This window comes from Parahalioglobus pacificus, assembly GCF_014652275.1.
Taxonomy (GTDB): domain Bacteria; phylum Pseudomonadota; class Gammaproteobacteria; order Pseudomonadales; family Halieaceae; genus Parahalioglobus; species Parahalioglobus pacificus.
The window spans coordinates 1-55,935 of record NZ_BMYM01000005.1 but is presented as its reverse complement, the minus strand read 5'-3'; the positions used below and the strand labels follow the sequence as shown (position 1 = coordinate 55,935).

The 55,935-nt window shown below is 56.9% G+C and carries 56 protein-coding genes and 5 tRNA genes (1 of these 61 only partly in view); 35 read left to right on the top strand and 26 right to left on the bottom strand.

Going from position 1 to position 55,935, the window contains the following annotated elements:
- A protein-coding gene (locus IE089_RS15470; protein ID WP_189478758.1) for a molybdopterin-dependent oxidoreductase crosses the window boundary here: on the bottom strand, positions 1–1,235 show its 5' portion. 889 nt of this gene lie to the left of the window's left edge; the window shows 1,235 of its 2,124 coding nt (coding positions 1–1,235); it begins with the start codon at positions 1,233–1,235; its stop codon lies beyond the left edge, outside the window.
- A gap of 211 nt (positions 1,236–1,446) precedes the next feature.
- Between IE089_RS15470 and IE089_RS15465 the strand changes: the two genes are divergently transcribed.
- Genes IE089_RS15465 through IE089_RS15455 form a run of 3 tightly spaced genes read left to right on the top strand, consistent with a single transcriptional unit; the run spans position 1,447 to position 4,831 of the window.
- Positions 1,447–2,895 (top strand): circularly permuted type 2 ATP-grasp protein, encoded by a 1,449-nt coding sequence (locus tag IE089_RS15465; RefSeq protein WP_189478757.1) that lies wholly within the window; start codon positions 1,447–1,449, stop codon positions 2,893–2,895.
- Positions 2,892–3,827, top strand: coding sequence for an alpha-E domain-containing protein (locus IE089_RS15460; protein ID WP_189478756.1), 936 nt, complete (start codon positions 2,892–2,894; stop codon positions 3,825–3,827). The genes IE089_RS15465 and IE089_RS15460 overlap by 4 nt, the downstream gene beginning before the upstream one ends.
- Entirely contained in the window at positions 3,827–4,831 is a 1,005-nt protein-coding gene (locus tag IE089_RS15455) for a zinc-binding metallopeptidase family protein (protein WP_189478755.1), read from the top strand. The genes IE089_RS15460 and IE089_RS15455 overlap by 1 nt, the downstream gene beginning before the upstream one ends.
- Here the strand turns inward: IE089_RS15455 and IE089_RS15450 are convergent.
- Positions 4,797–5,546: a proteasome-type protease gene (locus IE089_RS15450; protein WP_189478754.1), complete on the bottom strand. Its 750-nt coding sequence runs from the start codon at positions 5,544–5,546 to the stop codon at positions 4,797–4,799. The genes IE089_RS15455 and IE089_RS15450 overlap by 35 nt on opposite strands.
- A 303-nt stretch (positions 5,547–5,849) precedes the next feature.
- Positions 5,850–5,936, bottom strand: a tRNA-Leu gene (locus tag IE089_RS15445).
- Positions 5,937–6,068: 132 nt separating this feature from the next.
- Here IE089_RS15445 and rnr point away from each other — a divergent pair.
- From rnr to dnaB, 7 genes are all read left to right on the top strand, one after another.
- Positions 6,069–8,468: a ribonuclease R gene (gene rnr / locus IE089_RS15440; protein ID WP_189478753.1), complete on the top strand. Its 2,400-nt coding sequence runs from the start codon at positions 6,069–6,071 to the stop codon at positions 8,466–8,468.
- Between the two features lie 3 nt (positions 8,469–8,471).
- Complete coding sequence (gene rlmB / locus IE089_RS15435) at positions 8,472–9,251, top strand: 23S rRNA (guanosine(2251)-2'-O)-methyltransferase RlmB (RefSeq protein ID WP_189478752.1); 780 nt, start codon at positions 8,472–8,474, stop codon at positions 9,249–9,251.
- A 131-nt stretch (positions 9,252–9,382) separates the two neighbouring features.
- Positions 9,383–9,826 carry a 30S ribosomal protein S6 gene (gene rpsF / locus IE089_RS15430; RefSeq protein WP_189478751.1) on the top strand — a complete coding sequence of 148 codons (444 nt, stop codon included), beginning with the start codon at positions 9,383–9,385 and terminating at the stop codon, positions 9,824–9,826.
- Positions 9,827–9,842: 16 nt separating this feature from the next.
- Positions 9,843–10,070: a 30S ribosomal protein S18 gene (gene rpsR, locus IE089_RS15425; RefSeq protein ID WP_189478750.1), complete on the top strand. Its 228-nt coding sequence runs from the start codon at positions 9,843–9,845 to the stop codon at positions 10,068–10,070.
- 48 nt (positions 10,071–10,118) lie between these two features.
- A complete protein-coding gene (locus IE089_RS15420; protein WP_189478749.1) occupies positions 10,119–11,006 on the top strand; it encodes a hypothetical protein in 888 nt (295 codons plus the stop codon).
- A 50-nt stretch (positions 11,007–11,056) separates the two neighbouring features.
- Positions 11,057–11,506, top strand: a complete 450-nt coding sequence (gene rplI, locus IE089_RS15415; protein WP_189478748.1) for a 50S ribosomal protein L9 — start codon at positions 11,057–11,059, stop codon at positions 11,504–11,506.
- A gap of 143 nt (positions 11,507–11,649) precedes the next feature.
- A complete protein-coding gene (gene dnaB, locus IE089_RS15410) occupies positions 11,650–13,053 on the top strand; it encodes a replicative DNA helicase (protein WP_189478747.1) in 1,404 nt (467 codons plus the stop codon).
- 83 nt (positions 13,054–13,136) lie between these two features.
- Here dnaB and IE089_RS15405 read toward each other — a convergent pair whose 3' ends face one another.
- Positions 13,137–13,694, bottom strand: coding sequence for a replication protein P (locus IE089_RS15405; RefSeq protein WP_189478746.1), 558 nt, complete (start codon positions 13,692–13,694; stop codon positions 13,137–13,139).
- A gap of 22 nt (positions 13,695–13,716) precedes the next feature.
- The gene (locus IE089_RS15400; RefSeq protein ID WP_189478745.1) at positions 13,717–14,862 is read right to left on the bottom strand and encodes a DnaT-like ssDNA-binding domain-containing protein; all 1,146 of its coding nucleotides are present in this window, start codon (positions 14,860–14,862) and stop codon (positions 13,717–13,719) included.
- Between the two features lie 90 nt (positions 14,863–14,952).
- Here IE089_RS15400 and radA point away from each other — a divergent pair, with 90 nt between their 5' ends.
- Together radA and IE089_RS15390 are read left to right on the top strand one after the other, a co-directional pair.
- A complete protein-coding gene (radA, locus tag IE089_RS15395; RefSeq protein WP_189478744.1) occupies positions 14,953–16,326 on the top strand; it encodes a DNA repair protein RadA in 1,374 nt (457 codons plus the stop codon).
- Positions 16,327–16,588: 262 nt separating this feature from the next.
- A complete protein-coding gene (locus IE089_RS15390) occupies positions 16,589–17,800 on the top strand; it encodes a serine hydrolase domain-containing protein (RefSeq protein ID WP_229802811.1) in 1,212 nt (403 codons plus the stop codon).
- A 33-nt stretch (positions 17,801–17,833) separates the two neighbouring features.
- On the opposite strand, the gene IE089_RS15385 is transcribed toward IE089_RS15390, so the two are convergent.
- The 3 genes from IE089_RS15385 to IE089_RS15375 all read right to left on the bottom strand — a co-directional run bounded on the left by IE089_RS15385 (position 17,834) and on the right by IE089_RS15375 (position 21,402).
- Complete coding sequence (locus IE089_RS15385; RefSeq protein ID WP_189478743.1) at positions 17,834–18,208, bottom strand: PilZ domain-containing protein; 375 nt, start codon at positions 18,206–18,208, stop codon at positions 17,834–17,836.
- 95 nt (positions 18,209–18,303) lie between these two features.
- On the bottom strand, positions 18,304–19,968 hold the full coding sequence (gene ettA / locus IE089_RS15380; protein ID WP_189478742.1) for an energy-dependent translational throttle protein EttA: 1,665 nt from the start codon (positions 19,966–19,968) through the stop codon (positions 18,304–18,306).
- Between the two features lie 87 nt (positions 19,969–20,055).
- Entirely contained in the window at positions 20,056–21,402 is a 1,347-nt protein-coding gene (locus IE089_RS15375) for a UDP-glucose dehydrogenase family protein (RefSeq protein ID WP_189478741.1), read from the bottom strand.
- A 188-nt stretch (positions 21,403–21,590) separates the two neighbouring features.
- On the opposite strand from IE089_RS15375, the gene glyA reads away from it, so the two are divergent.
- The 10 genes from glyA to IE089_RS15325 all read left to right on the top strand — a co-directional run bounded on the left by glyA (position 21,591) and on the right by IE089_RS15325 (position 29,623).
- Positions 21,591–22,856, top strand: a complete 1,266-nt coding sequence (gene glyA, locus IE089_RS15370; RefSeq protein WP_308428854.1) for a serine hydroxymethyltransferase — start codon at positions 21,591–21,593, stop codon at positions 22,854–22,856.
- A gap of 63 nt (positions 22,857–22,919) precedes the next feature.
- Entirely contained in the window at positions 22,920–23,399 is a 480-nt protein-coding gene (gene nrdR / locus IE089_RS15365; RefSeq protein WP_189478740.1) for a transcriptional regulator NrdR, read from the top strand.
- A gap of 12 nt (positions 23,400–23,411) precedes the next feature.
- A complete protein-coding gene (ribD, locus tag IE089_RS15360; protein ID WP_189478739.1) occupies positions 23,412–24,527 on the top strand; it encodes a bifunctional diaminohydroxyphosphoribosylaminopyrimidine deaminase/5-amino-6-(5-phosphoribosylamino)uracil reductase RibD in 1,116 nt (371 codons plus the stop codon).
- 55 nt (positions 24,528–24,582) lie between these two features.
- Positions 24,583–25,248 carry a riboflavin synthase gene (locus IE089_RS15355; protein ID WP_189478738.1) on the top strand — a complete coding sequence of 222 codons (666 nt, stop codon included), beginning with the start codon at positions 24,583–24,585 and terminating at the stop codon, positions 25,246–25,248.
- Between the two features lie 14 nt (positions 25,249–25,262).
- Entirely contained in the window at positions 25,263–26,366 is a 1,104-nt protein-coding gene (ribB, locus tag IE089_RS15350; protein WP_189478737.1) for a 3,4-dihydroxy-2-butanone-4-phosphate synthase, read from the top strand.
- Between the two features lie 9 nt (positions 26,367–26,375).
- The gene (ribH, locus tag IE089_RS15345) at positions 26,376–26,849 is read left to right on the top strand and encodes a 6,7-dimethyl-8-ribityllumazine synthase (protein ID WP_189478736.1); all 474 of its coding nucleotides are present in this window, start codon (positions 26,376–26,378) and stop codon (positions 26,847–26,849) included.
- Complete coding sequence (gene nusB, locus IE089_RS15340) at positions 26,850–27,302, top strand: transcription antitermination factor NusB (RefSeq protein ID WP_189478735.1); 453 nt, start codon at positions 26,850–26,852, stop codon at positions 27,300–27,302. It abuts the gene before it with no gap.
- Positions 27,302–28,222 (top strand): thiamine-phosphate kinase, encoded by a 921-nt coding sequence (gene thiL, locus IE089_RS15335; RefSeq protein ID WP_189478734.1) that lies wholly within the window; start codon positions 27,302–27,304, stop codon positions 28,220–28,222. Before nusB ends, thiL begins: the two co-directional genes overlap by 1 nt.
- A gap of 232 nt (positions 28,223–28,454) precedes the next feature.
- Positions 28,455–28,970, top strand: coding sequence for a phosphatidylglycerophosphatase A family protein (locus IE089_RS15330; protein ID WP_189478733.1), 516 nt, complete (start codon positions 28,455–28,457; stop codon positions 28,968–28,970).
- 143 nt (positions 28,971–29,113) lie between these two features.
- The gene (locus tag IE089_RS15325; protein WP_189478732.1) at positions 29,114–29,623 is read left to right on the top strand and encodes a retropepsin-like aspartic protease family protein; all 510 of its coding nucleotides are present in this window, start codon (positions 29,114–29,116) and stop codon (positions 29,621–29,623) included.
- A gap of 3 nt (positions 29,624–29,626) precedes the next feature.
- On the opposite strand, the gene IE089_RS15320 is transcribed toward IE089_RS15325, so the two are convergent.
- From IE089_RS15320 to IE089_RS15305, 4 genes are read right to left on the bottom strand one after another with little or no spacing between them, the layout of a single operon-like run.
- Positions 29,627–30,490, bottom strand: coding sequence for a polyprenyl synthetase family protein (locus IE089_RS15320; RefSeq protein WP_373294741.1), 864 nt, complete (start codon positions 30,488–30,490; stop codon positions 29,627–29,629).
- Between the two features lie 11 nt (positions 30,491–30,501).
- The gene (xseB, locus tag IE089_RS15315; RefSeq protein WP_189478730.1) at positions 30,502–30,684 is read right to left on the bottom strand and encodes an exodeoxyribonuclease VII small subunit; all 183 of its coding nucleotides are present in this window, start codon (positions 30,682–30,684) and stop codon (positions 30,502–30,504) included.
- Between the two features lie 33 nt (positions 30,685–30,717).
- Positions 30,718–31,530, bottom strand: a complete 813-nt coding sequence (locus IE089_RS15310) for a glycosyltransferase (protein ID WP_189478729.1) — start codon at positions 31,528–31,530, stop codon at positions 30,718–30,720.
- Positions 31,527–32,621, bottom strand: coding sequence for a glycosyltransferase family 4 protein (locus IE089_RS15305; protein WP_189478728.1), 1,095 nt, complete (start codon positions 32,619–32,621; stop codon positions 31,527–31,529). The genes IE089_RS15310 and IE089_RS15305 overlap by 4 nt, the downstream gene beginning before the upstream one ends.
- Before the next feature lie 406 nt (positions 32,622–33,027).
- Between IE089_RS15305 and IE089_RS15300 the strand changes: the two genes are divergently transcribed.
- Entirely contained in the window at positions 33,028–34,269 is a 1,242-nt protein-coding gene (locus IE089_RS15300) for a glycosyltransferase (protein WP_229802810.1), read from the top strand.
- Here IE089_RS15300 and dxs read toward each other — a convergent pair.
- Positions 34,266–36,200, bottom strand: coding sequence for a 1-deoxy-D-xylulose-5-phosphate synthase (gene dxs / locus IE089_RS15295; protein ID WP_189478726.1), 1,935 nt, complete (start codon positions 36,198–36,200; stop codon positions 34,266–34,268). The two genes, IE089_RS15300 and dxs, sit on opposite strands and share 4 nt — an antisense overlap.
- Positions 36,201–36,265: 65 nt before the next feature.
- The gene (locus IE089_RS15290; protein WP_189478725.1) at positions 36,266–36,988 is read right to left on the bottom strand and encodes an SGNH/GDSL hydrolase family protein; all 723 of its coding nucleotides are present in this window, start codon (positions 36,986–36,988) and stop codon (positions 36,266–36,268) included.
- A gap of 140 nt (positions 36,989–37,128) precedes the next feature.
- On the opposite strand from IE089_RS15290, the gene IE089_RS15285 reads away from it, so the two are divergent.
- On the top strand, positions 37,129–38,328 hold the full coding sequence (locus tag IE089_RS15285; protein ID WP_189478724.1) for a diguanylate cyclase domain-containing protein: 1,200 nt from the start codon (positions 37,129–37,131) through the stop codon (positions 38,326–38,328).
- 42 nt (positions 38,329–38,370) lie between these two features.
- Here IE089_RS15285 and IE089_RS15280 read toward each other — a convergent pair whose 3' ends face one another.
- Together IE089_RS15280 and yrfG are read right to left on the bottom strand one after the other, a co-directional pair.
- Positions 38,371–38,760, bottom strand: coding sequence for an RNA-binding S4 domain-containing protein (locus IE089_RS15280; protein ID WP_189478723.1), 390 nt, complete (start codon positions 38,758–38,760; stop codon positions 38,371–38,373).
- Positions 38,757–39,425 (bottom strand): GMP/IMP nucleotidase, encoded by a 669-nt coding sequence (gene yrfG, locus IE089_RS15275; protein ID WP_189478722.1) that lies wholly within the window; start codon positions 39,423–39,425, stop codon positions 38,757–38,759. The genes IE089_RS15280 and yrfG overlap by 4 nt, the downstream gene beginning before the upstream one ends.
- Positions 39,426–39,524: 99 nt before the next feature.
- Between yrfG and cysQ the strand changes: the two genes are divergently transcribed.
- The 3 genes from cysQ (at position 39,525) to IE089_RS15260 (ending at position 41,621) form a co-directional block, all read left to right on the top strand.
- Positions 39,525–40,379: a 3'(2'),5'-bisphosphate nucleotidase CysQ gene (gene cysQ / locus IE089_RS15270; RefSeq protein ID WP_189478721.1), complete on the top strand. Its 855-nt coding sequence runs from the start codon at positions 39,525–39,527 to the stop codon at positions 40,377–40,379.
- Positions 40,380–40,451: 72 nt separating this feature from the next.
- Positions 40,452–40,697, top strand: a complete 246-nt coding sequence (locus tag IE089_RS15265; RefSeq protein WP_229802809.1) for a DUF465 domain-containing protein — start codon at positions 40,452–40,454, stop codon at positions 40,695–40,697.
- Between the two features lie 33 nt (positions 40,698–40,730).
- Complete coding sequence (locus IE089_RS15260; protein ID WP_189478720.1) at positions 40,731–41,621, top strand: MBL fold metallo-hydrolase; 891 nt, start codon at positions 40,731–40,733, stop codon at positions 41,619–41,621.
- A 143-nt stretch (positions 41,622–41,764) separates the two neighbouring features.
- Here IE089_RS15260 and IE089_RS15255 read toward each other — a convergent pair whose 3' ends face one another.
- Together IE089_RS15255 and IE089_RS15250 are read right to left on the bottom strand one after the other, a co-directional pair.
- A complete protein-coding gene (locus tag IE089_RS15255) occupies positions 41,765–42,259 on the bottom strand; it encodes a methylated-DNA--[protein]-cysteine S-methyltransferase (protein WP_189478719.1) in 495 nt (164 codons plus the stop codon).
- The gene (locus IE089_RS15250; RefSeq protein ID WP_189478718.1) at positions 42,256–43,680 is read right to left on the bottom strand and encodes a DNA-3-methyladenine glycosylase 2 family protein; all 1,425 of its coding nucleotides are present in this window, start codon (positions 43,678–43,680) and stop codon (positions 42,256–42,258) included. Before IE089_RS15250 ends, IE089_RS15255 begins: the two co-directional genes overlap by 4 nt.
- 120 nt (positions 43,681–43,800) lie before the next feature.
- Between IE089_RS15250 and IE089_RS15245 the strand changes: the two genes are divergently transcribed.
- Complete coding sequence (locus tag IE089_RS15245) at positions 43,801–45,057, top strand: sterol desaturase family protein (protein WP_229802808.1); 1,257 nt, start codon at positions 43,801–43,803, stop codon at positions 45,055–45,057.
- A gap of 70 nt (positions 45,058–45,127) precedes the next feature.
- On the opposite strand, the gene IE089_RS15240 is transcribed toward IE089_RS15245, so the two are convergent.
- The 8 genes from IE089_RS15240 to IE089_RS15205 all read right to left on the bottom strand — a co-directional run bounded on the left by IE089_RS15240 (position 45,128) and on the right by IE089_RS15205 (position 53,068).
- Positions 45,128–45,472, bottom strand: coding sequence for a hypothetical protein (locus IE089_RS15240; RefSeq protein WP_189478717.1), 345 nt, complete (start codon positions 45,470–45,472; stop codon positions 45,128–45,130).
- Between the two features lies 1 nt (position 45,473).
- The gene (locus IE089_RS15235; protein ID WP_189478716.1) at positions 45,474–46,370 is read right to left on the bottom strand and encodes a hydroxymethylglutaryl-CoA lyase; all 897 of its coding nucleotides are present in this window, start codon (positions 46,368–46,370) and stop codon (positions 45,474–45,476) included.
- Positions 46,367–48,370, bottom strand: a complete 2,004-nt coding sequence (locus IE089_RS15230) for an acetyl/propionyl/methylcrotonyl-CoA carboxylase subunit alpha (RefSeq protein ID WP_189478715.1) — start codon at positions 48,368–48,370, stop codon at positions 46,367–46,369. Before IE089_RS15230 ends, IE089_RS15235 begins: the two co-directional genes overlap by 4 nt.
- Positions 48,371–48,374: 4 nt before the next feature.
- Positions 48,375–49,172 carry an enoyl-CoA hydratase/isomerase family protein gene (locus IE089_RS15225; protein WP_189478714.1) on the bottom strand — a complete coding sequence of 266 codons (798 nt, stop codon included), beginning with the start codon at positions 49,170–49,172 and terminating at the stop codon, positions 48,375–48,377.
- Positions 49,173–49,201: 29 nt separating this feature from the next.
- The gene (locus IE089_RS15220) at positions 49,202–50,809 is read right to left on the bottom strand and encodes a carboxyl transferase domain-containing protein (RefSeq protein WP_189478713.1); all 1,608 of its coding nucleotides are present in this window, start codon (positions 50,807–50,809) and stop codon (positions 49,202–49,204) included.
- A 10-nt stretch (positions 50,810–50,819) separates the two neighbouring features.
- A complete protein-coding gene (locus IE089_RS15215) occupies positions 50,820–51,989 on the bottom strand; it encodes an isovaleryl-CoA dehydrogenase (RefSeq protein WP_189478712.1) in 1,170 nt (389 codons plus the stop codon).
- On the bottom strand, positions 51,986–52,390 hold the full coding sequence (locus IE089_RS15210) for a MerR family transcriptional regulator (RefSeq protein WP_189478711.1): 405 nt from the start codon (positions 52,388–52,390) through the stop codon (positions 51,986–51,988). The genes IE089_RS15215 and IE089_RS15210 overlap by 4 nt, the downstream gene beginning before the upstream one ends.
- Before the next feature lie 138 nt (positions 52,391–52,528).
- Entirely contained in the window at positions 52,529–53,068 is a 540-nt protein-coding gene (locus IE089_RS15205) for a nuclear transport factor 2 family protein (protein ID WP_189478710.1), read from the bottom strand.
- 142 nt (positions 53,069–53,210) lie between these two features.
- On the opposite strand from IE089_RS15205, the gene birA reads away from it, so the two are divergent.
- From birA to IE089_RS15170, 7 genes are all read left to right on the top strand, one after another.
- Positions 53,211–54,197, top strand: coding sequence for a bifunctional biotin--[acetyl-CoA-carboxylase] ligase/biotin operon repressor BirA (gene birA / locus IE089_RS15200; protein WP_189478709.1), 987 nt, complete (start codon positions 53,211–53,213; stop codon positions 54,195–54,197).
- Positions 54,190–54,924 carry a type III pantothenate kinase gene (locus IE089_RS15195; RefSeq protein WP_189478708.1) on the top strand — a complete coding sequence of 245 codons (735 nt, stop codon included), beginning with the start codon at positions 54,190–54,192 and terminating at the stop codon, positions 54,922–54,924. Before birA ends, IE089_RS15195 begins: the two co-directional genes overlap by 8 nt.
- Before the next feature lie 146 nt (positions 54,925–55,070).
- Positions 55,071–55,146 (top strand) — tRNA-Thr (locus IE089_RS15190).
- A 239-nt stretch (positions 55,147–55,385) separates the two neighbouring features.
- Positions 55,386–55,469: transfer RNA gene (locus tag IE089_RS15185), tRNA-Tyr, on the top strand.
- A gap of 97 nt (positions 55,470–55,566) precedes the next feature.
- Positions 55,567–55,640, top strand: a tRNA-Gly gene (locus IE089_RS15180).
- Positions 55,641–55,657: 17 nt separating this feature from the next.
- Positions 55,658–55,733: transfer RNA gene (locus IE089_RS15175), tRNA-Thr, on the top strand.
- Positions 55,734–55,837: 104 nt separating this feature from the next.
- On the top strand, positions 55,838–55,935 hold a 98-nt coding region (locus IE089_RS15170), incomplete at its 3' end, for a GTP-binding protein (RefSeq protein ID WP_229802813.1).

Genomic DNA, 55,935 nt, shown 5'->3' with positions numbered 1-55,935 from the left:
TTAGGTAGCGCTTGCTCCAATTGTGCCCCATTGGGTGTTGAGAGCACCGGGTTACCTGCACCCGTAAACAGGGCTCGAATCCGACCCTCGCCCTCGGTTGCGATTTCCTCTGCCAGGGCGGCCGAAGGGAGTTCTCTGTCAAACTCGGGCAGGCCCCGAACCCGGCTTCTGTGTCGGCCGAATCCGCCAGGGCCAATAGCGGCCACCTGATCGACAGCGGGCAGGGTGAAGAGTGAGCCTCCTTCTTTATCAAGGTTGCCGGTCGCCACGTTGATGACCTGAATCAGCCATTGGCACAGTGCGCCGTAAGCTTGGGTTGAGACCCCCATCCGTCCGTAGCAAATGCCTGTTGGTGCAGCAGCTAACTCTCGCGCAATACGCTCGATCGTTTGGGAATCGATGCCACAGTGTGCTGCCGCTCTCTCTGCGGTAAATCCAGAGATGGCTGCCGCAACTTCCTCAAGCCCGCTGGTGTAGGCGGCAAGGTGTGCTGGTTCGGCGAGATCCTCGGTAAATAGCGTGTTAAGAATGGCCGCGAGGAACAGCGCATCGGTGCCGGGTTTGATAAACAGGTGCTCATTGGCAAGTTCCGCAGTCTCAGTTTTTCTGGGATCGATCACCACGAGTTTCCCACCACGGGCTTTCAGGGCTTTAATGCGTTTGCGCACGTCCGGCACTGTCCAGATACTGCCATTGGACGCGATGGGGTTCGCGCCTAGCATGAGGAAGTAGTCTGTACGATCGATGTCGGGAATGGGAAAGAGCGACTTGTGGCCAAACATCCAGAGCGACGTCAGATGATGGGGTAGCTGGTCCACGGAGGTTGCTGAAAATCGATTCTTCGTGCGGAAAAACCGGAACAGATTGTTTTGGTGTGTGAGCATGCCGTAGTTGTGCACGCTGGGGTTGCCCAGGTAAACGCCCACAGCGTCTGCGCCATGGTCTCGTCGGGTCTGCAGCAGTCGCTCTGCCGTTTCGTCCAGTGCCTCCTGCCAGGAGAGGGGTTGCCACTGGGTATTGCCATCCGCATCAGTTACTTTTTTCACCGGTTGGCGCAGACGGTCAGGATCCTCGTGCAAATCCCGTAATGCGACCGCCTTGGGGCATATGTGACCGCGGCTCAGGGGATCATCGGGGTCGCCTTTGATGGACACAATGCTGTCGCCCTCAGTCTCGATAACAAGACCACATATCGCCTCGCATAAGTGGCAGGCGCGGTAGTGTGTGGATGGCATGGCGAATTCTCCGGCGGTGTTGCGCTGACCCATTGGCACCCATATGTAAGCGCGCGAATGAACATCGACCCACTATAACAGCGAACTGTCACTGGAAAACCCCGCCAAGCATGTTCTCGCGTTTAGGTATTTGAGGTGGTACAGCGTTGCCACGCCCCAGAGCGTACTAACACTCTGCTAGACTGTACTCTCGCCTCAATGTGAAAGCACCATGGAAGATATCTGGAATCGTTATCGCGCAAGCGACTTCTTTGATGAGTTAATTACAGAGAAGGGCGGCGCCCGAGTAGCGGCGCGTCAGGCTGTGAATATGTTGCGGAAACTTAGTGGGGCGGAGCTCGCCGCTCGGCAAGAAGCCTCCGAGGTGGCTATTCGTGATATGGGAATATCCTTCACGGTCTATACCGAAGGCGGCAATATCGATCGCGCCTGGCCCTTCGATATCATCCCCCGAATCATTCCCGCCAAAGAGTGGTCTCGGGTGAGTGACGGGCTTGTACAGCGCACGCGCGCCCTTAATTGCTTCATCGACGATATTTACAATAAGCAGCGCATACTCGCCGATGGGGTTGTGCCTGCTGAGATTGTGCTCGAATCACCGAATTTTAAAGAGCAATGCATGGGTATGTCGCCGCGCCACGGTGTATGGGCTCATATTTGCGGCACCGATCTTGTGCGTAATGGCGATGGGAAATTCTACGTACTTGAGGATAACCTTCGGGTGCCTTCGGGTGTTTCCTACATGGTGGAAAACCGCGAGATCACCAAGCGCGCATTGCCGGAGCTGTTTGAGAACCACAGCATCTTGCCGGTGGATGACTATCCCTCGCAGCTTTACAGCACACTGGCGTCACTCTCGCCACGGGAAAGGCGGAGGCCTACCATCGTGGTGTTAACGCCGGGCATATACAACTCTGCTTATTTTGAACATGCGTTTCTCGCTCAGGGTATGGGTGCGGAGTTAGTCGAAGGGACTGACCTGTTTGTGGGTGACGATGAATGCGTCTATATGCGTACCGTCGATGGCCCAGCCCGTGTGGATGTTATCTATCGCCGTATCGATGAAGACTTCATGGATCCTGAAGCGTTTCGAGAGGACTCAGTTCTGGGTATCCCGGGTTTAATGCGAAGCTGGAAGGCCGGGAAGGTCGCCATTGCCAACGCCCCTGGCGCTGGGGTAGCTGACGATAAAGTGGTATACGCCTATGTGCTGGACATGATTCGCTACTATCTAAGAGAAAAGCCGATAGTGAATAGTGTGCCCACCTATTTGTGTATGCGAGAGGCCGATCGAGAGTATGTGCTGGCCAATTTGAAGAACCTTGTGGTCAAGCCTGCGAATGAGTCAGGCGGCTACGGCATTATGGTAGGGCCACACAGTGATGCAGCAACGCATAAGAAGTTTGCGAAGCTCATTGAGGAAAACCCGCGCAATTACATCGCCCAGCCGACACTGTCGTTATCGACTGCACCCACCTTTATTGAAAACGGTGTAGAGCCGCGACACCTGGACTTGCGCCCGTTCATCCTGCAGGGAAAGGACAGCTGGGTGACGCCTGGGGGCTTAACCCGCGTGGCGCTGGTCAAGGGATCCTTGGTGGTCAACTCGTCGCAGGGCGGTGGCAGCAAAGACACATGGATTGTGGAGGGCAAACGATGACTATGCTCTCCAGCGTTGCTGAACGCCTTTACTGGATGGCGCGCTATCTTGAGCGTGCAGAGGATACCGCGCGCCTTGTGAGTGCTTACAATCACCTGATTATGGATATACCCAGTGGCTCTGAGCCGGGCTGGGACATCATGGTGAAGATTCTCGATGCGCAGGAACAGTTTGCGCAGCGCTTTCGTGTCGCTAACGAGCAAAATGTGCTCAAGCTGCTGCTGGCGGATGAGGAATCACCCTGCAGCATTCCTTACTCAGTAAAAGCGGCGCGTGAAAACGTGCGCACCACACGAGATGTGCTCCCCGAAGATGCCTGGGAGCTGATGAATGAGCTGCATATTTTTACCCGCGACAATGCTGAGAAGTCAGTGGGGCGCCGCAATCGGCACGCATTCCTGGCTGAGTTTGTCTCTCGCTGCCAAACCCTGAACGGGCTGATTCAGACGACGCTCTCGCGTGACCATGCCTACCGTTTTATCAAGCTGGGACAACTGCTCGAACGTGCGGATATGACCACACGGGTTGTCGATGTGGGAGCCGGGGACATCCTTGATCGCGAGGGAAACTTCGCAGCCATAGACCCGCTGTTGTGGTCTTCGCTGCTGCACGCTCTGTCGGCCATGAGTGCCTACCGACGTCAGGTGGGCCCGCTCATCGAAAAGAACGCTATGGTGGACTTTGTCTTTATGGAACCCGCCTTTCCGCGATCGGTGCGGTTTTGCATACGGGGAATTCGCGAAGAGCTCGGGCCGCTCAAGAATAACGGTGCAACGCTTCGTAGCATCGAACGTATCCGGCGGCGCTTGCGTCGTTTTCATGCCGAGCAGGTGAGCAGGGCAGAGTTGCACGCGTTCATTGACGAGTTTCAGCATCAGGTTAATCTCCTGCATCGATCCATAGACGCAACCTGGTTCCAGCCGGAAGCCTGATGAAGCGGTTTTACTGCACCTGCGGGAACCAGGTGTTTTTTGACAGTCATCGCTGCCTTAACTGCGGTGCGGTATTGGGTTTTGACCCCGAGGCTAGGGCCATGGTGCCTCTCGAATCTGCAGAACACCTTACATGCTGTTCGAATGGCAGTGAGTATGGTGTCTGTAACTGGTTGCGCCCGACCAATTCGGAGCAAGCCTTGTGCACCGCCTGCCAGTTCAATCGCACTATCCCCAATTTGTCGGTAGCTGGGAATCGCGAGCGATGGGCCGTATTGGAGGAGGGAAAGAAGCGACTCTTCTTTACCCTCATGCAACTTGGACTGCCTTTGGAAAACGGTTGGGCTGATCCACAACGCGGACTGCTCATGGATTTTATGGAGGATGCCCGTAGCAATCCTGGCCTGTATCCAGAGTCTTTTGTCTCCACTGGCTATTTGGGTGGTGTAATCACAATCAACACCCTGGAAGCCGATGACGCGGCGCGTACCGAAGCGCGCATGGAGCTGCGCGAGAGCTATCGCACGGTGCTAGGCCATCTACGACATGAGTCGGGTCATTATTACTGGTCATACCTGAACCCAGACGATGTGCTGCGCCAGCGTTTTGCGATGGTATTCGGTGACGAAACGGTGGACTATCAGACCGCGCTGAAAAGCTACTACGATCTGGGGCCGGCTGAGCACTGGCGGGAGGCGTACATTAGCGCCTACGCCAGTGCACACCCTTCTGAAGATTGGGCCGAGACCTGGGGCCACTACCTGCACATTTACGACGCTCTTGAAACGGCCGCTGCGCACGGACTGTTACCCGATGATCCTAGCGTCATGACCATTGGGCAGCGCATTGCCGCCTGGCAATCACTGAGCGTGGCTCTGAATGAAATGACCCGCAGTGTAGGCCGCGGCGATGCGTACCCGTTCGTGATCGGCGAGAGAGTGGCTGAGAAACTGCAGTTCGTAGACGAGGTTATTCGTCTTCTGCGAACACCGCATCCAGCGTAGGTAGATTGTCGAAAGCACTGCGTATGCTGTCATCCCAGCTCTCGCGGACTTCTGCCAGATAAGGGTGGTGCTCTTCCAGTTTGCAGTACCGCTCATTGGGCTGAAGACTGTCCTTGCGATAGAACAGACACTCTAAGGGTGGGCCGACGGTAGCGTTGGAACGCATGGTGGAATCCACCGATACAATCGCGCAGCGCATAGCTGTTTCGAATGGCGTTTCTGGCCGAATAATGCGATCCAGAATCGGCTTTCCGTACTTGGTTTCACCAATCTGCAAATAAGGGTGCAGATCCGAAGCGGTGATGTGGTTACCTTCGGGATAGATCATGTACAGCTCAGGGGAATGTCCCTTGATCTGACCGCCGAGAATAAAGGTGGCAGCGGCATTGAATCCCGCGTTGGGGCCGCCCTGTTCCTGATACTTGCCCTGCTCTTCCACACTGAGCCTGCCCACGTAGTCGGCCACATCAGAAACGTAGCTCGCCTTCAGGATGTTGAACTCGGCGTCCTGCTCCAAATCCCGCTGAATCTGAGACACCACGGCTTGACTAGTGGCAAGGTTTCCAGCCGTCAGTAGGACCAGCGACCGGTCGTACGGCACAGAAAAGCGGTGCATCTTGCTGTAACTGCTGACACGGTCCGCGCCTGCATTGGTGCGTGAATCAGAGCAAAAAACGAGGCCGTCCTCGAGGGCAATAGCGAGGCAGTAGGTCATAATATGGAGTAGGGGTGCTGTCCCGTGATAACGCGAGTTGAATATAACGGGCTGTTGAGATAAATGCTATCCGCGGGGTCTACTTCGAATAAGGAAACGTACGCTCTGCCTCAAGACAAGGGTCGCGCGCGCAGACTTAGCCGGCCGAGAGTCCAATCGTGACAGCCTTTATGCTCCGAGCTAACGGCGCACTGAAATGTTGGTCTCAAAGTGGTCCACAAACGAAAAATGCTAACATCCAAGCAGAGATGTCGGCGCTTCCGAATGTTGTGATAAATTCTTTTAGAACAATTACTTGTGAGATGGTGCCCAGGAGAGGACTTGAACCTCCACGCCCTTTCGAGCACTAGCACCTGAAGCTAGCGTGTCTACCAATTTCACCACCTGGGCAGCGGTTGAACGATCTGTAGTTCACCGAGGGCGCGAACTTTACTGAGCGCCTCACGCTTTGTCAATCCTCGCGTATACTGTCAGCCGACGTGTTGCACGACAGTGCCCAGCCAAGGGAAGGTACCCAGCTCGATGCCTAAGAAAGGCAACATCACAGACCCCCACGCCGAACGCGAAGCTCGTCGTTACGACAACCCCATCCCCAGCCGCGAGGCCATCCTTCAGCTGATGAAGGAGGTTGGTAAGCCGCTGAACCAAAACCTCATCGCCAAAAAATTGGCCATTGCTGACCACGAGCAGGTGGAGGCGCTACGCAAACGACTCAGGGCCATGCAGCGCGACGGTCAGCTTCTTGTCAATCGTGCAGGTGCCTTTGCGCTGGTGGATCGGCTCCAACTGGTGCACTGCCGGGTGCAGGGCCACAGGGATGGCTATGGGTTTGCGATGCCCATTGATGCCGATCAGGATGACATCTACCTCAGTGCGCGGCAGATGCAGTTTGTGTTTGATGGCGACGAGGTGTTGGTACAAATTACCGGCACTGATCGTCGCGGTCGTAATGAAGGCAAGGTTATCGAGGTCCTGCAACGTGCGGTGACGACGGTGGTGGGGCGCTATCAGGAAGAAAGCGGCATTGGGTTCGTGGTCTCTGACAACGCCAGGATCAATCATCACGTACTCATCCCGCCTAATTGCAAGGGCGCTGCCAAATCCGGGCAGATAGTCAGCGCCATCATCACCGACTACCCCACGCGCATATTGGGCGCCAAGGGACGCATTTCAGAAATTCTTGGCGAGCATCTAGACCCGGGTCTGGAGATAGAAGTGGCTATTCGCAGCCACGGGATCCCCTGGGAATGGCCCGATGCGGTGCTAAAGGAAGCCGGGTCACTTGAGCCCGAACCGGCCGAGCAGGATAAACAGCGTCGGCACGATCTGCGATCGCTGCCGTTCGTGACGATCGACGGTGAGGATGCCCGCGATTTTGACGACGCTGTGTACTGTGAGAAGCGCCGCGGTGGTTGGCGCTTGTGGGTAGCCATCGCAGATGTGTCGCACTATGTCCGTATTGGCAGCGCATTGGATGACGAGGCATCGCAACGCGGTAACTCGGTGTACTTTCCCGAGCGTGTGGTGCCGATGTTGCCCGAAGTACTTTCCAACGGACTCTGCTCTCTAAATCCCAGCGTTGACCGGCTTGCCATGGTGTGCGAAATGGAGCTGGGCCGCACAGGCGAGCTGTTGCGGTTTGAATTCATGGAAGCAGTGATTCATTCCCATGCTAGGTTGACGTATACCCAGGTGGGGCAGGTGCTGGAGGAGGGCTGGCATCCGTCCGTTGAGGGCGAAATTGCCCCCCATTTGATTCGTCTGCACGAGCTGTACGGCGTGCTGCGCCAAGCGCGGGACAAGCGTGGTGCTATCGATTTTGAAACGGTGGAAACTCGCATCCTCTTCGATGAGCGCCGCAAGATCGAAGCGATCGTGCCGGTAGTGCGTAATGACGCCCATAAGCTCATCGAAGAATGCATGTTGTGCGCAAATGTCGCTGCTGCGCGGTTTTTCGAGGCCAGCGGCCAGCCCATTCTTTACCGGGTTCATCAGGGGCCTACCGAGGAGAAGCTGGAGAATCTTCGCAGCTTCCTCGGGGAGCTAGGCTTGGAGTTAAGCGGTGGCGAAAAACCCACGCCCGCGCATTATCAGGATTTGCTGCAGCAGATTGTCGAACGGGACGATGCGCAAGTCATTCAGACAATGTTGTTGAGATCCCTCAGTCAGGCGGTGTATCAACCCGATAACGAGGGGCACTTTGGTCTCCACTACGAGGCCTATGCACATTTCACATCCCCTATTCGGCGTTATCCGGACCTGTTAGTGCATCGCGGCATTCGCGCCGTGATCAGGAGTGAAATTGATAACCCCCACGTGCGGCGCGTTGAGGGCGCTGGCGTTATCGCCTGTAAGCGCATATTCCCCTATGACAAGCATGCAATGGCGGTTTTGGGTGAGCAGAGCTCAATGACAGAGCGCCGTGCCGACGATGCGACACGCGAGGTTCAGGCCTGGTTGAAATGCGAATATCTTCTGGAGCATGTAGGCGAGCGTTTTGAGGGGGTGATCAGCGCCGTCACCAACTTCGGCTTGTTCATAGAACTGGTAGATATTTACATCGAAGGGCTGGTGCATGTGACTGCCTTACCAGCGGACTACTATCAGTTCGACAGGGCTCACCAACGACTGGTGGGTGAGCGCACAGGGCGATCGTTCCAGATCGGCGAGCGGGTTGCCGTACAAGTGGCGCGGGTAGATCTGGATGACCGCAAGATAGATCTGGAGTTGCTTGACTCTCCCTCAGGCAAAAAAGGCAGGAAAGGTGAGCGCGCGCCGAAGCCTAAGGGGCGATTAAAACGAGACAAGCCAGGTAAAGCGCAAGCCGCAAACCGCGGGAGCAACAAGTCGACAGAATCGTCGGGTAAGGGGCCTAAGCCGGGGCGGAAGAAGCGTAAGACCGGTCTGAGAAGGCATCACTGATTCATGAGTAAAACCTTGGAGACAGTGTTCGGCATTCATGCGGTGGATGCCTTGGTGCGTACCCATCCTAAATCTGTGCAGCGACTGTGGGTACAGGAAGGGCGCGAGGATAAGCGGATTGCCGCGCTGGTGGCGCTTGCCCATAACCAGGGGGTGCCGACAGCACGCCAGCCACGCAAATCATTGGATCTGATGGTGGAAGGGCGCCATCAGGGAGTAGTGGCCGAGGTATTACCGCGGCTCACCGGTCATGATGATAACGCGTCAAATGAGTGGTCAGAGAAACAACTGCTGGCGCACCTAGAGGGGCTGTCTCGCGCTGCCCTTCTATTGATACTGGATGGTGTCACTGACCCCCATAACCTGGGCGCCTGCTTGCGAAGTGCTGATGCGGCCGGAGTAGATGCGGTCATAGTACCGAAAGATAAGTCGGCCGATCTGTCGCCCACTGCGCGCAAAGTGGCCTGCGGTGCAGCCGAAGTGGTGCCATTCGTTCGTGTTACCAATCTGGCTCGCACGCTGGCTGCCCTGAAGGACGCTGGTGTGTGGATCTACGGTGCCGCCGGAGAGGCAGAGCAGTCTCTCTACGATACGGATGCCACGGGTTCTATGGCCCTGGTTATGGGTGCGGAGGGCCAGGGGCTGCGCCGATTAACCCGGGAGGCCTGTGATTACCTGATAAAGCTACCCATGGCCGGCAGCGTGAGCAGTTTGAATGTTTCTGTGGCAACCGGCGTATGCCTCTTCGAGGTGGTCAGGCAGCGGTCAGGCCTTACTGAGTAGGGCTTGCAGACGGGCCGTTGTCTCTGTAAACTCCGCGCCTCAAAATTCGCCCGGCCGCCATTAACGGCCGATTCTCCTTGCCGCACCACGCTAGAGTAGATGGGTGGCATAACCCCGAAAGGAGCCGACTGATGCGACACTACGAGATCGTATTCATGGTCCATCCGGACCAGTCAGAGCAAGTGCCCGGCATGATCGAGCGCTACTCCAACACCATCACCAAAGATGGTGGCAACATTCACCGCCTAGAAGACTGGGGCCGTCGCCAACTCGCGTATCCCATCAACAAGATTCACAAGGCGCATTATGTGCTGATGAATGTTGAAGCCTCCAACGATGCAATGGACGAGCTGACTACCACCTTCCGTTACAACGACGCCGTGATTCGTAATCTGGTGATTCGTCGCGATGAGCCTGTCACTGATGAGTCATTCATCATGAAGGCTGAGAAAGAAAATCGCGAGCGTAAGAGCCGCTACGAAGAGCGTCAGGCCGCTGATGCAGCACGCACCAAGCCTGAGGCTGCTGAAGAGACGCCTGCTGAAACCCCCGCTGAAGACGCTTCGGCTGAGTAACAGGAGAGATTGAGTCATGGCACGTTATTTCCGTCGTCGTAAGTTCTGTAAATTCACCGCCGAAGGCGTGAAGGAAATCGATTACAAGGATCTGGAAACGCTGAAGGCGTATGTTTCAGAGACCGGCAAGATTGTCCCCAGTCGCATCACCGGGACAAAGGCGCGCTACCAGCGTCAGCTGGCTACCGCCGTTAAGCGCGCGCGGTTCCTGGCTCTGTTGCCTTACACGGATTCTCACCAGTAAGAGACCTGGCGTGCCCGGCACGCCGTTGGCAGAGAGCAGACCTCCCTAATGACAGCATTGGCGAATTTCGTCATGCGCGGGCGCTACCAGGCGCTTCTCGTCGCTGTTGCCGGGTCAGGCAGTTTTCTGTTTTGTTGGATCAGCGCTGCTGTCGTTGCGCTGGTAACGCTGCGCCAAGGCGCGGCATCAGGGGCTTGGCTCTTGATGTGGGCAGTGCTGCCCGCGGGCGTGCTCGCTGTGGTATTTGGCGACAGCGGTCCGCTGCAAGTGTTGCTGGGGACAGCGGCGCTGGCGTTTGTACTTAGAGTAACGGTGAGCTTGGCAACCACCCTGCTCGCAGCAGTCGCCGTTGGCTTCATAAGTGGTGTTTTAGCACTGCTGCTGGCCGAGCCACTGTTGCAGCAATTGGTATCCCTGTTCGGTGAATTCCTCACCAACATGGAACAACAGCTGAGTCAGGGCGATGAAACGGTCACTCTGACCCGCCCAACGGTGACGCAAGTTGCGGGCATGATGGGCGTAGGCACGGCCATGCTGAGCGTGCTGTGTGTGCTGCTGGCCCGATACTGGCAAGCGGCGCTGTACAACCCGGAGGGGTTTGGCAAAGAGTTTCGCGCACTGCGCTATCCGGCGGGTGTAGCAACGGCTCTGGTACTGGCTGCACTAGGGCTTGCCAGTCTGGGGCAGGAAATGCGCACTTGGGCAGTGATTTGTGCGCTGCCACTGAGTTTTGCGGGTCTGGCATTAATGCATGCCAGGGCGGCTGCCCAGGGTCAGGGATCTGGCTATCTGGCGGTGTTTTATACAGCCTGGGTGCTGTTCGACCCGGTGAAGTTGTTTGTGATGGGATTTGCCATCGCAGACAGCTGGATTGATTTTCGCAGTCGCTGGGTCAAGGCATCAGATCCCGGGCGGCCTGAGCGTGATGACGATTAGGATTTGTAAATGGTGTGGGCCAAGCTCACCCACAAAGAGAGGAAACTGAGATGGAAGTAATTCTGCTCGAGAACATTGGCAACCTGGGTAGCTTGGGTGACAAGGTGGACGTGAAAGCCGGTTATGGCCGCAATTTCCTGATACCACAGGGCAAGGCAGTGCCTGCCACCGAGGACAATGTCGCAAAATTTGAAGCGCGTCGCGCTGAGCTGGAAGCCGCTGCGGCGGAAGCTCTGGCTGCTGCTGAGACCCGTGCCGAAGCGATCAATGCACTGGACACAATCACTATCGCAGCCAATGCTGGTGATGAAGGCAAGCTGTTTGGTTCAATCGGCACCCGCGATATCGCTGATGCGGTAGTCGCCGCGGGCTGTGAAGTCGACAAGGCTGAGGTTCGTCTTCCCGAAGGTGCGTTGCGCGAGACTGGCGACTACGAAGTGGCCATCCAGCTGTTGGGTGATGTCGCTGCCACCGTATCGGTGTCTATCGTCCCCGAATAAGCGATCTCTGCCCCGCGTGGGCAGTCTTCAACGATGAATGCACTGGTTGCTGGCAAGCAGCCGGTGCATTTTTGTTTACGGCTTTCGTTGCCACCCGATTCCGGCTAATCTGAGCGGCCGGATAAAAAAAACACTGACCCCCTATGGCCGACGCAGAGTATCCCGATAATGTCTCAGAGCTTCCTTACCCGGAAGACACGGATGTTGCGCGGATCAAAATGCAACCGCACTCCGTTGAAGCCGAGCAATCGGTACTCGGTGGGTTGCTGTTGTCCCCTGATGCATGGGACGCAGTTGTAGAGGAGGTGTCTGCCTCCGACTTTTATCGGCCTAACCATCGGCTAATTTTTCGTCAAATCGCCAAGCTCGCAGAGGAATCGGAGCCCGTCGATTTTGTGACCGTCGCTGATAAGCTGGAGGCTCGCGGCGAGCTCGACGCGGCCGGTGGCCTCGCTTACTTGACCGACCTGTCCGAAAACACCCCCAGTGTTTCTAATATCCGTGCCTATGCCGTGGCCGTGCGGGAACGTGCCAGCCTGAGGAAACTCATCGAGGCGGCACAGGATATTGCTGAGAGTGGTTTCAATCCTGAGGGGCGCACCGCCAGTGAGCTGGTGGATGAGGCCGAACGCAGGATTATGAAGATCTCCGAGCAGGGGCCCAAGGCTGGCGGTCCGCAGGAGATTGATCCGCTGTTGGCTGGTGCTTTGAATCGCATCGAGGAGCTGTTTCAGTCCGGCGGTGATATCACCGGGTTGAGCACGGGCTTCGCCGACCTCGATGGCATGACGTCTGGTCTGCAGCCCTCGGATTTGGTGATTGTCGCCGGCCGACCCTCCATGGGTAAAACCAGCTTCGCCATGAACCTGGTGGAGAACGCGGTTTTGGGTCAAGAGAAACCCATCCTGGTATTCAGTATGGAAATGCCGGCTGAGCAGCTTGTTGTCAGGATGCTCTCGTCGATAGGCCGGATTGACCAGACCCGGATTCGCACCGGCAAGCTGGAGCAGGATGATTGGCCCAAGCTGTCAGCGGCCGTGACCAAGCTCAAAGACACCCCCATGTTCATTGACGATACGCCGGCATTGACACCCACCGAGCTGCGCAGTCGAGCTCGGCGGATCGCTCGCGAGCACGGTCAGATCGGTATGATCATGATCGATTATCTCCAGCTGATGCAAATAGCGGGATCGTCAGAAGGCCGTACGGCCGAGATTTCAGAGATATCCAGAAACCTGAAAGCGATCGCCAAGGAGTTCAATTGCCCAATGGTCGCCTTGTCCCAGCTCAACCGTTCTTTGGAGCAGCGACCCAATAAGCGTCCGGTGAACTCGGATCTGCGCGAATCGGGCGCCATCGAGCAGGATGCGGACGTGATTGCGTTCATTTATCGCGATGAAGTTTACAACGAGGACTCACCGGACAAAGGCGTCGCTGAGATCATCATCGGTAAGCAGCGTAACGGGCCTATTGGTACCTGCAGGCTCGCCTTTATTGGTCAATACACGCGGTTCGAGAACCTGGCCCGCGGTCACTACGATGACTAGACCCAAAACGGACTGTCTTTCCGCATTGAGTGGCTAAAGCCGTCTTCAACGTTCCCCCATCTTCAACGGGATCAATCTTCGTCTTATAAACCCGTATCCTCCCGCAGCTGCTTCAGTGCCGACAGTTTGGCTTCCTTAGACATCCTTTCGGCGCTGGCTTCAGCGGGTATAGCGGCGGGCCGGGGTACCTCAAACTGCTCTCCGCGCAGCGCTCGACCCACATAGCCGGCGTAGTGGTCCCTGAATACGGGCCAGGTAACAGACTCTGGGTTATTGCTGAGAAAGAACCAGTCAGTGTCTCGCCCGGCGAGATACACGGCCGGGTGAGACCACGCCTGCGCCGACCTCGGCGTGCGCGCACTGCAGGCCTCGACGAACGCGTCGTGCGCGGGTGGCAGCCCCGCGTCAGCCGCCTGAGCTCGGCATGCATCCAGCATCCGGTTCAGTGTTGGTAGGTACTCACTCTTCTCTAGTGCAGATTTAGCGCCCCGCAGAATGAGCTCGGGATCAAAATCAGAGAGCGCATCCAGCCACAGCTTCTTCACCTGCTTGAGCTGAGTGTCGTCCGGGTATGCCGCGTAATACTGGTTGTGGTAGTTGAGCCTGAACAGCGCGAAGACTTGGTTGATCGTTGCCGCCATCGCTTCGGCGGGCGCAGAGGGCTTACTCTGCCCAGCTGGTGTCTCCGAGGTCTTCTGCGAGGCTTGTATCTCGCGTGCGACGCGTTCCACTAATGTCTTGTCCGTCATTGCCGCTGCTCGTATTCGCTAACTGAAGGCGCCGGGCCCACTGGTATTTTACATGCTGTAGAAACTTACTGTTCCACGAGGTGTGTAACTGGTTACTTTCGCGCCAGTACATCACAAACTCGGGTACGAGGCTGCGTGCGAACTGGGCGTCGATATGGGCCAAAGCCAGTATATCGAATACATCCGGGCCCGGTTGCCAAGTGTCAGCGATCCGGGTGGGTTCTGTACTGTGCTTCAGGCCAGAGGTATAGCGTGTCCACTGTAGCCGAATGTGCGTTATGAACTTGGAGTTCAAGCCCTCGGGCTTCTGTTTGCGCTCTCGCCAATAAAGCACAAACTCGGGGATTGTCTGCTCGATAAAATCAGGGGCGATGCCGTCACGAAGCATGATGTCCATGGCGTCCACGCTGGGTCTCCAGGCGCCGTCAAGGGGCGCTTGCTGATCAGCCTTAAACTGTTCCGCCGTATCCTGCTGCGCGCGGCGCCAGCGCGCGGTGACGTGTTGGCGAAACTTGTTCTCCCAGGCGTGGCTGGAATCGCCGCGTTCACGCCAGTAAAAGATGAAATCTTCCAGTTGGTCCAAGGCGAATTGGCGCGGTATGTTGTGGTTAAGCGCTAGCAGTTGCAGCAGGTTTTCACCCGGCGACCAGTTCTCCGGGAGGCGTGCTGCGGCCCGGCCGGCCGGCGCAGCTGCGACCTGCTCCCTTGTACTGGCGGCCTGCAGGGGCGATGCCTGACCGGGCTGCGTGACAGGCTCGTTCAATGCCACCACGAGCTGGGGATGGCTGTGAATAGGCGGGCTGTCCACGAGAATCACGCCTTTATCAACCAGGGAGCGGAGAATACGATGCAGATCAATAGCACTCCAGAAAGGAAGCTGCTGCAGCAGTCGCTCTCGCTCCATCGTAAACCAGGCCAGGCCCCGCCTGATGCTGGGTTGGGAATAGCTTTGTTCCAGGCTTACTTGCTGCAACAGAATCGCTTCCTCCAGGCCAATAGTTGCTGCTAGACCGGGGGAGAAAACCAGCTGGCGCTCGGGCACTAAGGAGGAATCAGCCATGATGTAGCGGGCCAAGTAAAAAGGTCTGCTAGGATACCTGCCTTGCCGTTGCAGGTGTAGCGGGCAAACGGAGTATTCTCAGGATTAGCGATGCCAAAACAAAAAATTGCCTTCGTCTGTAGTGAGTGCGGCTCGGACTACAGTAAGTGGCAGGGGCAGTGCAGTGATTGCGGTGCCTGGAACACCCTTTCTGAGATCAAGTTAGGTCCATCAAAAGCGTCGGCCAAGGGCTCCGCCAGGGCCGGTTTTGCGGGTCAGCTCGCACAGGCGACCTTGCTCAAGGACATCAACTTCGAGGATGTACCGCGATTCAGCAGTGGTGCCACCGAGTTCGATCGCGTGTTGGGTGGTGGATTGGTGCCGGGCTCCGCCATCTTGGTGGGGGGTAATCCCGGGGCCGGCAAAAGTACACTTCTGCTGCAAACGATGTGTCATCTGGCGGGCCAGATGTCCGCGCTGTACGTGACTGGCGAAGAGTCACTGCAGCAGGTTGCCATGCGCGCGCAACGCTTGGGTTTGCCCACGGATCAATTGCGACTGATGGCAGAGACCAATATCGACACCATTATCGCCAGTGCGCAAAGCCTGACGCCGAAGGTGTTGGTGGTTGACTCAATTCAGGTGGTGCACTCAGACGACGTGACCTCGGCGCCCGGGAGTGTTTCACAGGTTCGCGAATGCGCCGCTGCGTTGACCCGGTTTGCCAAGCAAACTGGCACTGTGCTTATCCTGGTGGGGCACGTGACCAAAGATGGCACACTTGCCGGCCCCAAAGTGCTGGAGCACATGATCGACTGCTCCATACTCCTGGAGGGCAGCGATGATTCCAGGTTCCGCACCCTGCGTGGGCAGAAGAATCGCTTCGGTGCGGTGAATGAGCTGGGCATCTTCGCGATGACCGACGGCGGTATGAAAGAAGTCAAAAATCCGTCAGCCATATTCCTCGATAGAAGTGACCAACCCTCATCCGGTAGCGCGGTGATGGTGGTCTGGGAAGGTACCCGGCCGCTACTGGTTGAGATTCAGGCCCTGGTCGATGACAGCCAGCTTGGAAACCCCCGCAGGGTGGCCGTGGGACTGGAGCAGAACCGTCTCTCGATGCTGCTTGCCGTGCTGCACAGGCACGGGGGTCTCCAGGTGGGCGACCAGGACGTTTTCGCCAATGTCGTCGGCGGTGTGAAGGTGTTGGAGACCAGCGCCGACCTGGCGTTGTTGCTGGCCATAGTTTCGAGTTTCCGGGACAGGCTGTTACCGCGCGATATGGTGATCTTCGGGGAGGTGGGTCTCTCTGGCGAGATCCGCCCAGTGCCCAGTGGTCAGGAGCGCCTGTCGGAGGCGGCGAAGCACGGGTTCCGGCGTGCGATAGTGCCCAAGGCGAACGCGCCCAAGCAGGCCATAAAGGGTATGAAGGTTATGCCGGTGACCCGATTGTCTGAAGCGCTGGCCGTATTGGAGGAAGTCTAAGCCGCCGCCTAGCTGCCGCGCATCGCAGGCAGTCGCTATGGTTCCGGTCAGGGCGCTAATGTTGATTGGCTGCGCAGTATGTAGGCACGCCGACCGAGTCTCTCTAACGACCGATAAATCGATCAAGGCTTCGTGGTCCGCGCGGGCTCCCCATCACAACGCGTACCTGCAGCACACAGACACTTTGCAAGCGGTGGTATTATGCGCGCAACGTGCAATCACACAGCGTCTTACTGCCGCTGGACAATAATAAGGAATCACTGTGTCCCTATCACGCAGCCTGTCGTTGGTCGCACTGGCCATGGTGTTCATACTGACATTCACTGGCTGTGAGCAGGCGAAGATTGGCTTCGCAAAACTCGCCGGATTACCGACAGACGATAATGTGCTGTTTTGGACGAATAGCGAACGCGACAAGGCGTTCCGTCAAATGGAGGTGCTCACCGCAACGCGCTCCATTGAGGCGGGTGAGACGCCTCGGTTGGTTGAGCAGGGGCCGGCGCTGACACTGTCGTTGCTCCCCGAAGTGGGTGCAGATTCCATAGAGCAATACATGGAGAACCAGAACACGGCGGGCATCCTTATTCTGCACAAGGGGCAAATTCGCTTAGAGACCTACGGTAATGACTACGGCCCCGAGGGACGATGGACATCGTTCTCCGTCGCCAAATCACTGACCTCGACGCTGGTAGGCGCCGCTATTGTCGATGGTTACATTGGTGGTCTCGAAGATCCTCTTACGCAGTACATTCCGCAGCTGACGGGCAGTGGCTACGACGGCGTCAGCGTCAAACAGCTGCTAACGATGCAGTCGGGTGTGCGCTGGAACGAGGACTACACCGATCCAGAATCTGACGTGGCAAAGTTCAATCTGGTTACCCCAGAGCCCGGCGTTGATCCCATCGTCAGCTATATGCGCACCCTGCCGCGCGAGTACGAACCCGGCACGCAATGGCGATATAACACGGGGGAGACCAACCTTATCGGCGTGTTGGTTAGCAGCGCTACTGGAAAGCCATTGGCAGACTACCTGTCTGAGAAAGTCTGGGCACCTTATGGCATGCAGGCAGACGCCGAGTGGATTCTGAATGCAGGTGGCACCGAAATCGGCGGCTGCTGCATATCGGCTCGACTACTCGATTATGCCCTGTTCGGGCAGTTTGCCATGAAGGGCGGCGCTATCGCCGGCACATCGGTCGTGCCCGAGGGCTGGTTTGATCAAGCCGGCTCCAAGCAGGCTGACATTGGCCGCCCCGGCAGCGGCTACGGCTTTCAGTGGTGGACCTATGACGATGGTAGCTATGCTGCGCAAGGGATATTCGGGCAAGGCATCTTTATCGATCCTGCCCGTGAGCTCGTCATAGCCAGCAACAGTAACTGGGCCACTGCGACGGACCCCGAGATGTCGAAACAGCGAATTGGTTTGTATCGCTCTGTCCAGGCGGCAATAGACGCCGAGTCAGCAACCCAATAGCGAGATGCGCAGGGCGCGTCAGGGGCGGTCTCGTTAGTCCGCCTCACCGTGCAGTGTTTGCAGCTCCTGCTCCAGCACAGTGATGTCGTTAATGTGTTGCTCCAGTAGTGCCCGCAAAGGCGCTATGTTGCGGCGATCTACATGCTCTACCGAGAAGCCCAGCCGACCCGCCTCCACATGCTGAAGATAGGCATGTAACTCGAGTTGGCTGCTATCGCTAATATGAATCACCAGCGTGAAAGGCTCGTTGTATTGGGCGTCCCAGAGGTCAGGCTGGTCCGTAGCGGCGCCGCCCAGAGAGAGGTCTATGAGTCGTTGGTGCCATACACTACCGCCTTGTTGGACCTCGACCGGAAGATTTATCGCAACGCGGCTGTACTGGCGTCGCTCGGGCGTGTAATCACTCATGGCTGGTTGCGGTTGTTCTCATCGACGATAAAACTATAACCCTGCATCGCAGTGAAAGCGAGGCAGGGCAGGGTGTGGATGAGGCTCGGGCAGGCTTACTTGAGTTTTCGATACTTCACACGGTGAGGCTGCTCCGCTGCAGCGCCGAGCCGCGCTTTGCGGTCTTCCTCATAGTCGCTGAAGTTGCCCTCGTGAAAGACCACGGAGCCGTCGTCTTCGTAAGCCAGAATGTGAGTCGCGATGCGGTCTAGGAACCAACGGTCGTGTGAAATGACCATTGCGGATCCCGGGAATGCCAGCAAGGCTTCCTCGAGGGCGCGCAGAGTCTCCACATCCAGGTCATTCGTAGGCTCGTCCAGTAGCAGTACATTTGCGCCTTGCTTGAGCAGCTTTGCCAGGTGTAGCCGATTACGCTCACCACCGGAAAGATCCTTAACAAACTTCTGCTGGTCTGACCCCTTGAAGTTGAAACGGCCCACGTACGAGCGAGAGTTCACTTCGTAGTTGCCGATCTTAATGATGTCCTGCTCATCCGACACTTCTTGCCAAACGGTTTTGCTGCCGTCCAGATGATCGCGGCTCTGGTCCACGTAACCGAGTTGTACTGTTTCACCCAGTTTGACCTCACCGCCGTCAGGTTGCTCTGCCCCCATCAGGATTTTAAACAGCGTGGATTTTCCCATGCCGTTGGCGCCGATGATGCCAACGATGCTGCCTTTTGGAACGGTGAAGCTGACGTCGTCGAACAGAAGCCGATCATCGAAGGCTTTCTTCAGGTGTGACACTTCCACTACGTTGTCGCCCAGACGAGGCCCGGGTGGTATGTAGATCTCGTTGGTCTCGTTACGTGTTTGGAATTCTTGCGACTGTAATTCTTCAAAGCGTTGCAGTCTGGCCTTGCTCTTTGCCTGTCGCCCCTTGGGGTTTTGGCGCACCCACTCCAGCTCAGCTTTGATGGCTTTCTGGTGCGAGGCCTCCTGGCGCTGTTCCTGCTCCAGGCGCTGCTCTTTCGCGTCCAGCCAGTCGGAGTAGTTGCCCTCGTAGGGAATGCCGCGACCACGATCCAATTCCAGAATCCAGCCCGCGGCATTGTCCAGAAAGTAACGGTCGTGGGTGATGGCAACAACGGTGCCCGGGAAATCGTGCAGGAAGCGCTCCAGCCATGCCACACTCTCAGCATCGAGGTGGTTGGTGGGCTCGTCCAGCAGCAGCATATCCGGGTTCGACAATAGGAGCCGGCACAGCGCAACGCGCCTGCGCTCACCGCCAGATAAGGTGGTGACGTCCGCATCCCAAGGAGGCAAACGGAGAGCGTCTGCGGCGACCTCAAGCCGATGGTCCAGATTGTGCGCATCGGTGGCCTGAATGATGTCTTCCAGACGCGCCTGCTCCTTGGCTAGAGCGTCAAAATCTGCGTCGGGCTCAGCATAGTCGGCATAGACTTTTTCCAAGCCAGCGAGCGCATCGATAGCTTCCTGCGCGCCTTCCTCCACGTTGCCGCGCACGTCCTTGTCAGGATCTAGCTGAGGCTCTTGGGGGAGATAGCCAATGTTGATGCCCGCTTGTGGGCGAGCTTCTCCCAAGATGTCGGTATCTATGCCCGCCATGATGCGCAGCAAGGTGGACTTGCCGGCTCCGTTCAGGCCCAAGACGCCAATTTTTGCACCCGGGAAAAACGAAAGGGAGATGTCTTCGAGGATTTTCTTTTTGGGCGGCACAACTTTGCCGACCCGGTTCATGGTGTACACGTACTGCGCCATGAGTGTTCACGCCTTGCTGAAGTAGGCGCGAGAGTTTAGCAAAGAATAGCGCTGCTGAGTTGGCCGTGAGGCCGATCTAGGTTGCCCTTACGTGGCGGGCTGCTGGATGGAGCGCCCGCGGCCGATGCCAAAATACTCAATGCCCAGCTCTTCCATGTGCGCAGGGTTATACAGATTGCGCCCGTCGAAGATCAACGGTTGTGCCAATGTGGCTTTGATGTGCTCAAAATCCGGCGACCAGAATGCTTTCCATTCGGTGCAGATGACCAGTGCGGAGGCACCTTCAAGCGCGGCCTCCTTAGTGTCGGTGAGCTCAAGGTCTTCCCGCTCCCCGTACAAGTCAGCGCAGGCGGCGTTGGCCTGGGGATCGTAGGCTTGCACCTTCCCGCCACAGGACCATAGCCCTTCCATCAGGTAGCGGCTGGGCGCCTCGCGCATATCGTCCGTGTTGGGTTTAAACGCCAAGCCCCAAACCGCGACCGTTTTGCCCGTTAAATCTGCACCCATTCTGCCCATCAATAGCTCGGACAAACGGTTTTTCTGCCGCTGGTTGGTGTCGTGCACGGCCGTCAAAATAGCGGCGCTGCGCTGATTCTCGGTGGCCAGGTGTTTGAGGGCGCGCACGTCTTTGGGGAAGCAGGAACCCCCATAGCCGCATCCGGGGTAGATAAACTGATAGCCGATACGCGGATCAGAACCCATGCCGCGCCGCACAAGCTCCACGTCGGCTCCGACAGACTCCGCGATGTTGGCCATTTCGTTCATGAAGCTGATCTTGGTGGCCAGCATTGCGTTGGCCGCATACTTGGTCATTTCCGCACTGCGCGGGTCCATGGCCATGAGTTTTTCGTGGTTGCGATTAAAGGCCTGATACATATGCCTGAACTCATCGATCACTTCAGGTGATTCGGCACCCACGATAATTCGATCCGGGCTTTGCGCGTCTTTGACCGCTGAGCCCTCTTTCAAGAATTCCGGGTTCGAGGCTACCGCGAAGGGAATGCTGCGACCCTGTCGTTGAAGGGCGCCTGCAATGTGCGCTTTGATCGCATCAGCCGTACCCACTGGCACGGTAGACTTGGTCACGACGACCTTGCGGCTGCTCATCAGCCTGGCGATCGTGTCAGCAACGTCCATGACGTATGACATGTCCGCTGACCCGTCAGCCGCGGAGGGCGTGCCGACACAGATAAACAGGTAATCGCTGGCCTGTACCGCCTCGCGCGCATCGGTAGTGAAGCTCAGCAAGCCGTTGGCTTGCGCTGCGCGAACGATGTCTGCCAGCCCCGGCTCAAAAAACGGGATGTCGCAGTTGCGTAGCCGTTCGACACGGGCTTGATCCACGTCCATGCAGATAACTCGGTGCCCCACATCGGCAAATATAGCCGCCTGAACGAGGCCAACATAGCCGCTGCCAAAAATGCTGATTTTCATCGTTGCGAGTCGTCCGTTCTGCTCGAGTAGGTGCTTGCGGTGGCACTATATGTTGGAAATATGACAGAAACAAAACAGAAGGCCCAATCCTGCGCTAAAAACCTTATCCGGGACCGGGTTTTTGGTTAGAATGCGCGCCTTCTAAGAGGTGGCGCTGCCGCCTGTACTGAGCATCCCCGGGGGAACCGATGTTTGATACCAACATGAAGATTCAGGGCTTTGACGACGCGCTTTTTGCGGCCATTCAGGACGAGGAACGCCGTCAAGAAGAGCATATTGAGCTTATTGCTTCTGAAAACTACGCCAGCCCCCGTGTGATGGAGGCTCAAGGTGGGGTGCTGACGAATAAATACGCCGAGGGATACCCCGGCAAGCGCTACTACGGTGGCTGCGATTACGTGGACAAGGCGGAAGAACTGGCGATAGAGCGAGCGAAAGCGCTGTTTGGTGCTGCTTATGCCAATGTTCAGCCGCACTCGGGTTCCCAGGCTAACTCCGCGGTGTTTCAGGCGCTGGTCACTCCCGGCGACACTATCTTGGGCATGAGTTTGGCCGATGGAGGCCATTTGACACACGGTGCGGGCGTCAATTTTTCAGGCAAGCACTACAACGCGGTGCAGTACGGGATCAACCACGACACGGGTGAGCTCGACTATGACGTGATTGAGGCACTTGCCCTGGAGCATAAGCCCAAGATGATCATTGGTGGATTCTCCGCCTATAGCCGAGTGATGGACTGGGCGCGTTTCCGTGAAATTGCGGACAAGGTCGGCGCCTACCTGCTGGTGGACATGGCGCATGTCGCGGGCCTCGTAGCAGCCGGCGTTTACCCCAGCCCTGTACCTCATGCTGACGTTGTCACCTCAACCACGCATAAGACACTCCGTGGTCCACGTGGCGGTATCATCCTCGCGCGCGAGAACGAGGAATTGCACAAGAAATTCAACTCCGCGGTTTTTCCCGGTGGTCAGGGCGGTCCCTTGATGCATGTCATTGCCGCTAAGGCTGTCAGCTTTCGGGAAGCGCAATCGCCAGATTTTGTGACCTATCAGGAGCAGGTGATCGCGAACGCGAGGGCGATGGCGCAGACGTTTATGGATAGGGGTATCAAGATTGTTTCGGGTGGAACAGATAACCATCTCATGCTGGTTGATCTGATCGGCAAACCGTACACCGGTAAAGACGCGGATGCCGCACTGGGCGAGGCCAACATCACCGTGAACAAGAACGCTGTGCCTAACGATCCACGATCGCCATTCATCACCTCCGGTTTGCGCGTGGGTACGCCTGCAATTACTACCCGGGGCTTCGGTGAGGCGGAGACCAGAGAGCTGACAGGCTGGATGTGCGACGTGCTCGCGGCGCTCGAGGCTGGCAATGCTCAACCAATGATCGATGAGGTGAAGCAGAAGGTGCTTGAGATCTGTGCTCGCTTCCCCGTTTATCGGGGCTAGTTTCGCAACTGTTTTGAAGATTTGTGTTAATCTTCAAACACTTACAGTTAGAGAGCCAAGCTCATGCACTGCCCATTCTGCGGCGCTGATGACACAAAGGTCATTGACTCCCGCCTTGTAGCCGATGGCGATCAGGTTCGCAGGCGTCGCGAATGCCTCAACTGCCGCGAGCGTTATACCACCTATGAGGTGGCCGAGTTAGTCATGCCTCGCGTGATCAAGCAGAACGGCAATCGCGAGCCATTTAATGAAGACAAACTCCGCGCCGGCTTCCTGCGGGCGCTCGAGAAGCGCCCGGTATCCATGGAAGATATCGAGGCAGATATCACGCACATTAAGCACGCACTGCGCGCCACTGGCGAGAGGGAGGTGGATTCCCGCGTGTTGGGTGAGTTGGTGATGGAGCATCTCAAGGAGCTGGACCAGGTGGCCTATGTGCGCTTTGCCTCGGTCTACCGCAGCTTCCAGGATATCGCCGAGTTTCGTGACGCTATCGAGAGTTTGGAAGCGGTCCCCGGCGGCGAGGATGGCAGCGCCTCCTAGGCTGCCCCTATCATGACTGTCGAAGACTCCCGCTGGATGGCCCGGGCGCTGCAAGTGGCGCATAAAGGCCAATTCTGGGCTGCACCAAACCCTCACGTGGGCTGTGTTCTTGTGCGCGACGGAGAGATTATCGGCGAGGGTTTCACTCAACCCGCTGGCGGCAACCACGCAGAGGTCGAAGCGCTGAAGGACGCCGGGAATGCCTCGGGTGCAACTGCATATGTGACCTTAGAGCCCTGTGCCCACCATGGGCGCACCGGGCCCTGTAGTGAAGCGCTGATCGAAGCGGGTGTCACACGCGTTGTAGTGGGGTTGGAGGATCCCAACCCTGCGGTTTCCGGGAAAGGCCTGTCACGTTTGACCGATGCGGGCGTTCAGGTCACTTGCGGGTTAATGGCCGATCAAGCACGTGAGATGCTGGCGGGCTTCTTATGGCGCATGGAGCGCGGTAGAGGCCGGGTCACCGTAAAGTTAGCCAGTTCACTGGACGGTCGCACCGCGATGGCCTCGGGTGAAAGCCACTGGATTACTGGCGCGCCGGCGCGCGCAGATGTTCAGCAGTTGAGAGCGGCCAGCAGCGTGATTTTGACCGGCAGTGGCTCAGTGATCACTGATGATTGCCGGCTCACACTGCGAGCGGATGAGCTGACATTGAGTGGCGCGGAGGTTGAGAGGGCTACGCGGTGCCCGCCTCAGCGCGCGGTTCTGGATAGCCGGTTGATCACACCGGCCTCCGCACAGGTGTATGACGACAGCGCCGCCACACTGCTGTTCCATGGCGCTGATGTCGCCTGCACCAAACACTACCCTGACTCCGTGGAACGTATCGCGGTGCCTCTCGGTGGAGAGGGCCTTGATTTGCACGCGGTATTTGCCGAGCTGAATGAACGGCAGCACAACGAAATTCTGGTAGAATCCGGCCCCCGTCTAGCTGGCGCCCTGCTGCAGGAGGGTCTGGTAGACAGAATCTTGGTTTATATGGCCCCCGTGTTAATGGGCAGCGCAGCGAATCCTTTGATGATGTTGCCGTTGGACGACATGTCGCAACGCGTCCATCTGGACACCGTTGACGTAAGACGGGTTGGGCAGGACTGGCGCTTTACGCTGGTCCCCCAAGTAGAGCACTAGCAGGCATGAACAGGCCATAAACAGGCCATAAACAGGCATCGGACAGGACACCAGTATGTTTACAGGCATCATCCAGGCAGTGGGTGAGATCGCGGCGCTCGAGCCCCGCGGGGGCGATTTGCGCCTTCGAATTCACACCGGAAAGCTGCCGCTGGAAGATGTCGCTCTGGGCGACAGTATTGCAACCAACGGCGTGTGCCTCACCGTCACAGATTTACCCGGGGATGGGTTTTGGGCCGATGTCTCAGTAGAGACCCTGAACTTCACTACGTTGAGTCAGCTCTCCCAGGGGTCGCGCGTCAACTTGGAGAAAGCATTGACGCCCGAGAGCCGGCTGGGTGGTCACATCGTCAGCGGCCACGTGGATGGAGTAGGCGAAATAGTCTCGCTGCAAGAGGATGCGCGCTCGTGGCGATTCGTGCTGCGCGCACCCGATGAGCTTGCAAAATACATTGCTCACAAAGGCAGCATTTGTATTGATGGCACCAGCCTCACAGTGAATGCGGTCAATGGTGCCGAGTTCGATCTAAACATCATTCCGCAAACCATGGCTGAGACGGTGTTTGGTGAATACCGCCCCGGCAGTCGGGTAAATCTGGAAGTGGATGTGATCGCGCGTTATCTGGAGCGTTTGGTGTTGGGTTCCGGCGCTGCAGCCGGCGATGGACTCTCCCTGCAAACATTGGCAGACAATGGCTATCTGTCCCCGGCCGACCACTGAAGGAGTGACGCCTGATGCAAGTTAACAGTGTCGACGAGTTGATCAGCGATGTACGCCAGGGTCGCATGATTGTGCTGCTTGATGATGATGCCGACAGCAACAATGAAGGTGTGGTGATGGTAGCCGCGGAGCATTGCGATGCTCACCATGTCAATTTCATGGCGCGTCAAGCCCGAGGTCTGGTGTGCCTAACACTGACCGAAGAGCGTTGTCGTCAACTGAATCTGCCTCCGATGGTTGAAGGCGCTATTGGCGAAAAGTCCAATTTTACTTTGTCTATCGAAGCTACTGAGGGCATCGATACCGGTATTTCAGCAGCGGATCGCGCGCTGACCGTTCAAGCGGCAGTTGCTCCGCATGCCAAGCCGGCGGACATCGTTCAGCCCGGGCATATTTTCCCGCTAGAGGTGGTACCCGGTGGTGTGCTGGTGCGTGCCGGCCATACTGAGGCGGCCAATGATTATGCGCGCTTGGCGGGTTTAACCCCGGCTGCCGTGATTGCGGACATTCTCACCCCCGAAGGCGTGCTGGCGGATGGCCCTGCGCTGGCGGCTTTCGCCCAGGAACACGGTCTGAAGGTGGGCACAATCGCAGACCTTATCCACTTCCGTCTGGCGAATGAAAGAACCATCAAAGTATTGCGTGAGGGGGGAGTAGACACTCGCTACGGCCACTTCGAGCTGCGCGCTTACAGTGATCAGACTGACGGTCAGGTTCACCTCGCCCTGGCGATGGGGGAGATTACAGCTGACGAGCCCACATTGGTCCGGGTGCACGTGGCCTCCGCAATGCGCGACCTTGTGAGGAACGAGTTGGCTGATCGCCCCTCCTGGAGCCTCGACAAGTGTTTGCTGCGGGTTGCTGAGGCGGGCAAGGGCGTTGTGGTTTTACTCTCCCGGGCAGAGAGTGCCGACCAGCTTCTGGGCAGTATCGACATGGCACTGGGTGAGCAAACAATTGGGGCAGCCCAGTCTGGTGATGCCTACACCACAGTGGGCCTGGGCTCACAAATTTTGCGCGATCTGGGGGTGGGCAAGATTCACCTGATGGGCGCACCGATCAAGTACAATGCGATTTCCGGCTTTGGGCTAGAAGTCGAGGACTACGTCACTCCTTGAGGACAAAAAATGGCTGACATCAAAACAGTAGAAGGTGACTTCACCAGCGGTAAGGGTAGTTACGCAATTGTTGTAGGGCGCTGGAACAGCTTTGTCGTAGAACACCTGCTGGAGGGTGCGCTGGATGCACTGCGTCGCCACGGTGTTAACGACAAACAGATTACGATTGTGCGCGCACCAGGTGCCTTTGAGATTCCGCTGGTGTGCCGCCAACTTGCCGTCCAGAAAAAGTATGATGCGATCATCGCGCTTGGCGCCGTGATTCGCGGTGGCACACCCCATTTCGAGCATGTTGCCGGCGAATGCACCAAGGGCATGGCCCAGGTGTCGCTGGAATATGGCATCCCCGTGTCGTTCGGCGTGCTCACCGTGGATACCATCGAGCAGGCGGTAGAGCGCTCGGGTACCAAAGCGGGCAACAAGGGTGCAGAGGCAGCGCTCTCTGCCCTGGAGATGGTTAGTCTGCTGAGCAAGCTCGATTAAATGACCAGTAAGCCGCATAACACCCTGGCTGCCGAACGTCGCAAGGCCAGGCACTACGGCATGCAAGCGTTGTATCAATGGTACATGGCAAATGCAGCGCTGAATGATATCGAGGCGCAATTCCGTACTGAGTACGATTTTGCGCACGTCGATCTCGAGTATTTTCAGGCGCTTCTCCATGGTGTGCCAGCGGTGGTGGATGAACTGGAGACTGCGTTCCAACCTCTGCTTGATCGTCAGCTGGAAGAACTGGATCCTATTGAACGCACCCTCTTACGTATGGGCACGTTTGAACTACGTGACCGTATCGACGTTCCCTATAAGGTCGTGATCAACGAGTCCGTGGCACTGGCGAAGAAATTCGGTGCTACCGATAGTCATAAGTACATCAACGGCGTGCTCGACCGTGTCGCACGGCAATTGCGCGAGACCGAAGTTACCGCGAGTCACTGATGGCGCTGGGCGAATTTGAGCTCATCTATCGGTACTTTTCTTCCCATGGTCGTGGTGATGCTGTCGCACTTGGTGTCGGTGATGATGCTGCCCTGATCGACTTGCGCCCTGGTGAGCAACTCGTTACGTCGGTCGATACTCTGGTAGAGGGCAGGCACTTTCTAGAGAGCGCTTTTCCTGAAGACATAGGCTTCCGTGCCGTTGCAACGGCCGCGAGCGACCTTGCGGCCATGGGTGCGCGCCCGCTAGGCATGACGCTTGCACTAACGCTGCCAGAGCCAGAAGACTTGTGGCTGCATACCTTTAGTGAGGGGGTTGCCCGAGCGGCTCGAGAGCTCAGTCTTCCCCTTGTTGGTGGCGATACGACCCGCGGTCCGCTTACCGTGACGGTGCAGGTGCTGGGCGGCGTGGTTGCCGGAACCGCTTTACTGCGATCTGGCGCGGTACCCGGTGACCAGTTGTGTGTCTCGGGTACTCTGGGCGACGCCGCCGCCGGTCTTGCGGTGCAGACAGGGCGATGGTCAGGTAGTGAAGATGCTGCTGATTATTTAGAGACGCGTTTTCTCAGACCTCAGCCACGGCTCGCGTTGGGTATGGCGCTTGTGGACAAGGCGACAGCCTGTATCGACGTGTCTGACGGTTTGCTGGCAGACGCGCAGCACTTGGCAGCGGCCAGCGGCGTTGCGTTTGAGATTGATAGCACGCTATTGCCGCGCTCGCCCGCTTTACAATCCCTGCCGGACATCGATCAGCAGCTTAGATGGGCACTGACAGGCGGCGACGATTATGAGCTGCTTTTCACCCTGCCCGCAGGTGTGTCTCTACCAGCCGGGACTTCCGTAATTGGTTGTGTGAGAACAGGGCAGGGGGTGACTGGCGATTTTGAGGCCTCTGAAACAGCGGGCTTTCAACACTTTTGATAGCGCCGACCTGCCGGCGTCTCCTCCTCCAGAGCCTCCTCTAACTGTCGACATCCACCGCTCCCGTATATTCCGGCGTGACTTGGCATTCGCTACGCGCACCCTCATCGTGGGAGCTATGGAATGGTCACAGCTGAATGAGAGCGTGCGGCGCCTCACGGCATTGGGCTGACTCTGGCGAGTATCACTGACCACGCGTAGACTGGACAGAAAGATACAAGCTTTGGCCAACATGAACGAAATCCCGCCATCCACCGGTGAACCCGATGCTGAAGTGAATGCTGCTCCCCAGCCATTCAAAAGCGGCGTGCAGTTTCTTGCGTTTGGTATGGGAAGCGGTTTGTCGCCGAAAGCGCCGGGGACCGCAGGCACTCTCGCAGCCATTCCGCTTTATTTGCTGCTTGCTCAGCTACCGTTGTGGCAGTACAGCGTCGCCGTTCTCCTACTCTTATTGGCCGGTATCTACATTTGTGATGCGGCCAGTAAACAACTGGGCGTGCACGACCATCCCGGTATTGTGTGGGATGAATTTGTTGGGTTGTGGATTGCTCTATGGGCAGTGCCAGTCTCATTGCCGTGGATCATCGCCGGGTTCGTCGCATTTAGAGTTTTCGATATTCTTAAACCCTGGCCGATCAGCTGGCTTGACGAGCACGTTGACGGGGGCTTGGGCATAATGATCGACGATGTTGTGGCGGGCGTTATGGCCTGTCTCTGCCTGCATATTTCGGTGAGCGTGCTCAGTTGAAGCGGTATTTATGCTACCGCCAGTGTTTGCGGGCTACTGTTGTTATCTGTCTCTCTCTTCCCTGGGTGGCGTTAGCTAGTGAGGTGGTCGTAGAAGCACTTCTACCAAATGCGGCCGTTCTCTCGATCGATGGTAGCCGGCATATGCTTAAAGCCGGCGACCGTGTGGGAGACGTCGTATTAATTGAGTCATCCGCTCAAGCGGCAGTTATCGAGATCGACGGCAATCGACAGCGTGTTGGCTTGAGCCAGCGGATAACCGGTACGTTCAGTGCACCGGATACGCGCGAAGTGGTTGTACGGCGCGATGCCGCGTTTCAGTACAAAACCCTCGCTACCGTGAACGGCCGCCAGGTCACTGTATTGGTAGATACCGGCGCCAATACCATTGCATTGAATACTGACCACGCAAAAGCTTTGGGTGTTGACTACAAGTCCGGGGTTCCAAGTCTCGTAACGACTGCTGGCGGCCAGGTGGAAGCCTGGACAGTGTCGTTGAGGCGAGTCGATGTGGGCGGCATCGCTGTTGAGAATGTTCAGGCGGCGGTTATTGAGGGAAGTCACCCCACGACCATATTGCTGGGGATGAGCTTCCTCCAGCACGTGCAGATGCAGGAATCGGAAGGTGTTCTCGTACTGTCTCGCGATTGGTGATGTTCAGCGGTCGCGCGACACGATGAAGTGGGCAAGCTCTCGTAACTCATCGGCGTGACTACCAAAGCTTTCGAGGGCTTCTAGCGCCGACGCTAACAGGTTCTGTGCCTCGGCCTTTGCGCCCTCAAGCCCAAGCAGCTTTACGTAGGTCGCTTTGTCGGCATCCTGGTCCTTGCCTTGTGTTTTTCCCAGTGCCTCTGTGCTGCCCTCGACATCAAGAGCGTCATCAACGACCTGAAAGGCAAGGCCGATTTGGTCCGCGAAGCGGTCAAGCGCATCGAGTTGCTGCTGGCTAGCGCCCGCTGCGATGCCCCCAAGGATGACCGACGCACGGATCAGAGCCCCGGTTTTCAATCCATGAAGCTCTCGCAACTCATCCAGTGTGAGGGATTGACCCTCGGATTCGATGTCGATGGCCTGACCACCCACCATACCTTCAGCGCCCGCCGCACTGGCCAGGACTTTGACCATCTGAACTTTCTGGTTTGCTGACAGCTCTGGCGCGTCTGCGATTAGCTCAAACGCTTTTGCTTGCAGCGCATCCCCAGCGAGAATCGCTATGGCCTCCCCGTACACCACATGACAGCTGGGTTTGCCACGGCGCATGTCATCATCATCCATAGCGGGTAGATCGTCATGGATTAACGAGTAGGTGTGGATGCATTCCAAGGCATCTGCGATGTTGTTAATGATGGGATGCGATGCCGGATTTACAGCTTTCGTTGCAGCATTCGCAAGTTGCCGACGAATGCCCTTGCCTCCAGCACCGATCGAGTACGAAATGGCGTCGTTTACCGTATTTCTCATTGGGCCTGGCTTAATTAACCTGGAGAAAAGTAGCGGACTGTCCCGGTGCGTTCGTAGCACTGGAGTATCGGTTAGTCATTATCGTCGTCGAGGTTGATAATTTTCTGCTCGATCTCGGATAGCCTGTCTTGGGTGGTTCGTAGTAGCGTCACCGCCTCTGTATAAAGTGCCATGCTTTCCTCTATCGAGACGGTTTCCTTCTCCATCTTTTCCAATATCGCTTCAAGTTTCTTGATGTTCTTTTCTATATCCATCGCAATTCTGATGCCTTCTAAATTATCAGGGACTCAATGCAGGGCAATGCGGAATACCCTTCGAAGCTTCGCTCTAATCCACACGGCAATCCAAACCGGTGTGACCCCGCGCAGTCCTAAGCCCTGCCTTACTTTCATTGTTTCCCAGACTGCGACATCGGCACGTCTGACGGAAATCCCATCGGTTCCTTTTTTGAGGAATCTTCTGTCGCCTAAGTATTTGATCTGATAACCCCCCAGCCTTATCAGCCGCAGTATCATCTCATAGTCGCTGGCAATTTTGAGTGATTCGTTAAAGCCCGTGGTCGATCGCATGACGCTGCCGCGGTGGAACATTCCCGAGTGTGGAAGGTCGATCGGCATGCCATGGTTAAGTTGCCATTCAATTTCAGGGAACGGGGCTCCCAAGACTCTTTCTTCTTGTCCGAGGGCATTTAGGAGAGTCACCGATGTGTACGCCAGTGCAATGTTCGCGTTAGAAACCTCTCGCAAATCATCGGCAATACCGCTTAAAGCGGTTGATGCGCCGAATGTATCATCTGCTCCAAGGTAGAGAATCCACTCTCCGCGGGTGTGCGCAGTTGCTTTGTTCCACGCGCTGTAGATACCAGAGTCAGTCTCCGAAACAAACCAATGCAGGTGATCAGATTCATGAGCTTTGATGATGTCTGTCGTGGCATCAGATGAGTTGCCGTCGGCGATCAAAAGCTCATAGTCGTTGAAGCGCTGGTGCGCCAACGACTCCAGAAATACTGGTAGGCAGTCCTCCGCGTTGTAAGTCGCCAGAACGATGGAGATGAAGGGCTTTGCCGTGTCCGCTGCTGCGTTAGCTGGCGGTGTGTTCATGACAGCTCTTCAATTATGGATGAGATGCCTGTTGATGCACGCTGCCGTTGTATTGCATCGAGCTCGTCCCGACAGGAGAAGGATAGGGATTTCAACCTCGCGTCATGGCCAATCAAGTCTTCAATCGCTTTTCTCAATTGACCTACATCGCCCGAGGGGAACCTGGGTTGACCAAGATTCATACAGGCATCGGAGGACAGTACCGGTGTGCCCGATGCCATAGCCTCTACGAGGACCATACCGAAGGATTCATAGTATGACGGCACCACTAAAAGCTGAGACTGGTGATAAAAATCCACAAGCTTCGTCCTCTCCACTTGGCCAGCAAATCGGACTTGGGCTGCTACATCGCTTGCTCGAGCTTCGGTTTTGAGTCGATGTTCAAGAGCACCTTGGCCTACGAAAATCAGCGTATACTCGGGATGGCTTTTTAAAATTGGGCTACAAGCTTTTAGGAGGTCCATTGGGCCCTTGGTTTCATCTAACCTTCCCACATAAAGAATCTGTCTCGCTCGATCAGCTTCATAGGCGCAGAAGCGCCATTGGTCCAGGTCCATCTCGTTGGATAACACCGAAACATGTTCGGAAGCGATGCCATAATAATTCACAAGTTCGCTCTTCATGGTTTCAGTGAGAACTACGACCCCAGATGACTTGCTTGAATAAACACCGTCGAAAATCGAGAACACTAGGTTCACTGCCCCTGTGAAGTATTTTCCCTGTCTAAAACATGCCTTGGCCAAGCTCTTCCTTAGGAGATGGTAATGATAGATGGTTAAGCAACCGTGCCTGAACGGAGCTGGTCGCAGGTAATAGATGATGTCGCCGTCGAAAGCCTGAATGCTCTTTCGACAAGACAGCCAGAAGGATATTGTTCTGCGAACGAAATCATTACCGTAAGTTGATACGCGGCTAATCGCGCATGGCTGGCATTTATCAAAAGCTTTCGTGTCGGCCTGCTGGGGGCACACGACTTGTACGTGATAGCCAGCCGCATATAGCTCCTGCGTTAGTTGCATTGCGACCACGCCTTCCCCACCAAGGGTTCGAGGGCCATAGTCGTGTGTTATAAATAATACTTTCTTACTCAATTGTCGTTTTCTAACTGTTTTGCCAAGGCGGACTGTCGTAGGCTGTTACCTGAGTTTACCGTTGAGTGTAAATCGCTGACTAATATTTTCTTACCGAAGAACTGTTTATCGCTAGCTAGATGGCTCCACCAGCGGCTTCTCCCCTCGCTGCGGGTTTGCATGTCAATTCAACTTACCCGTAAGGTCTACCCCTTGCATGATTCTTATTTAGTTGGGGGGTATCTGCCGCGTCTGTCAAAATCGTGCGAAGGGCATTGTGTTGTCTGGAGGTCGGATGTCGAGTCACAAAAAGCTCAATCAGATCAGCAGATGCTCCCCATTCGATTCACCGATTGCGTGGCAATAGCACTTCCCGAGGCGGAGCAATGCGAGTTCATTGCCAAACCCTATTCATATAACGGCGGTAATGAGACAACCTCGTTCGCCGATTTTTACTTTTTCAGACGTACTGCCTGAGACTGAGGTCGCGGTGAAAAGGGTACTAGTTCTCACATCAACTTTTCCGCGATGGGAAGGAGATACAGACCCGCCGTTCGTACACACTTTGTCTGAACGTTTATCTCACGACTTCGATATTCATGTGCTGGCCCCTCACTGTGAGGGCTCAAAAGTAGAGGAGCGGTCCGGGAGCATGAGAGTGTTCCGCTATCGCTATGGGCCAACACGCTTTGAACGGCTTGCCTACGAGGGGGGTATTACGACCAAGCTCAAGCACAGCCCACTGTACTATTTCTTGGTTCCAACCTTCATACTGGCTCAGATATGGGCGGCACGGCGCTTACACAAGCGTTTCCAGTACGACCTGATTCACGCACACTGGATCATACCCCAAGGTCTTGTCGCCAAAGTACTTGGTGTTCCTTACGTGGTGACTTCGCATGGAGCAGATCTCTACGCAATGAGCGGCCGCGCGTTCGAATGGCTGAAAAAGAAATGTCTGATGACTTCCGCGGCCATCTCGGTGGTGAGCCACGCTATGGTGGCTCAGGTCAGACAACTGGGCGTGGACAGCATGAATATCCAGGTGGCTCCAATGGGTGTTGACGTTACCAGTCTTTTCACACCACCGCACGAGCGCAGCCGCCGCGGCACTCTGAAAATGGTATTCGTAGGTAGGCTAGTGGAGAAGAAGGGCTTGCCGGTGCTTCTCGATGCTGTCAGTCGGCTGAAACGTGATGGCACCTCTGTAGAGCTCGTTGTAGTGGGCGCGGGCCCAGAGCGCCCTTACCTGCAGCGCTTGGTTTCTGATTTGTCGATCAGCGAGTCGGTTGATTTCGTCGGTGCCTTGCCAAATCATGAGGTTCCCGACTATTACCGAGATGCTGATGTTGCGGTGTTTCCCTTCGTGAAAGCTCTAGACGGTGATCAGGAAGGCCTGGGTCTCGTATCCGTGGAAGCTATGGCCTGTGGATGCGTGGTGGTCGCCTCCAAACTTCCAGCGGTTGAGGATGTGGTAACGGATGGGGAAGACGGGTTTCTCTTCAAGCCAGGAGACGCAGAGGAACTTGTTGGCAAACTCAAAGCTTTGGATTCCGATGAGGTTTTATGGCGCAGGCTTTCGGAGAACAGCGTGAAGTCTGCAGCGCGCTTTGACTGGGGTCGCGTTGCTGCGCGGTACAAGGGTATCTATGAAGACGCGATGAGTTAAGCCAGGATGCGATTGGGTTGGAGTCTTACCTCGGCTGGGGAATTCACACCCGATCGCAAATAGGACGCCTTTTGCGTGATCGTGTGTGCAGAAATTCCGTTCGCTTCACGTAAGTCACGTTGGCTGCCATGTTCAATAAAGCTGTCTCCAAGCCCCAACACTTCAACTGGAACATTGTTACCCAGCCGAGATACGGTTTCCAAAATGGACGATCCCGCGCCGCCCTTTGAGACATTGTCTTCGAGGGTGATGAGCGCTTTGTGTTCCCGGCATACTGTATCGATGACTTGGGTTGGAACAGGTTCAACCCAACGCATGTCGTAGACGCTAAGATTATGTGCTGATCCGGCATTCAAAGCCGCATCCAAACAGGCACCGTAACTGAGTACCGCGATATCGTCGCCCTTGCGAATGCATCGAGGCTGCATGATGTCAGCAATTGGTTCTAGGTCAATGTCGATGCCGCGTCCCGAGCCACGAGGGTAGCGGACCGATGCGGCCCCAGCGTGTTGATAAGCGGCGCCGAGCATATGCCAACACTCGTTTTCATCTGCGGGCGCTCCAATCATCAAGTTGGGAATGCACCTTAAGTAACTGAGATCAAACGCGCCGTGATGGGTTGGGCCGTCTTCGCCGACTAAACCAGCGCGATCAATCGCAAAGGTGACATCGAGATTCTGTAAGGCCACGTCGTGAATGAGCTGGTCGTAGCCACGCTGAAGGAAGGTCGAATAGATCGCAACAACCGGTTTTAGACCCTCGCAGGCAAGACCTGCAGCCAGCGTCACGGCGTGCTGCTCCGCAATGGCTACATCATAAAATCGATCTGGGAACCGCTTGGAAAACTCAACCATACCGGAGCCTTCGCACATGGCCGGCGTGATGGCGACTAAACGGGGGTCCCTCTCTGCCATTTCACACAGCCATTCCCCGAAAACGTCAGAGTACTTTTTGGCTTTAGGCTTGGCTGGAATGGTTTCATGCTGAGGCCCCTTGGGTTGCGCCTCAATCTTGTTCATCGCATGGTAGCCCACGGGGTCCTGCTCCGCAGGGGCAAACCCTTTACCTTTGACGGTGCGGATGTGCAGGATTTGCGGGCCTTCAAGATTCTTCATGTTCTCGATGGTTTGAACCAGCTGCGGCAGGTCATGGCCATCCAGCGGTCCGATGTAATGCCAACCTAACTCCTCAAACAGGGTGCCGGGTGCCACCATGCCCTTCATGTGCTCTTCGGTGCGTTTGGCAATATCCCAGGCGGGCCCGAGGCGCTTCAGTAGCTTTTTGGAGCCTTCGCGCATGGCGATATAGGTCTTGCTGGCCCAGATTTTGGCGAAGTAGGTGGCCAGACCCCCGGTGTTGTGGCCTATGGACATCTGATTGTCATTGAGGATCACCAGCATGTTGGGGCGTTCATGGCCCGCGTGCGCCAGTGCTTCGAATGCCATGCCGCCGGTAATGGCGCCATCGCCAATCACCGCTATTACCTTTCGATCGTCGCCTTTTTGGCGCGCTGCCAGCGCCATTCCCATCGCCGCGGAGATGCTGGTGGAGGAATGTCCCACGCCAAAAGTGTCGTACTCACTCTCGCTGCGCTTGGGGAAGCCCGAGAGGCCACCGGCCTGGCGCATGGTGTGCATCTGCTGCATGCGGCCAGTCAATATTTTGTGCGGGTAGGTTTGGTGACCCACGTCCCACACGATACGGTCGTCCGGTGTGTTGAAAATATGATGCAGAGCGACCGTAAGCTCCACCACGCCCATGCCCGCGCCGAAATGCCCGCCGGTTTGACCGACGCTGTAGAGCAAAAAAGCGCGCAGCTCTTCACACAGCGTCAGGAGCTCATCGTTTGATAGGTCACTCAAAGCCCTACCAACATCGATAGCATCCAGCAGCGGTGTTACCGGGCGAACTTGGGGAATCTCAGTCAACATGGTGTGAATTTTAAACCATCGCGCCGCAAAATACGCGGGTTGTCTAACTTTGGGCAGCGAAGCTTTTAACGCGTGCTAAAACCCTCAGCGAGCGCATCATCCAGCAATAAACCCAGGCGCACATAACCCGCCTCGTTCAGGCCGCTGCCGTCTGGCCGGAAATAGGCGGGATTGGGCGCGCCGTCAGCGAGTGCGAGCAACGGGTTGGCATCAATGGCAGCGATACGTTCATCATCTGTGGAAAAAGCCTGCAGTTCCTGCGCGATGATGTCGATCTTGCCATGGTCCGATGGCCTCAAGGGGGTCTTGATAGGGACGAACAGTATCAGGCTCCAGTTGCCGCCGTGCTGGGTGTCCGTCTCCGCCAGCGCGCGTATGGCGCGCATGTATTCTTGCTCGCTTTTACTGTCGCGTATGTGGAATTCGCTATCACTGGGCAGGAAGACAACGGTAGAGGGTCTGTAATAGGCTACTAGCCGTTTGTAATGATGGTTAATGTCTTCAATAGTGGCATCGCCCATGCCGCGCATGAGAACGGTTTCTGCGGCAAGAATATTGTGCAGGCCCTCCCATTGTTTAACGCGGCGTCCGCCAACGACTACGACAGGGTTCTCGGGCATGGTCATGCCCTGGTCGAGGCGGGCGTAGGCTTCAACTTCGTGTAACCAGGCATCGGGGGAGGAATCGAGTTTTGCCGCCACATCTCGGGAAACCACGATTCCTAAGTGTAAAAGTGGCAGACACAGCATCACCACACAAAACGTACGAATGGTGTGCCACGCAAACATTGACTGCTCCCTGTCTAGTTGCCGTATAGTTTCGCGCGAAATCAGCCGGTGACGCAAACGCAAAACAGTGCCGTGTGACATAGTTCGCAACTTGGCTTCATAATTATCGTTTAATTGCTGTTCGGGTGTAGTCTTAGCACATGATCTATCAACGCCACATTCCGCGCGAAGAGCTTCTCTCTGCCCAGCTGGAACTGCTGATGCAGCATGGTCGTGTCGCCACTATCAGTGCCAACCTTGTGGGAGTCATCGCGGTTATAGGGTTATTTTGGCCCTTTTCGTATCTGCCTTACCTCCTTTTGTGGGGTGCCGCGGTCTTGATAATGTTGTTGCTGCGCTCACTGTTTATGAGCAATGCACTGGTGGAGCGCAGCTTCAACTCCAGCCCAAAGGCGGTCTACTGGCAGCTGGTTATCGGTTCAGCCCTTACGGGGTTGGTCTGGTCCTCGGCATACGTGTATAGCGCGCTTAATCTTCCCGTCACAATTCAGTACGTGATGCTGTTACTCATTGTGCTGATCACGGCGATATCGCTGGCAGTTACGGTGACCATTCGTGAGCACTTTTTGGCCTACCTTTTCACGGCTCTCTGGCCCATTGCCTGGTGGTCGCTGGTGCATTATCGAGACGAACCCTACAACCTGACCATCGGCTTAGTGCTGCTGGTGGTGTGCGCGCTACTTATGATGGTGAGTAACTGGATCTACCGATCCTTTCGCAACATGATTGCCTTGAACTGGGAGCGCGAAGCGATGTCCCGCGAGTTGGGCGATCTGACCAACTCCCTGCGAGACCGTAACCGGCAGCTGCAGGATGCACGGCGCCAGCTGACTGACCTTGCCAATATCGATGAGCTCACAGGATTGGGCAATCGCCGCTTGGTGAACAAGGTGCTGCAGGAAGAGATTAACCGGGCGCGCCGTGCAGGCAGCGAGCTCTCCCTGATATTGATCGATGTTGACTACTTCAAGAACTACAACGACTCTTTGGGGCATTCGGCAGGGGACACAGTGCTGCAGGAGCTGTCTGACCTGATGCAGCGTGCGACCAGCCGCGCCGGTGAGGTGGTAGCCCGCTACGGCGGCGAAGAGTTCATCATCATTTCCCCAAACTCCTCCCCGGCTGCCGCCATGCGAACAGCAAGCCGCCTGCAGTCACTGGTGCTGGATGAGCGAATACCGCACCCCAACTCTGAAGTGAGTGACTACATTACGATCAGTCAGGGCGTGGTGACCGTCACGCCGGATGGGGAGCTACAACCTGGCGAGCTGATTAATCGCGCTGATGAGGCGCTTTATGAGGCCAAAGGTGCGGGTAGAAACACAATCTCAGTCGGTTAGGGGGCAGCCGCGTGGGGTTGTTCCTGCGCTAACGTCAGGTGCTCAGTCCTTGGGCAGCTCTCTGAAACGGTGAATTTGGCGGCGTTCCCGTTTACTCGGCCGTTTCATGGGGCGTTCGATCATACCCCCTGCGGCTTTTCGCGCCACAGCTTCAGCTTCACGCCGTGCGATACTCTCGTCAGTCTCTTGATAGAGCTGGCTGGCCTCCGGCGCGCCCCGTCGTTGGTCACTCAGGGCCACAATAACAATGTCTTTCTCGTCCCAGCCCTGACGCACCCGGAGTTGGTCTCCCACCATTATCTCTTTTGAGACTTTGACCCGCTGGCCACCAACCTGCACTTTTCCGCCCTCGATGGCGGCCTTCGCGAGGCTGCGCGTTTTAAAGAATCGTGCCGCCCACAGCCACTTGTCGATGCGTAACTTCTCGTTCATGGCGTTGTTTCCCTCGCCGGCATGATTTCGTCGAAGTGGTGAATCCCAGGAAACCGCGTATCTAACCGCTTCTGCTGCTGGCTGTCCGGCTGTAGCAGTGTCAGCAGATGCGCGATGCCATAGTGATGTGCCGAAGCAAGCACGTTTTCCGTGTCATCGATTAACAGGGTGCGTTGTGGATCAAAGGGGTGCACTGCCTGTAGTCGTTGCCAGAACGACACATCCTCCTTGGGGGCGTCGAGATCGTGAGAAACGACAACGCGATCAAACCAATGAGTGATATCCACCTGCGCCATTTTTATCTCCAGCGTCTTACGATGGGCGTTAGTCACCATCACTACGTCCATGTGGGTGCTGTGTAGCCAGGTCAGAAAATCGATGGTGTGTGGGCGAACTTGCACGCGATGGGCGGTTTCGCGCTTAAGCGCCGGTATATCCATGCCCAACTGCTCCGACCAGTGATCCAATGAATACCAGGCAAGGGTCCCCTCGCCGGAGTGGAATCGCTGCTGCAGCTGACGGGACGCTTCTTCCTCGGGGATCTTTTCGCGGTCGGCATAGACCCGTGGCAAGTGTTCCAGCCAGAAATAGTTATCGAAGTGCAGGTCCAGCAGGGTGCCATCCATATCCAGCAGGACGGTGTCTATGTGGTGCCAATCGATCATTGCGTGCAAAAGGAGTCGTTGAGCCTCGTCGTACCTGAAGTATGACGCGAATTGGGCGTGAGCGGAGCGATATTCTTTAACTCCCGTTACACTGGGCCCATGAATGATTCTGTCACTGATAACCTGTGCTCGCGAAATACACTTGATGCGCTCATTCGCCTATGTGAGCAAGCCGGGAACGCCATTCTCGCGTATTATCATGGTGCAGATCGTATTGAGGTTGAATCGAAATCGGATCGAACGCCACTGACCGCGGCAGATCTGGCATCGCACCGTTTGTTGGATGAGGGGCTGCAAGGGCTTTGGCCTGACGTGCCAGTGTTGTCTGAAGAGTCACCATTAGCCGTGACGGCTCAGCGACGCGAATGGGATCGCTTCTGGCTGGTGGACCCTCTGGATGGCACGCGGGAATTTCTGGAGGAGACCGGGCAGTTCACGATTAACATAGCCCTTGTTGAGTCTCACAGACCGGTATTGGGCCTGATCTACCAGCCGTTAGAAGCACTGGCCTATGCGGGCATCCCGGGAGAGGGGGCCTGGCAGATCGGCGCATGTGACGGGAGCTGGAGAGAGCTTGCTTGCCGCAGTCTCGGTGGCGGCTTCCCTACCGTGCTTGCCAGTGCGAGACACCGCGGTCCACGACTAGCGCACTGCCTTGACTGGCTTAACGGCGCGTTTGGTGGGCACGATAGGCTCAATAGCGGTAGCGCGATTAAGTTCTGCGACATGGCCGCTGGCCGCGGCGATCTCTATCCCCGATTCTCGCCCTGCAGCGAATGGGACGTGGCCGCTGGCGATGCACTCGTTTCTGCAGCGGGCGGTGCGGTCTTGGACCTGGCCGGTGTCCCGCTGCGGTACAACTGCCGCGATACGCTGCTCAGCCCTGACTTCATCGCACTTGCAGACCCCACTGCATCGCAGTGGCGGGGCTTGCTGGGCGCCATGGCCACCTGAGTGCGCTTGTGCCTCCAATATCAGAGGGTATAGAGTGACGTTTCTACTTTTTCTGGCACTGTAATCACGGTTATGACGCAACCCCCCGATCAGGGCCCCGCTAACGGTGTTGAAGCAGCCAACGAGGTGCTGACGCCGGCGATGAGACTGATGCAACTCCAGGCACGGCACCGGGCTCTGGATAAAAAGATCGCCGAGATGTACGGCTTTCCCTATCAAAACCAGATATTGCTGCAGCGCCTTAAGAAGGAAAAATTGAAGCTCAAGGATGCCATCGAGCGCCTTAAAAACGAAATGATCCCCGATCTCAATGCCTGAGTATAAAGAGCACCTGATAACAAAGGATTGATCGTGAATAAGTACTTGAAGTTGTGCCTGGCACTGTCTGCTGCTGTCGTTGCGCCTCTGGTGGCAGCGCAGGAAGAGGCTCCCAGCGTGTCCGTCTCGGAGCTGAAAGGCAACCTCCACCTGTTACAGGGACGAGGTGGCAACGTAGTGGCCTCTGTGGGTGAGGATGGTGTTCTTATGATCGATGACGATTACGCTGAGTACGCCCCTGCCTACCACGATGCACTGCGTGAGCTGTCTGCTGATTCGTCCGTCCCGACCTTCGTGATCAATACTCACTGGCACTTTGACCATACCGGTGCCAATAACTACTGGGGCGAGCAGGGCGCCCTTATTGTGGCCCACACAAATGTTCGCGAGCGGATGTCTACGCGGCAGGAAATGAAGGCTTTCAATCGCGTCATCGAACCCAGCCCTAAAGCCGCGCTGCCCGTGGTGACCTACGGCGACTCGCTGGCGTTGCATTTCAATGGCGATGACGTAGAAGTACAGCACTTTCCTACTGGTCACACAGATGGCGACAGTGTGGTGTTCTTTGCTGCCGAAAACGTAGTGCATATGGGCGATCACTATTTTAAAGATCGCTTCCCTTTTGTAGACCTCGGCTCGGGCGGCAACGTTCTCGGTTTCGCGGCGAATATTGAAGCGGTGCTAGCGAAGGTCGATGACCAGACTGTGATTGTTCCGGGCCATGGCGATCTGGCGGATCGTAAAGACCTGGAGCGTTATCTGGATATGCTCACGCGCACTATCGATGCTGTGCAAAGCGGTATCGAGGGCGGCATGACGGTAGAGCAGATTACTGAGAAAGGCCTTGGCGATGAGTGGGAAAGCTGGGGCAGTGGCTTCATCAAGGAAGATGCCTGGATTGGTTTTATTGCCAGCAGCCTTTGAGCGACTGACAGCGTCGATCAAGGGCTCGTCGCTTGATGAACTTGTCGGATCTCTCTGACCAAAACGGCGCATTGTCGCACCAGGGAGCTGATTAACAACCGCTTGTCGCGCGCCCCCTGTGGGGTGCCCAATATTTATACTCCTCAGAACAGTGCTTGGCTCTCGGGCGGGGCGCTGTTCTCCAGTCCCAGCAGCAACCGTTTTGCAGCCATGCCGCCCACAAAACCAGTGAGTGAGCCGTTGCTGCCAATGACCCGGTGGCAGGGCACGATAATGGGCAGTGGGTTCCGCCCATTTGCCGCTCCTACGGCCCTAACGGCCTTTGGCTTTTGAATCGATACCGCGATGTCCCGATAGCTACGTAGCTCCCCAAAGGGGATCTCCGCCAACGCATCCCATACCTGCGTCTGGAATGCGGTACCCGCTGCCGATGTCGGCACCGAGAACCTTTGACGTTTTCCGCCAAAGTACTCTGCGAGTTCGCGTTGCGCGGTGAGTAAAACCTCATCTTCACCGGACTCCGCTTGTGTCGCTAAAGAGCCTAATGGTTGGTCTGGAAACAGAATATGAGTGAGTGCGTGGCCATTACTGACGAGCGTCAGGTCACCCAGCGGCGACGAACAGAGAATACGTTTCATGATTCCAGGCTCCTCCAGAGCAGATTAGCGGCGTATGACCGCCAGGGGCGCCAGCTGGCGATACGTGTCTTCAGTGCCGCGGAGTTGGATTTCACGCCAAGCGCTTTCAATAAACCGAGATCTGCATCAGGAAAGGCGTCGGGATCGCCCATACCACGCATACTCACCACCGCTGTGGTCCACGGGCCCACACCTTTCAGGGCCCCAAGCCGTTCTAAATCCATTTGTTCACCCGCTGTCCCTACAGCGAGGTGCAAGGCGCGCAGGGTGTCTCTGCGCCGGCCCGGCATGGCAAAGTACTTATTACCCAGTGCAGCAATGGCGCCCGGGGTTGGGAAAGTGCGCACGCTCTCATCTGGCTCACAGGCAGCCGCCAGCTGAGCACAGACGCGCCTCGCAGCAGCAATACTCACCTGCTGGCCTACGATGGCGCGCACGGCGCTCTCCGCTGGCGTCCAGGCACCAGGGCTGCGTATGCCCCTTTGGGATTCCAGCAGTGACGCCAGCAGGGGGTCCTTTGATAGCTCTGGCTCGATAACGGCAGGGTTGGCATCGAGGTCAAACATGCGGCGACAGTTCGCCACCAGCGGCATGAGGTCAGGCACATTTCCGTCGCTGGTGACTGAGAGCTGCAGACAGTGCCCACTTTCCTGATGGGCGATGGTGACGATGGCCACGTCACTGCCGACAGCGACACGGCGCACATAACGCCCGGCATCGATCCATTCAATCTCGTCGACCAAATGTCTTTCAAGGTAGGCAAGCACAGCTGGCCAATTGTAGGGCGGGCGATAGCGCAACTGTAGCGTCACGCTGGATCTCCCGGCATCGCTATCGCTGTTCCTCCGCATGGCGCTGGGAGGCATGCCATAGGCGGTCTTGATCGCACTGTTGAATCGCCGGAGGCTGCCAAAGCCTGCTGCCTCCGCGACTGCCGTGAGCGGAAGTTGGGATTCCACAATTAACTGCCTGGCGAGTAGTAGGCGCTGATGACCTGCCACAGCGTGTGGTGACAGGCCCAGATCTCGCTGGAACAGTTTGCGCAGATAACGCTCGCCCACACCAAGGCGAGTGGCGAGATCCTCTAATTTGCTACCGTGATTAAGTGCACCGCCTCGAATCAGTGTGACTGCCCGTTCCGTGGTGGTCAGGCTGCCTGCTCGGGCCGGGCTGCCCGGGGCGGTCTCCGGGCGGCAACGCAGGCAGGGTCTAAATCCCGCCTCTGCAGCCTGTGCCGCAAGCCGGAAGTAACGCACGTTCTGTTCCGAGGGGAGTCGAGCGGGGCACACGGGGCGACAGTAAATGCCGGTTGTCAGGACGCCCAGGTAAAACTCGCCGTCAAAGCGGGGATCTCGCGCTAGCCTTGCCTGTTGGCATACTGCTGGGTCTAGATCTGGTTCGTCTGTGCGGAGCGAAGTCATGGCAGGACTATAGCCGCACAGAACATCGCTCACTAGCCAAAATCGGCCCTGTATAGACTCTCTTGCTCGCCGTCGCCCGTTCCGTCAGGATACGGGCCTTGACCATCCGCCACTAACCCTGTGAGTGTAGAGCCAGTGAATTTCGTCGCTTATGCTGTCCCATTTTTTATCGCCAGTATGCTGTTTGAGTTGGCGTACGGTATCTACAAGGGGAGAAATACCTACCGGCTCAATGATGCCGTGGGTAGTCTGTTCCTGGGAACACTGAGCCAGGTTCGCCGATTCGTGACACTGGGCGTCGGCGGCTACGTGTATTACCTCATTACCCAGTACATGGCACTTCCGCTGATGGACACCAGCCACTGGTGGACCTGGGTCTTCGCCTTTGTGTTGTATGACTTTTGCTATTACTGGCTACATCGCCTAGGTCATGAGCGCATGATTCTCTGGGCCGCACACGTGGCTCACCACCAGAGCGAGGACTACAACCTCTCCACGGCGCTACGCCAAACCAGTACCGGCTTTCTTCTGGGGTGGGTGTTTTACATTCCCATGTATCTGGCTGGAGTGCCCGCCGAGGTTGTCATCAGTGTGGGCTCGTTAAATTTGCTCTACCAGTACTGGGTACACACAGAGCACGTGCCCAAACTTGGCTGGTATGAATGGGTGTTCGTAACCCCCTCTAACCACCGCGTTCATCACGCCCAGAACGACCAGTACATGGACAGGAACTATGGTGGTGTCTTTATTATCTGGGACCGGCTCTTCGGGACGTTTCAGGAAGAGCAGGCATCTGATCCGCCTGTGTATGGTATCCGGGGGCCGCTTCGAACCTTCAACCCATTCAGGGCGCTCACACACATCTATGTCGACATGATCAAAGACAGCTGGCACACCGCGCGCTGGCAGGACAAGTTGCGTGTCTGGGTCGCGCGCACCGGCTGGCGGCCCGCCGATGTGGCCGAGCGCTACCCCAGAGAGAAAACGGACCTCTCGAATTTCACCAAATACGATCCCGCGATTACGACCTGGGTGGGGATTTATGCAATCTTTCAGCTGTTGGCAGTGATTGTGCTGTCAGATCGCATGGCCGCCGTCGAGCTCTCGTACTGGTGGGGTGTCGCCCTGTGGGCAGTCTTGCTGACGACTACGGTGACTACGGCGTTTTGGCTCGACGGAGGCTCCGCCGTTCGAACGCTGCCGTGGGAGGGTGCACGATTGCTCGCCATTATCGCATTATCGGGTGGGTCAGCCGTCGGAGGGGCAGATCCCGTGATCTGGCTTTCCGGAGTCGCCTACGTCGTGGCCAATGCCGTTCTGCTCGCGGTCATGGTCTGGCGTCTCAACCCTCAGCGGGGCGGTGCTGCCTTAGTCTGACGTTCCTCGACCGCTGGTTTGTGATTTCCGATGTCGGTGCAAGCCTATCTTTAGCCGCGTGGCAGTGTTTTCAGGCCGATTGCTGGTGCCGCAGGTGCCAGACGACGATCAGCGCAGTGATCGCCATGATGCAGTCGGCGGTGACCAGCCAGCGGTGCTGGGGCGAACTTGTTGTTCCCAGCAGTTCGAGAGTGATGGCGTGTGCGATGCCAACACCCGCGGCCAACAGCAAGGCAAATCGCGATGTGCCGTACAGTCCCAGCGCAATAATGAGGTAGACAGCACCCATTGCGGCACTCACCAGCGTGGCTGTAGACAGCGGTTGAAACCAGGGGAGTGCTACCTGCCAGACGCCAATGGCCAGTACCACGGTGGCAAGAAGGTTGCGCAGCCGCGAGACCTGCTCGGACTTCATGTCAGGCGGACATGGCCCGCGCGACGCGGGATAGAGTGTCGCGACCCAAAGCTGCCGAGATTCGATTGCCTGCGGCAACCAATGCCGACAGATCGATACCGGTGCGTATACCCATTCCCTCAAGCATGTAGACGACGTCCTCGGAGGCGACATTGCCACTTGCGCCTTTTGCATAGGGGCAGCCGCCCAGTCCGGCCACGGAACTGTCGATGGTTGCGATACCCTGCTCTAGCGCAACGAGAATGTTGGCCAGCGCTTGTCCGTAGGTGTCGTGGCAGTGCACGGCCAGTTGGTCAGGCGTAAAATCGGCGAGCAGCCTGTCCAGCAGAGCTTTCATTGAGCCGGCGGTGCCTGTTCCTATGGTGTCGCCCAGCGACACTTCGTAGCAGCCCATTTGCAATAGTTTGTCGGTCACGGCAGCAACCGCATCCGTAGAGACCTCTCCCTCGTAGGGGCAGCCAAGCACGCAGGACACGTATCCCCTCACAGGAAGGCCACGCTCGGCAGCCTGCTCCATCACCGGCGCAAAGCGCGCCAGGCTTTCATCGATACTGCAGTTGATGTTTTTATGGGAAAAGCTCTCCGAGGCCGCCGCAAAGACGGCCACCTCGTCAGCGCCGGCACTGATTGCGCGCTCCAGACCTTTTATATTGGGAGTGAGAGCGCTGTAGCGGACACCGGGTTTCCTGTTTATGGCCTGGAACACAGCTTCGCTATCGGCCATTTGAGGCACCCAGCGGGGATTAACGAAACTGCCAGCTTCAATAACGGTTAACCCCGCCGCGCCGAGGTCATCGATAAGCTGCAGCTTGTCAATCAGTGTCAGGGTGCCCGCTTCATTCTGCAGTCCATCCCTGGGCCCGACTTCAACGAGTGTGACTTCCCCGGGTCGCTTCACGCGTCTTCTCCGCTTTCCTCTAAGGCCAATAGCAACGCACCGCCGTCGACCAGATCGCCGGCGTTGAAATAGAATTGCGTGACCACGCCTGCCGCAGGCGCCCTGATAGTGTGCTCCATCTTCATGGCCTCCATAACCATCAGAGGAGCATCGGCCTCCACTGCAGTGCCTTGCTCAGCCAGAAGGGCGACAACAGTGCCATTCATGGGCGCGTGGAGACCGCCGTCGCCCGAGGCGCTGTCCTGCTCGCCTGTGTCTGGCTGTAAATGCTCGAAGCTGAAACTGCGGCCTTCGAGGAACACGGTGTAGTGGTCGCCGTCGGCGGCCACGGTGGCAGCACGTCGATGACCGTTCAGCTCGAAGGTGAGTTCAGCACCGCTGAGATTGCCCGTAATGTCGGTGCGCTCTTCACCGGTGACGATGCTCAGTGTCTTCGCCCGTTGCTCGATATGGAACTCACGCTCCTCATCGCCCAGTTTGATTCTGAAATGTTGCGAGTGCGACTGGTTTAGCCGCCAACTGTCCAAAGCATCCCAGGGTGACCACGGATCTAAACAGGGATTGCAGCGCGCGGCGCTCTGTTCTCTCTCGCAGATCAGTGCAAGCGCCGCGATAGGCAGCAGCGTTTTCGTCTGTTCCTTAGACTCTGTAAATAGCAGGTCGTTGTGTCGCTGGATAAAGCTGGTATCGAGATCGGCAGCGCGGAAAGGTGCACTCACCGCAAGGTTGTAAAGGAACGGAATGTTGGTTGTGGTCCCGCCCACTCGGTAGTTCGACAGCGCTTGTGCCAGACGCTCCAGGGCACGATCCCGGGTCTCGTCCCAGACAACGAGTTTGGCGATCATCGGGTCGTAGTAGATGCTGATGTCGTCACCCTGGACCACCCCGGTATCCACGCGGACATGGGCTGATTCACAGGGCGTTTGGAGGAACGACAGCGTGCCTGTCATAGGCAGGAAATCATTGTCGGGGTCTTCGGCATAGATGCGAGCCTCCAGTGCATGACCCTCAATGCGAATCTGCGATTGCGATAGGGGCAATGCCTCGCCGCTGGCGACGCGAAGTTGCCACTCCACCAGATCCTGGCCCGTGATCATCTCAGTGACCGGGTGCTCTACCTGCAGCCGGGTATTCATTTCCATGAAGTAGAAGCTGCCGTCTTCGTCCAGCAGAAACTCGACGGTGCCGGCACCACGATAGTCTATGGCCCGGGCCGCTGTCACTGCAGTCTCGCCCATGGCCTCGCGAAGCGTATCTGTCATGCCCGGCGCAGGTGCCTCCTCGATGACTTTTTGATGGCGCCGTTGCACTGAGCAGTCGCGTTCGGCGAGATAAACGCCCTCACCGTGGTTGTCGCAAAAAACCTGTACCTCGACGTGGCGGGGGCGGGTTAAGTATTTCTCGACCAGCATTGTATCGTCGCCGAAGCTGCTACTGGCTTCACGTTGTGCCGCTGCGAGTGCCTCTTCAAACTCGTCGGCATGCCATACCTGGCGCATACCTTTGCCTCCACCACCGGCCGTGGCTTTCAATAGCACGGGGTAGCCCATAGCGTCAGCGGAGGCTTTTAGGACAGCCGATGCTTGATCGGCGCCGTGATAGCCGGGGACCAGTGGTACGCCTGCCTCTTCCATGATCTGTTTGGCCGCAGCTTTTGAGCCCATGGCCTCAATCGCACTGGCGGGCGGGCCCACAAAGATGATGCCGTTCTCGGCGCAGGCGTTTGCAAAGGCAGCATTTTCTGACAGAAAACCGTAGCCGGGATGTATTGCAGTAGCGCCGGTGGTTAAGGCTGCGTCAATAATTGCATCGATACGCAGGTAGGACTCGCGGGCAGGGGAGGGCCCGATGTGCACAGCCTCATCGGCAAGTTTCGTATGAAGCGCATCACTGTCGGCATCCGAGAAGACCGCCACGGTAGGTATCCCGAGTCGTTTCGCGGTGGCGATCACTCGACACGCTATTTCTCCTCGGTTGGCAATGAGTAGTTTGCTAAACACGGGGTCAGTTCTCCGTTGATGCCCAGGCGGGCTGGCGCTTCTCAAGAAAGGCACCTAGGCCTTCCTGTCCCTCTTCAGAGACTCGAATGTGGGCAATCCGGGCGCAGGTATCGGCGATGAGAGCGTCCGAAATAGGTTCGCCCGAAACGCACTGCACCAGATCTTTTGCGGCTCTTACGGCCTGAGGTCCATTACTGAGGATTTGCTTCGCCAGTGACGCAACACGCTGGTCTAGCTCATTCTCGTCAACCAGCTCTGAGATCAATCCTGAAAGCAATGCTTGCTCCGCGCTAAAGCGTTCGCCGGTCATAAAGTAGCGTCTGGCGAATCGGTCACCTATTGCTGCGATGACGTAGGGGCTGATCGTAGCCGGTATCAAGCCTATTTGTACTTCAGATAAGGAAAAGCTGGCCCGTGGTGTCGCGACGGCCATATCGCAGCAGCTCACCAAACCCACGGCGCCTCCAAAGGCCGCACCCTGTACTCTAGCAATGGTGGGTATGGGCATCATGTGTAACGCCCGTAGCATGGAAGCCAGTTGCTGCGCGTCTTCCAGGTTGTGGCCGTAGTCGTACTCGGCCATCCGCTTCATCCAGGACAAGTCCGCGCCTGCAGAAAAACTCTTGCCCGCCGAAGCCAGGATCATCACTCGTACATCGCTGCGCTGAGCGATCGCGGTGAATGCCGAATGAAGGTCAGCAATGATCGCATCATCGAAGGCATTGTGCTTTGCGGCGCGATTCAGCGTAACGGTAGCAATACCCTCATTGCTGATTTCTGTGATGACAGTGTGTTCACCCATGGCTATGTCCTTGCTTCCACCGTCACGGCTCACATCCTGAACACGCCGAAGCGTGAGTCAGGGATGGGGGCATTGAGAGACGCCGACAAGGCAAGTCCCAGCACGCGACGTGTGTCGGCGGGGTCAATGACACCGTCGTCCCAGAGTCGTGCCGAGGAGTAGTAGGGGTGCCCCTGCACCTCATACTGATCAAGGATCGGCTGTTTGAATGCCGCTTCTTCTTCAGGCGTCAGTTGCTTGCCATCGCGAGCCAGCTGATCCTGCTTGACGGTGGCAAGAACGCCAGCGGCTTGTTCGCCCCCCATTACTGAGATACGTGCATTGGGCCACATGAAGAGAAAGCGCGGGTCGTAGGAGCGGCCGCACATGGCATAGTTGCCCGCACCGAAGGAGCCACCAATGATGACCGTGAGCTTTGGGACGTCAGCGCAGGCCACCGCGTGCACCATCTTCGCGCCATGGCGAGCAATGCCCCCTGCCTCATACTGCTTGCCGACCATAAAGCCGGTTATGTTTTGAAGGAACACCAGCGGTATCTTCCGCTGCGCACAGAGTTCAACGAAGTGTGCGCCTTTTACGGCAGCTTCACTGAATAAGATCCCGTTGTTGGCAACGATCCCTACCGGATATCCATGCAGTCGGGCGAAGCCGCAGACCAGGGTTTTCCCGAAGAGGGCTTTGAACTCATCGAATTCGGACCCATCGACGACGCGCGCAATCACTTCCCGTATATCGAAGGGCTGTTTGCTGTCTTCGGGGATAACCCCGTACAGCTCTTCAACGTTGTAGATAGGCTCCGCGGGCTCGCGCAGATCCAACTGGGCAGGTTTGTTGCGATTGAGTCGGGAAACCGCGCGGCGCATCAGTGCCAGCGCGTGGTGATCATTGTTGGCGTAATGATCAGTAACGCCGGAGGTGCGGCAATGCACGTCCGCTCCGCCAAGCTCTTCCGCAGAAACGACCTCGCCGGTGGCGGCTTTAACCAAAGGCGGACCGCCAAGGAAGATGGTGCCTTGATTACGCACGATGATTGACTCGTCTGCCATCGCTGGCAGGTAGGCACCGCCGGCCGTACAGGAGCCCAGAACCGCAGCGATTTGCGGAATCCCCTTGGCCGACATCCGGGCCTGGTTGTAAAAGGCATGGCCAAAGTGCTCTCTGTCAGGAAACACTTCGTCCTGCAAAGGCAGGAATGCACCGCCTGAATCCACTAAATACAGGCAAGGCAGGTGGTTTTCTTCTGCGATGGTTTGGGCACGGCCCTGCTTTTTAACGGTAAGCGGGTAGTAGGTACCGCCTTTTACCGTTGCGTCGTTGACGAAGATCATGCATTCCTGACCTTCCACGCGCCCGATGCCGGTGATGATCCCCGCGCCCGGTACTTTGTCTGCGTAGACTTCATGGGCCGCCAACTGCGACAACTCCAAAAAGGGTGTCCCTGGGTCTAGCAATGCATTTAAGCGCTCGCGAGGGAGCAATTTGCCTCGGCTGACATGCCGCTGTTGTGCTTTCTCGCCGCCGCCTTGCTGGAGATCCTTTACTAAGGCTTTCAGATCATCCACTTGGGCCTGCATGTGGGATGCATTATTGCTGAAGGCTTCATCACGTACGTTGATTCGGCTAGTAATCACGCTCATAACGATTGCCTCAGGCAGTCGCGCTGAACAGCTCGCGGCCGATCAGCATTCGACGAATTTCAGAGGTGCCAGCGCCGATCTCGTAGAGCTTGGCATCGCGCAGCAACCGTCCGGTGGGCGCATCATTGGTGTAGCCGTAGCCCCCCAGCGCCTGGAGCGCCTGCAAAGCCATCTGGGTCGCCTTCTCGGCGGTGTACAGAATGACGGCGGCGCAGTCCTGTCGGGTTTCTTCTCCGCGGTCGCAGGCAGCGGCCACGGCGTAAAGATAAGCGCGACAGGCATTCAGGTCGGCGTACATATCGGCCAACTTACCCTGCATCAACTGAAATTCGCCGATGGGCTGACCAAACTGCTTGCGGTCATGCAGGTAGGGAATCACCTCATCGACACAGGCCTGCATAATGCCAACTGGCCCCCCTGACAAAACAGTACGCTCGTAATCCAAGCCGGACATCAGGATTTTCACGCCATCGCCTTCATTGCGCATGACGTTCTCTGCCGGAACCTCGCAGTCCTGAAACACCAGCTCGCAGGTGTTGGAGCCACGCATGCCGAGTTTGTCCAACTTCGGTGACCGACTGAACCCCGGGAAATCACGCTCGACAAGGAATGCAGTGATGCCCTTTGAGCCCGCCTCCGGGTCGGTCTTGGCGTAAATGATGTAGACGTCGGCATCGGGCCCATTGGTGATCCACATCTTCGCACCATTCAGGATGTAGCGGTCTCCATCGCGCCGCGCATTGAGCTTCATGCTCACAACATCGGAACCCGCATTGGGCTCTGACATGGCCAGTGCGCCAATGTGCTCGCCGGTGCACAGCTTCGGCAGATACTTCTGTTTCTGGGCTTCGCTGCCGTTCTTTTGAATCTGGTTGAGGCACAGATTGGACATGGCGCCATACGACAGCCCTACAGACGCAGAGGCGCGCGATATCTCTTCCATCACCACCGAGTGCGCAAGGTAGCCCATCGCACTGCCTCCGTAGGCTTCGTCAACCGTGATGCCCAGCAAGCCCATGTCGCCAAGTTTTCGCCAGAGGTCCTGTGGGAACTCATTGTTACGGTCGATATCTGCAGCACGCGGCGCGATTTCTTTCTGGGCCATTTGATGCACGGCATCGCGCAACATATCGATGTCTTCACCAAGCCCGAAATTCAGCGTGGGGTATGCAGTGTTCATTGTTGGGTCCTCTGTGTGGCCAGTGCTTCGCTGTTTGCTTCCAGGGCATCCCGGCAGAGGCGCTCTACCTCATCCAGGCTGCTGAGCATGGCGGTGACGTCTTCAAGCTGCTGCTGCAAGCGGTCGCGTCGATCGGCAACGGTCTGCAGCAGGGAGTGTAGTTGTTCCAGATTGTTGTGCGCCGGATCGTATAGATCGATGAGCTCGGCGGATTCGTCAAGGCTCAGTCCGATCCGCTTGCCACGCAGAATCAACTTGATACGGACGCGGTCTGCGGCCGTGTAGAGTCGCCGCTGGCCTTGGCGCTGTGGACAGACCAGCCCCTTTTCCTCATAGAACCGAATCGTTCGCGTGGTGACACCGAACTCTTTGGCGAGGTCTGAAATTGTGTAGTGCTCCATGCTCGCGGGGTGGTCGCCTGAGTGAGGCTGAACTATAGGTAAAGTTTACGTTAACGTAAAGGTAATGTTTTGGAGAGAGTAATTCCGCAGAGGTCCTGAGAACGATTAAATGCCCGGTGGTCGGGAAGTGCTGCGGGGTTAAGGGGATGTCGGCTCGCCACCGGGCAAGGCGTCGCTCAGGCGTTGCTTCATGGGAATGACCCACTCCTCCTTGAGTCGTTCGGAGAGCAGCCCCGCCACCTCCAGCTCATCGCAAAGCCGCATTTGATGGGCCAGGTCAAAAAGATCGAATTGACGACAGATGCGCGCATCGGCATCCAGCGTGATGAAGGACACTCCCGGTGTCTGGTAATAACTGCCGTCGGCGCGCTTGCCGGGACCCCGATTCAGCCAGTGTGTGACAAGGCGGTTGTCACTACCGACATAAACGCCCTCGTACGGGAAGGTCCAGCCCTCCCAGCCGACCTGCATATCCCGGCCATAGTGGGTCGCTTTTATCTCGTCGATACCTTGGGCCTCGACCCGCATCACACCGGCATACTCGCAGACATAGTGACAGTCGCGCGCGTAAATGCGATCGACGAAAGCTGTCCAGTCATTCGTCTGAGAGGCTCGCTGATGGGCTGCAATGAGTGCATCCGCCGTACCCTGCATCACCGTGTGTTCAAGCTTTACCATGGGGCATGTCCTCGTGGTTGGGTCACAGTGGTACCAAGTCTAGAGCGCAGTCCCGCACAATAGAAATGTCGCAGGCTGGACCCGTGAACCGCGGCCACTTTTGCTATGATCAGCCGCTGTTAACCACCGCTGTCTACTGCGTATGCCAAAAACAACCTTGTTACCGTTGCTTGCCGATGGTGAGTTTCACTCGGGAGAAGAATTCGCCCAGGCGCTGGGCGTCTCTCGGACCGCGGTATGGAAGCAGCTGCAGCGGTTAACCGAGCTCGGTCTTGAGCTGGAAGCGATCAGGGGAAGAGGCTATCGAATCCGGGGCGGACTGGAGCTGCTGGATGTTTCAAGCGTGCGGCGTGAGCTGACTCCAATGGCCTCTCAACTGTTGCAGCAGTTTGATCTCCACTCGGTCATCGATTCAACCAATGCAGAAGCATTGCGCCAGGCCGAAGCGGGTACGGGCGCAGGTTATGTTTGTTCCGCAGAACAGCAAACAGCAGGGCGGGGTCGGCGCGGCCGGCAATGGGTGAGCCCCTTTGCCAGGAACCTCTACCTGTCGCTGCTCTGGGAGTTCGAAGGCGGCGCAGCTGCTCTGGAAGGTCTGTCGCTGGCGGTGGGTGTTGCTGTTACGCAGGCACTGGAAGACTGTGGCCTAGAGGCTGCACAGTTAAAGTGGCCGAACGATATCCTACATGACGATGCCAAGTTGGGCGGTGTGTTACTGGAAATGAGCGGCGATGCGGCAGGGCCCTGTGCAGTTGTGCTCGGTGTAGGTATTAACGTGGCGATGCCTGCCTCCGCGGCGGGTGGCATTGACCAGCAATGGACTGACCTCACCACGGCTAATAACGGCGTGTCGCCCGGACGCAATCGCGTGATGGCTGCGCTCTTAAATCACTTGCTGCCCATGGTGGCGCAATTTGAAACCACAGGTTTTGTGCCCTGGCGTGAGGCATGGATGCAGCGTGATGCGTTCGCAGATTCTCCGGTGATTCTTAGCAGCGGTGATCAGCGCCAGGCAGGCACTGCACGGGGTGTCAACGAACGGGGCGCGCTTCAGCTGGAAACCTCTCTGGGTGTTCAGAGCATCTACGGTGGCGAGATTTCGATGAGGCCGGCGGCCGATAATGCCTAGCTACGTGCTTCAGCTCGATTTGGGCAATACGCAGGGCAAGTGGCGCCTGCTTGGAGACACCTCCGTTGTTGCAAGAGGCGTTTTTAGCCTTGATGCGCTACCGGATTTTGCAGGGGAGCTGTCTGGGCTGCCGGCGATCGAGCAGTGCTGGGTGTCCAGTGTGGCGGGCACGAGAGCAAACGAACGGCTTGGTGAATGTTTGCGAGGCGCACTGGCCATCACCCCTCACTTTGCCGTTGCCGCAGCGCAGTTTGGTGATCTCGTGAACAGCTATTCCGAACCAGCGCGAATGGGGGTGGATCGCTGGCTCGCGATGATTGCCGCCCGAGAGCGAACGCAGCAGCGTTGCTGCGTGGTTGACGCAGGATCGGCTCTGACTATCGATTGGATCGCTGAGAATGGCGAACACGAGGGGGGATTTATCATACCTGGCGCTGCGCTGATGGAGCGCGCCCTACTTTTGGATACCGACCGTGTTCGGTTTCAGGAGGCTGCGGAGTATCGCTTATCGCCCGGCGTGGAGACCTCGGAAGCTGTGCGGCACGGTATAGCGCTGGCACTTGCAGGCGCAGTCCAGCTCTCCCTCGATCGGCAGGGGTTTGACGTGGCCAGTTGCGAGCTCTTCTATACCGGGGGTGCTGGCTTGCTGCTCGCTGATCTCGTAGGACGGGGTGGCGATGTTTGCGGCGACCTCGTCTTTGAGGGGCTCTCCCGAATATCACACTAAGTTGTTGGCCAGCTGTCTGGTTCGGCAGGGCCCACTGTGCGTGTTTGCTCTAAATGCGCATCACGGTATTGCATCCGCCATGGTGCTTGTCTAGAATCGCGGCCTCGTTTGCAGCGGTAACGCTGACAGCGAGTGTTTCTGGATTGGCTGGCGTAGCTCAGTAGGTAGAGCAGCTGACTTGTAATCAGCCGGTCGGGGGTTCGATTCCTCTCGCCAGCTCCATTCCAGAGCAACCAGAGCGGAAGTCCGTTTCGCAGTGGTCTTGCTCAAAACTCCATGCATCGTCCCACTATGTGCCCGGCGTGAGTGCACGCCAGAGCCAGATGTTGTGTGCCGAACCGTAAAGGGACTCGGAAAGAGCAAGTAATGACCCGTGTCAGAAAGCAGCCCTAAGTGGATAATTTTCTTAGGGGAAAGCGGTTGACAGGGGTTCGCCCGATCCGGACAATATGCCGCCTTTCGGAGGGGTTCCCGAGTGGCCAAAGGGATCAGACTGTAAATCTGACGCGAAAGCTTCGGTGGTTCGAATCCACCCCCCTCCACCAGGTTAAACAGTCGACGCGGTCGTGCGAGCAATTAGCGAATAGGCACCTCCGCGGAGATTTTTTGTAGCAGAAACAATGACTTCTGCGAGCGAGCTAGGCGGGTATAGTTCAATGGTAGAACCTCAGCCTTCCAAGCTGATGATGCGGGTTCGATTCCCGCTACCCGCTCCAGAACGACGAGGAACAAAGCTCATATAGCTCAGTCGGTAGAGCACTTCCTTGGTAAGGAAGAGGTCACCGGTTCAAGTCCGGTTATGAGCTCCACGCCTCATGAGGATTTTTGACGAACGCACAGGGCGTTCGTCGAGTGTTGTTAGACACGGTGTTTCAATTAAGCGGCAGATGCCGCTGCATAGGAGACTGTCGGAATGGCAAAGGAAACATTTGAGCGTACGAAGCCCCACGTAAACGTGGGCACAATTGGTCACGTTGACCACGGTAAGACTACTCTGACGGCAGCGCTGAC

Bases quoted from the DNA above. Each gene is read 5' to 3' on its own strand.
- dxs (WP_189478726.1), bottom strand. From the start codon at position 36,200: ATGTTGACTGAGATTCCCCAAGTTCGCCCGGTAACACCGCTGCTGGAT.
- IE089_RS15330 (WP_189478733.1), top strand. From the start codon at position 28,455: ATGAACGAAATCCCGCCATCCACCGGTGAACCCGATGCTGAAGTGAAT.
- IE089_RS15240 (WP_189478717.1), bottom strand. From the start codon at position 45,472: ATGAAGTCCGAGCAGGTCTCGCGGCTGCGCAACCTTCTTGCCACCGTG.
- IE089_RS15220 (WP_189478713.1), bottom strand. From the start codon at position 50,809: ATGAGCGTGATTACTAGCCGAATCAACGTACGTGATGAAGCCTTCAGC.
- IE089_RS15250 (WP_189478718.1), bottom strand. From the start codon at position 43,680: ATGACTTCGCTCCGCACAGACGAACCAGATCTAGACCCAGCAGTATGC.
- IE089_RS15225 (WP_189478714.1), bottom strand. From the start codon at position 49,172: ATGGGTGAACACACTGTCATCACAGAAATCAGCAATGAGGGTATTGCT.
- nrdR (WP_189478740.1), top strand. From the start codon at position 22,920: ATGCACTGCCCATTCTGCGGCGCTGATGACACAAAGGTCATTGACTCC.
- radA (WP_189478744.1), top strand. From the start codon at position 14,953: ATGCCAAAACAAAAAATTGCCTTCGTCTGTAGTGAGTGCGGCTCGGAC.
- IE089_RS15455 (WP_189478755.1), top strand. From the start codon at position 3,827: ATGAAGCGGTTTTACTGCACCTGCGGGAACCAGGTGTTTTTTGACAGT.
- birA (WP_189478709.1), top strand. From the start codon at position 53,211: ATGCCAAAAACAACCTTGTTACCGTTGCTTGCCGATGGTGAGTTTCAC.
- IE089_RS15285 (WP_189478724.1), top strand. From the start codon at position 37,129: ATGATCTATCAACGCCACATTCCGCGCGAAGAGCTTCTCTCTGCCCAG.
- thiL (WP_189478734.1), top strand. From the start codon at position 27,302: ATGGCGCTGGGCGAATTTGAGCTCATCTATCGGTACTTTTCTTCCCAT.
- IE089_RS15210 (WP_189478711.1), bottom strand. From the start codon at position 52,390: ATGGAGCACTACACAATTTCAGACCTCGCCAAAGAGTTCGGTGTCACC.
- IE089_RS15310 (WP_189478729.1), bottom strand. From the start codon at position 31,530: ATGAACACACCGCCAGCTAACGCAGCAGCGGACACGGCAAAGCCCTTC.
- IE089_RS15460 (WP_189478756.1), top strand. From the start codon at position 2,892: ATGACTATGCTCTCCAGCGTTGCTGAACGCCTTTACTGGATGGCGCGC.
- IE089_RS15280 (WP_189478723.1), bottom strand. From the start codon at position 38,760: ATGAACGAGAAGTTACGCATCGACAAGTGGCTGTGGGCGGCACGATTC.
- IE089_RS15465 (WP_189478757.1), top strand. From the start codon at position 1,447: ATGGAAGATATCTGGAATCGTTATCGCGCAAGCGACTTCTTTGATGAG.
- IE089_RS15405 (WP_189478746.1), bottom strand. From the start codon at position 13,694: ATGGCGGCAACGATCAACCAAGTCTTCGCGCTGTTCAGGCTCAACTAC.
- IE089_RS15255 (WP_189478719.1), bottom strand. From the start codon at position 42,259: ATGAAACGTATTCTCTGTTCGTCGCCGCTGGGTGACCTGACGCTCGTC.
- rpsF (WP_189478751.1), top strand. From the start codon at position 9,383: ATGCGACACTACGAGATCGTATTCATGGTCCATCCGGACCAGTCAGAG.
- IE089_RS15420 (WP_189478749.1), top strand. From the start codon at position 10,119: ATGACAGCATTGGCGAATTTCGTCATGCGCGGGCGCTACCAGGCGCTT.
- rpsR (WP_189478750.1), top strand. From the start codon at position 9,843: ATGGCACGTTATTTCCGTCGTCGTAAGTTCTGTAAATTCACCGCCGAA.
- rplI (WP_189478748.1), top strand. From the start codon at position 11,057: ATGGAAGTAATTCTGCTCGAGAACATTGGCAACCTGGGTAGCTTGGGT.
- cysQ (WP_189478721.1), top strand. From the start codon at position 39,525: ATGAATGATTCTGTCACTGATAACCTGTGCTCGCGAAATACACTTGAT.
- ribD (WP_189478739.1), top strand. From the start codon at position 23,412: ATGACTGTCGAAGACTCCCGCTGGATGGCCCGGGCGCTGCAAGTGGCG.
- IE089_RS15300 (WP_229802810.1), top strand. From the start codon at position 33,028: ATGAGACAACCTCGTTCGCCGATTTTTACTTTTTCAGACGTACTGCCT.
- yrfG (WP_189478722.1), bottom strand. From the start codon at position 39,425: ATGATCGATTGGCACCACATAGACACCGTCCTGCTGGATATGGATGGC.
- IE089_RS15195 (WP_189478708.1), top strand. From the start codon at position 54,190: ATGCCTAGCTACGTGCTTCAGCTCGATTTGGGCAATACGCAGGGCAAG.
- IE089_RS15290 (WP_189478725.1), bottom strand. From the start codon at position 36,988: ATGTTTGCGTGGCACACCATTCGTACGTTTTGTGTGGTGATGCTGTGT.
- IE089_RS15215 (WP_189478712.1), bottom strand. From the start codon at position 51,989: ATGAACACTGCATACCCCACGCTGAATTTCGGGCTTGGTGAAGACATC.
- IE089_RS15375 (WP_189478741.1), bottom strand. From the start codon at position 21,402: ATGAAAATCAGCATTTTTGGCAGCGGCTATGTTGGCCTCGTTCAGGCG.
- glyA (WP_308428854.1), top strand. From the start codon at position 21,591: ATGTTTGATACCAACATGAAGATTCAGGGCTTTGACGACGCGCTTTTT.
- IE089_RS15325 (WP_189478732.1), top strand. From the start codon at position 29,114: ATGCTTAAAGCCGGCGACCGTGTGGGAGACGTCGTATTAATTGAGTCA.
- IE089_RS15205 (WP_189478710.1), bottom strand. From the start codon at position 53,068: ATGGTAAAGCTTGAACACACGGTGATGCAGGGTACGGCGGATGCACTC.
- IE089_RS15400 (WP_189478745.1), bottom strand. From the start codon at position 14,862: ATGGCTGATTCCTCCTTAGTGCCCGAGCGCCAGCTGGTTTTCTCCCCC.
- rnr (WP_189478753.1), top strand. From the start codon at position 6,069: ATGCCTAAGAAAGGCAACATCACAGACCCCCACGCCGAACGCGAAGCT.
- IE089_RS15385 (WP_189478743.1), bottom strand. From the start codon at position 18,208: ATGAGTGATTACACGCCCGAGCGACGCCAGTACAGCCGCGTTGCGATA.
- rlmB (WP_189478752.1), top strand. From the start codon at position 8,472: ATGAGTAAAACCTTGGAGACAGTGTTCGGCATTCATGCGGTGGATGCC.
- IE089_RS15450 (WP_189478754.1), bottom strand. From the start codon at position 5,546: ATGACCTACTGCCTCGCTATTGCCCTCGAGGACGGCCTCGTTTTTTGC.
- IE089_RS15265 (WP_229802809.1), top strand. From the start codon at position 40,452: ATGACGCAACCCCCCGATCAGGGCCCCGCTAACGGTGTTGAAGCAGCC.
- ribH (WP_189478736.1), top strand. From the start codon at position 26,376: ATGGCTGACATCAAAACAGTAGAAGGTGACTTCACCAGCGGTAAGGGT.
- ettA (WP_189478742.1), bottom strand. From the start codon at position 19,968: ATGGCGCAGTACGTGTACACCATGAACCGGGTCGGCAAAGTTGTGCCG.
- IE089_RS15355 (WP_189478738.1), top strand. From the start codon at position 24,583: ATGTTTACAGGCATCATCCAGGCAGTGGGTGAGATCGCGGCGCTCGAG.
- dnaB (WP_189478747.1), top strand. From the start codon at position 11,650: ATGGCCGACGCAGAGTATCCCGATAATGTCTCAGAGCTTCCTTACCCG.
- ribB (WP_189478737.1), top strand. From the start codon at position 25,263: ATGCAAGTTAACAGTGTCGACGAGTTGATCAGCGATGTACGCCAGGGT.
- nusB (WP_189478735.1), top strand. From the start codon at position 26,850: ATGACCAGTAAGCCGCATAACACCCTGGCTGCCGAACGTCGCAAGGCC.
- xseB (WP_189478730.1), bottom strand. From the start codon at position 30,684: ATGGATATAGAAAAGAACATCAAGAAACTTGAAGCGATATTGGAAAAG.